The 57,671-nt window shown below is 60.5% G+C and carries 50 protein-coding genes and 1 riboswitch (2 of these 51 only partly in view); of the genes, 46 read left to right on the top strand and 4 right to left on the bottom strand.

Translation table 11 applies throughout. The annotated features are described in order from the left end of the window. A riboswitch (cobalamin riboswitch) is annotated at window positions 1–227 on the bottom strand (it extends 6 nt beyond the left edge of the window). A 102-nt stretch (window positions 228–329) separates the two neighbouring features. Further along, window positions 330–1,652 carry an NAD(P)/FAD-dependent oxidoreductase gene (locus LJE98_RS04930; protein ID WP_229573753.1) on the bottom strand — a complete coding sequence of 441 codons (1,323 nt, stop codon included), beginning with the start codon at window positions 1,650–1,652 and terminating at the stop codon, window positions 330–332. 123 nt (window positions 1,653–1,775) lie between these two features. Between LJE98_RS04930 and LJE98_RS04935 the strand changes: the two genes are divergently transcribed. Then, entirely contained in the window at window positions 1,776–1,979 is a 204-nt protein-coding gene (locus tag LJE98_RS04935; RefSeq protein ID WP_229573755.1) for a hypothetical protein, read from the top strand. Continuing rightward, a complete protein-coding gene (locus LJE98_RS04940; protein WP_420710102.1) occupies window positions 1,979–2,557 on the top strand; it encodes a manganese catalase family protein in 579 nt (192 codons plus the stop codon). The genes LJE98_RS04935 and LJE98_RS04940 overlap by 1 nt, the downstream gene beginning before the upstream one ends. Before the next feature lie 242 nt (window positions 2,558–2,799). Here the strand turns inward: LJE98_RS04940 and LJE98_RS04945 are convergent, their stop codons facing one another. Further along, entirely contained in the window at window positions 2,800–3,345 is a 546-nt protein-coding gene (locus LJE98_RS04945; protein ID WP_229573757.1) for a DUF4142 domain-containing protein, read from the bottom strand. A 138-nt stretch (window positions 3,346–3,483) separates the two neighbouring features. On the opposite strand from LJE98_RS04945, the gene LJE98_RS04950 reads away from it, so the two are divergent. The 34 genes from LJE98_RS04950 to LJE98_RS05115 all read left to right on the top strand — a co-directional run bounded on the left by LJE98_RS04950 (window position 3,484) and on the right by LJE98_RS05115 (window position 42,737). Further along, a complete protein-coding gene (locus LJE98_RS04950; protein WP_229573759.1) occupies window positions 3,484–4,437 on the top strand; it encodes a sugar-binding transcriptional regulator in 954 nt (317 codons plus the stop codon). 146 nt (window positions 4,438–4,583) lie between these two features. Beyond that, entirely contained in the window at window positions 4,584–5,897 is a 1,314-nt protein-coding gene (locus LJE98_RS04955; RefSeq protein ID WP_229573761.1) for an ABC transporter substrate-binding protein, read from the top strand. 176 nt (window positions 5,898–6,073) lie between these two features. After that, window positions 6,074–6,946, top strand: coding sequence for a carbohydrate ABC transporter permease (locus LJE98_RS04960; RefSeq protein ID WP_229573763.1), 873 nt, complete (start codon window positions 6,074–6,076; stop codon window positions 6,944–6,946). An 11-nt stretch (window positions 6,947–6,957) separates the two neighbouring features. Continuing rightward, a complete protein-coding gene (locus LJE98_RS04965) occupies window positions 6,958–7,782 on the top strand; it encodes a carbohydrate ABC transporter permease (RefSeq protein WP_229573765.1) in 825 nt (274 codons plus the stop codon). 11 nt (window positions 7,783–7,793) lie between these two features. Continuing rightward, complete coding sequence (locus tag LJE98_RS04970; RefSeq protein WP_229573767.1) at window positions 7,794–8,792, top strand: ABC transporter ATP-binding protein; 999 nt, start codon at window positions 7,794–7,796, stop codon at window positions 8,790–8,792. Next, a complete protein-coding gene (locus tag LJE98_RS04975; protein ID WP_324255811.1) occupies window positions 8,789–9,565 on the top strand; it encodes an L-iditol 2-dehydrogenase in 777 nt (258 codons plus the stop codon). Before LJE98_RS04970 ends, LJE98_RS04975 begins: the two co-directional genes overlap by 4 nt. A 34-nt stretch (window positions 9,566–9,599) precedes the next feature. Next, window positions 9,600–11,084, top strand: a complete 1,485-nt coding sequence (locus LJE98_RS04980) for a mannitol dehydrogenase family protein (RefSeq protein WP_229573769.1) — start codon at window positions 9,600–9,602, stop codon at window positions 11,082–11,084. Between the two features lie 6 nt (window positions 11,085–11,090). Further along, window positions 11,091–11,798 carry an HAD family hydrolase gene (locus LJE98_RS04985; protein WP_229573771.1) on the top strand — a complete coding sequence of 236 codons (708 nt, stop codon included), beginning with the start codon at window positions 11,091–11,093 and terminating at the stop codon, window positions 11,796–11,798. Continuing rightward, on the top strand, window positions 11,791–13,416 hold the full coding sequence (locus LJE98_RS04990; protein WP_229573773.1) for an FGGY family pentulose kinase: 1,626 nt from the start codon (window positions 11,791–11,793) through the stop codon (window positions 13,414–13,416). The genes LJE98_RS04985 and LJE98_RS04990 overlap by 8 nt, the downstream gene beginning before the upstream one ends. A 112-nt stretch (window positions 13,417–13,528) precedes the next feature. After that, entirely contained in the window at window positions 13,529–14,899 is a 1,371-nt protein-coding gene (gene hutF, locus LJE98_RS04995; protein ID WP_229573774.1) for a formimidoylglutamate deiminase, read from the top strand. Window positions 14,900–14,944: 45 nt separating this feature from the next. Beyond that, window positions 14,945–15,982 (top strand): ABC transporter substrate-binding protein, encoded by a 1,038-nt coding sequence (locus LJE98_RS05000; RefSeq protein WP_229573776.1) that lies wholly within the window; start codon window positions 14,945–14,947, stop codon window positions 15,980–15,982. Window positions 15,983–16,079: 97 nt separating this feature from the next. Continuing rightward, entirely contained in the window at window positions 16,080–16,937 is an 858-nt protein-coding gene (locus LJE98_RS05005; RefSeq protein ID WP_229573778.1) for an ABC transporter permease, read from the top strand. Then, the gene (locus tag LJE98_RS05010; protein ID WP_229573780.1) at window positions 16,930–17,760 is read left to right on the top strand and encodes a quaternary amine ABC transporter ATP-binding protein; all 831 of its coding nucleotides are present in this window, start codon (window positions 16,930–16,932) and stop codon (window positions 17,758–17,760) included. The genes LJE98_RS05005 and LJE98_RS05010 overlap by 8 nt, the downstream gene beginning before the upstream one ends. Continuing rightward, the gene (locus LJE98_RS05015; protein ID WP_229573782.1) at window positions 17,753–19,261 is read left to right on the top strand and encodes an HAL/PAL/TAL family ammonia-lyase; all 1,509 of its coding nucleotides are present in this window, start codon (window positions 17,753–17,755) and stop codon (window positions 19,259–19,261) included. The genes LJE98_RS05010 and LJE98_RS05015 overlap by 8 nt, the downstream gene beginning before the upstream one ends. Next, on the top strand, window positions 19,258–20,478 hold the full coding sequence (gene hutI, locus LJE98_RS05020) for an imidazolonepropionase (protein ID WP_229573784.1): 1,221 nt from the start codon (window positions 19,258–19,260) through the stop codon (window positions 20,476–20,478). Before LJE98_RS05015 ends, hutI begins: the two co-directional genes overlap by 4 nt. Then, a complete protein-coding gene (gene hutH / locus LJE98_RS05025) occupies window positions 20,475–22,010 on the top strand; it encodes a histidine ammonia-lyase (protein WP_229573785.1) in 1,536 nt (511 codons plus the stop codon). Before hutI ends, hutH begins: the two co-directional genes overlap by 4 nt. Before the next feature lies 1 nt (window position 22,011). After that, window positions 22,012–22,812: an N-formylglutamate deformylase gene (gene hutG / locus LJE98_RS05030; protein ID WP_229573786.1), complete on the top strand. Its 801-nt coding sequence runs from the start codon at window positions 22,012–22,014 to the stop codon at window positions 22,810–22,812. A gap of 12 nt (window positions 22,813–22,824) precedes the next feature. After that, complete coding sequence (gene hutU, locus LJE98_RS05035) at window positions 22,825–24,498, top strand: urocanate hydratase (RefSeq protein WP_229573787.1); 1,674 nt, start codon at window positions 22,825–22,827, stop codon at window positions 24,496–24,498. 17 nt (window positions 24,499–24,515) lie between these two features. Continuing rightward, a complete protein-coding gene (locus LJE98_RS05040; RefSeq protein WP_229573792.1) occupies window positions 24,516–25,133 on the top strand; it encodes a HutD family protein in 618 nt (205 codons plus the stop codon). An 87-nt stretch (window positions 25,134–25,220) separates the two neighbouring features. After that, window positions 25,221–25,958: a histidine utilization repressor gene (gene hutC, locus LJE98_RS05045; protein WP_229573796.1), complete on the top strand. Its 738-nt coding sequence runs from the start codon at window positions 25,221–25,223 to the stop codon at window positions 25,956–25,958. A gap of 186 nt (window positions 25,959–26,144) precedes the next feature. After that, the gene (locus tag LJE98_RS05050; protein ID WP_229573797.1) at window positions 26,145–26,732 is read left to right on the top strand and encodes an ANTAR domain-containing response regulator; all 588 of its coding nucleotides are present in this window, start codon (window positions 26,145–26,147) and stop codon (window positions 26,730–26,732) included. A gap of 33 nt (window positions 26,733–26,765) precedes the next feature. Continuing rightward, complete coding sequence (locus LJE98_RS05055) at window positions 26,766–28,040, top strand: CmpA/NrtA family ABC transporter substrate-binding protein (protein WP_229573799.1); 1,275 nt, start codon at window positions 26,766–26,768, stop codon at window positions 28,038–28,040. 343 nt (window positions 28,041–28,383) lie between these two features. Next, window positions 28,384–29,682 carry a CmpA/NrtA family ABC transporter substrate-binding protein gene (locus LJE98_RS05060; protein ID WP_229573800.1) on the top strand — a complete coding sequence of 433 codons (1,299 nt, stop codon included), beginning with the start codon at window positions 28,384–28,386 and terminating at the stop codon, window positions 29,680–29,682. Window positions 29,683–29,770: 88 nt separating this feature from the next. After that, window positions 29,771–30,667 carry a nitrate ABC transporter permease gene (gene ntrB / locus LJE98_RS05065; RefSeq protein WP_229573801.1) on the top strand — a complete coding sequence of 299 codons (897 nt, stop codon included), beginning with the start codon at window positions 29,771–29,773 and terminating at the stop codon, window positions 30,665–30,667. Between the two features lie 13 nt (window positions 30,668–30,680). Then, on the top strand, window positions 30,681–31,478 hold the full coding sequence (locus tag LJE98_RS05070; RefSeq protein ID WP_229573802.1) for an ABC transporter ATP-binding protein: 798 nt from the start codon (window positions 30,681–30,683) through the stop codon (window positions 31,476–31,478). 5 nt (window positions 31,479–31,483) lie between these two features. Continuing rightward, window positions 31,484–33,931, top strand: a complete 2,448-nt coding sequence (nirB, locus tag LJE98_RS05075) for a nitrite reductase large subunit NirB (protein WP_229573804.1) — start codon at window positions 31,484–31,486, stop codon at window positions 33,929–33,931. A 46-nt stretch (window positions 33,932–33,977) separates the two neighbouring features. Further along, window positions 33,978–34,313 carry a nitrite reductase small subunit NirD gene (gene nirD / locus LJE98_RS05080; protein WP_229573806.1) on the top strand — a complete coding sequence of 112 codons (336 nt, stop codon included), beginning with the start codon at window positions 33,978–33,980 and terminating at the stop codon, window positions 34,311–34,313. 3 nt (window positions 34,314–34,316) lie between these two features. Continuing rightward, window positions 34,317–36,974 (top strand): nitrate reductase, encoded by a 2,658-nt coding sequence (locus LJE98_RS05085; RefSeq protein ID WP_229573807.1) that lies wholly within the window; start codon window positions 34,317–34,319, stop codon window positions 36,972–36,974. Continuing rightward, a complete protein-coding gene (locus LJE98_RS05090; RefSeq protein WP_229573808.1) occupies window positions 36,946–38,085 on the top strand; it encodes a siroheme synthase in 1,140 nt (379 codons plus the stop codon). Before LJE98_RS05085 ends, LJE98_RS05090 begins: the two co-directional genes overlap by 29 nt. Window positions 38,086–38,321: 236 nt before the next feature. Next, a complete protein-coding gene (locus LJE98_RS05095; RefSeq protein WP_229573810.1) occupies window positions 38,322–39,326 on the top strand; it encodes a TRAP transporter substrate-binding protein in 1,005 nt (334 codons plus the stop codon). Window positions 39,327–39,384: 58 nt separating this feature from the next. Continuing rightward, the gene (locus LJE98_RS05100) at window positions 39,385–39,909 is read left to right on the top strand and encodes a TRAP transporter small permease (RefSeq protein WP_229573812.1); all 525 of its coding nucleotides are present in this window, start codon (window positions 39,385–39,387) and stop codon (window positions 39,907–39,909) included. Window position 39,910: 1 nt separating this feature from the next. Beyond that, entirely contained in the window at window positions 39,911–41,191 is a 1,281-nt protein-coding gene (locus LJE98_RS05105; RefSeq protein ID WP_229573813.1) for a TRAP transporter large permease, read from the top strand. A gap of 104 nt (window positions 41,192–41,295) precedes the next feature. After that, entirely contained in the window at window positions 41,296–42,012 is a 717-nt protein-coding gene (locus LJE98_RS05110; RefSeq protein ID WP_229573814.1) for a ribonuclease activity regulator RraA, read from the top strand. Beyond that, the gene (locus LJE98_RS05115; protein WP_229573816.1) at window positions 41,988–42,737 is read left to right on the top strand and encodes a FadR/GntR family transcriptional regulator; all 750 of its coding nucleotides are present in this window, start codon (window positions 41,988–41,990) and stop codon (window positions 42,735–42,737) included. Before LJE98_RS05110 ends, LJE98_RS05115 begins: the two co-directional genes overlap by 25 nt. A 189-nt stretch (window positions 42,738–42,926) precedes the next feature. Here LJE98_RS05115 and LJE98_RS05120 read toward each other — a convergent pair whose 3' ends face one another. Continuing rightward, window positions 42,927–44,297, bottom strand: a complete 1,371-nt coding sequence (locus LJE98_RS05120; protein WP_229573818.1) for an MATE family efflux transporter — start codon at window positions 44,295–44,297, stop codon at window positions 42,927–42,929. A gap of 90 nt (window positions 44,298–44,387) precedes the next feature. Continuing rightward, on the bottom strand, window positions 44,388–45,068 hold the full coding sequence (locus LJE98_RS05125) for a GntR family transcriptional regulator (protein ID WP_229573819.1): 681 nt from the start codon (window positions 45,066–45,068) through the stop codon (window positions 44,388–44,390). A 372-nt stretch (window positions 45,069–45,440) separates the two neighbouring features. Here LJE98_RS05125 and LJE98_RS05130 point away from each other — a divergent pair, with 372 nt between their 5' ends. From LJE98_RS05130 to LJE98_RS05175, 10 genes are all read left to right on the top strand, one after another. Continuing rightward, window positions 45,441–46,544, top strand: coding sequence for an ABC transporter ATP-binding protein (locus tag LJE98_RS05130; RefSeq protein ID WP_229573820.1), 1,104 nt, complete (start codon window positions 45,441–45,443; stop codon window positions 46,542–46,544). Then, a complete protein-coding gene (locus LJE98_RS05135; protein ID WP_229573821.1) occupies window positions 46,541–47,536 on the top strand; it encodes an ABC transporter permease in 996 nt (331 codons plus the stop codon). The genes LJE98_RS05130 and LJE98_RS05135 overlap by 4 nt, the downstream gene beginning before the upstream one ends. A gap of 10 nt (window positions 47,537–47,546) precedes the next feature. Further along, window positions 47,547–48,428: a carbohydrate ABC transporter permease gene (locus LJE98_RS05140; RefSeq protein WP_229573823.1), complete on the top strand. Its 882-nt coding sequence runs from the start codon at window positions 47,547–47,549 to the stop codon at window positions 48,426–48,428. Between the two features lie 38 nt (window positions 48,429–48,466). Then, entirely contained in the window at window positions 48,467–50,032 is a 1,566-nt protein-coding gene (locus LJE98_RS05145) for an extracellular solute-binding protein (RefSeq protein WP_229573825.1), read from the top strand. Between the two features lie 78 nt (window positions 50,033–50,110). Beyond that, complete coding sequence (locus tag LJE98_RS05150; RefSeq protein ID WP_229573826.1) at window positions 50,111–52,450, top strand: DUF4962 domain-containing protein; 2,340 nt, start codon at window positions 50,111–50,113, stop codon at window positions 52,448–52,450. Window positions 52,451–52,484: 34 nt separating this feature from the next. Beyond that, complete coding sequence (locus LJE98_RS05155; RefSeq protein WP_229573828.1) at window positions 52,485–52,817, top strand: cupin domain-containing protein; 333 nt, start codon at window positions 52,485–52,487, stop codon at window positions 52,815–52,817. Between the two features lie 38 nt (window positions 52,818–52,855). After that, window positions 52,856–53,737: an NAD(P)-dependent oxidoreductase gene (locus LJE98_RS05160; protein WP_229573829.1), complete on the top strand. Its 882-nt coding sequence runs from the start codon at window positions 52,856–52,858 to the stop codon at window positions 53,735–53,737. A gap of 65 nt (window positions 53,738–53,802) precedes the next feature. Beyond that, on the top strand, window positions 53,803–54,546 hold the full coding sequence (locus tag LJE98_RS05165) for an SDR family NAD(P)-dependent oxidoreductase (RefSeq protein ID WP_229573830.1): 744 nt from the start codon (window positions 53,803–53,805) through the stop codon (window positions 54,544–54,546). A gap of 884 nt (window positions 54,547–55,430) precedes the next feature. Next, window positions 55,431–56,369 carry a sugar ABC transporter substrate-binding protein gene (locus LJE98_RS05170; RefSeq protein WP_229573831.1) on the top strand — a complete coding sequence of 313 codons (939 nt, stop codon included), beginning with the start codon at window positions 55,431–55,433 and terminating at the stop codon, window positions 56,367–56,369. Between the two features lie 104 nt (window positions 56,370–56,473). Next, window positions 56,474–57,671, top strand: partial view of a sugar ABC transporter ATP-binding protein gene (locus tag LJE98_RS05175; protein WP_229573833.1) — the 5' portion only. Its footprint extends 281 nt past the window's final position; the window shows 1,198 of its 1,479 coding nt (coding positions 1–1,198); it begins with the start codon at window positions 56,474–56,476; its stop codon lies off the right edge, out of view.

Below are 57,671 nucleotides of genomic sequence, written 5' to 3' on the forward strand. Positions count from 1 at the left end.
TCATCACTTGACGGCAGGTCTCCTGGCTCGCGGACAAACGCTTTCCAATTGCCTTCCCACGGTGACCCGCAGTGGCTCGGCGTGTGAACGCCGCAAGAATGGACAGCAATCCGCTTACAGTTGCGGGGGCAGCCACGGTCTTGGTCCCTATTGGGTCTTCCGCACCGTGTTCCCTATTAATCCCCTCGGAGTCATCCGTTGAGGGAACCGTCATCTGCTTGCATAGGATCTGCAGACCCCGGCGGTCAAGCCTTGATCTTTTCGTTATGTAATATCATTACGATTAGCAAGCGCCACTGACCTTGTCCACCCAAAAATCGGGCGCGCAATCAATTCGCCGCTCTGTCCTTGGCTTCCGTTGCGGGTACCGTGGCGGAGACCGCCGTTTCGTCAATCACACGCGCACCTCTCTGGCGCGTCGAATACCGCCAGATCCACTGGATGCTGACGAGCAGCCGCTTCTCGAAATTGACAAGCAAATACACGTGGACGAGGGCCCATAGCAGCCAGGCAAGCCGACCCTTGATCTGCCAGGATCCGAAGTCAAAAATGGCGGCATTCCGCCCGATGACCGCGGTGTTGCCCCGATTGCGGAAGTGAAACGTGGGGATTGGCTTTCCGGACAGGAGGTCGGCTTTCAGCGCGCGACCGAGAAATATTCCCTGTTGCTTGGCCACCTGCGCAAGGGCCGGCAGCGGATTGCGGTCCTTTCCCAACGCAAGAGCCGTATCGCCCAATGCGTATATGCCGGCCGTGCCCGTGACCGACAGATCCGGCCCCACCGGCAGTCGGCCGCCAGCTCCCGGCTCAATGCCCAGCCATTCGGCCGCGGGAGACGCCTTCACGCCGGCTCCCCAGACAATGCAGCTTGCAGGCAGGAACGTGCCGCCAGCCTGAACCCCCTCTGCCGTGATATCTTCGACAGGCGTATCGAGGCGTATATCGACGCCGATTCCTGCAAGGTAATCGGATGCATATCGCGAGAGAGTTTCCGGGAAGGTTGACAGAATCCTCGGTCCCGCCTCGATGAGCAGCACCGTCAATTGATCGGGATGCAGCCTGCGGAAATCCTGCGCTATCATGAAACGACCCAGTTCAGAGATTGCGCCCGCCATTTCGACGCCTGTCGGTCCACCGCCGATGACCACGCTGGTCAAAAGACTGCGCTTTTCGGCCTCGTCCGTGCTTCGCTCCGCCTTCTCAAAAGCGAGAAGGAGCCTGTGGCGGATGTCTCGGGCTTCGTGAACGGATTTCAGACCCGGCGCATGCTGCTGCCAGTCCTGATGTCCGAAATAGTTGTAGGTGGAGCCTGTCGCGAGCACGAGGCGATCAAAGGGGGTCGAGCCACCGTCTTTCAGGATAACCGTCCGTGCGGGTGCATCGACCGACACGACCTCGGCCATCACCACATGGATGTTCTCATACCGGCCCAGCGTGCGGCGAATGGGTTCTGAGATATCTGCCGGCGACAAGGCCGCTGTCGCGACCTGGTAGAGCAGCGGCTGGAAGAGGTTGTGGTTGCGGCGATCGATCACCGTGACGTCGATTTCCGTATTGCCCAGCGCCTGGGCACAGGCCAGACCACCGAAGCCTGCGCCGACGATGACCACATGCGGCCTCTTCGTCGCGCTCTCCGTCCCGCTTTTCATCATCAGCTCTCCGTCACCGTTCCCAAGGCAAACAGAAGGCACCGGCAAATGTTCCTGCGGAACGGTTGGCAGGCCTGACAGTTGGTCAAAGTTCAACATCCACAAACAGCCACAAGGAGACAAGCCATGAGCACGTACTCGCCGAAAGGTGGAAAGCCGGGAACCACAGACCAATCTCCGCGATGGGAAGGACCAAAGGATAACAAACCAAGCGGCTATATGCCGGCAAAGGACGATCCGGATGTGGACCGAAACGCGGTCGGCGAGAATCTTCAGGACCCGGAAAAGCGGAACCTCGGCGACTCGCTCAAGACCAAGGACCAGCAGTAATCCTGCTTTTCGAATCGCAAAAAATTCGCGGAACAGATCCCGTCGGTGGAGCCGTGCTGGGCGGGATCAATCTGAAGAACCTGCTTTCCGCTGGTCTTTCCGCCATGCCTGTCGATTCCGACGGTGTGCCGTTCGACATGTCCCACATCTATGCCAGCGGCAACATCGCCGCCGACATGACGGCGAATGTTGCCGCCGAGTCAACCGGACGCGTGCTTGCGACGCGGCTTTACAACATGACCAATGATCCCGGGATGAAGGACATGCTGTCTTATTTCATCGCTCGCGACACGATGCACCAGAACCAGTGGATGGCAGCGCTTGAGGAACTGGGTGGCGCAAGTGGCGCGTTCCCCATTCTCAACAGCTTTCCGCAGGGGCAGGAGAAACAGGATTTCAGCTACGCCTATCTCGGCTTCCAGCAAGACGGCACTTCGCCTGCACCCGGACGCTGGTCAGAGGGTCGGTCGATGGATGGCAAGGGGCAATTCGTGTCGCAGCTCATGCAGCCGCTGGGTCAGAAGCCGGATCTGGGACCGGCAAAGCCGAACAGTGGCGCTCAGGCCGAACAAGTCTGACGCCGTAGAAGGGAGCACGAAACGATTCTTTGTTCCATCACGGGAACAATGGGCCGAAGTGGCAGTTCCTAAGTTCATATGGGATTGTTCCCCTCCTCCCACCTCCCCCGGCCGCCCCTGAGGGCGCCCACCTGAACCCCGCTTCGGCGGGGTTCTTTTTGTCCTGCAACCAAAAGTGCCGCCGTCAGCCAGATGTGGCAAGGGCAGCAAATGGCCATGTCCTGCCCCTCGCTGCCCTCCGCTCAATCATTGGTCAGTGACTGAGCCCGCACCTTGTGGGTCCGAATCAAAGGATAATGCGCGACCGCATAAGTCTTCAGACTGCCGGCCGGACCGTGATCGGCATAGGCGCCGAGCAACCTGATCGCCTCATCATGTGCCTTCATCTGGGCCGACATGTAAGCACTGTTGAACTGGCTCTCCTCGGCCTGTTCCAGCGCCATCAGGGTCTGCTTCTGCTCCATCGACAACTCCAGGACGATCGCCACCGAATCGGCATCGGCCGCCGACTGCAACTGTTCTTGCGCCCGGCGATGATCATCCAGTATGGTTTGCGCGAACTCCGTCACTTGCGGGTCCTGGCTCCGCCGCAAGGCGAGTTCGGCCGAGCGGATTTCGATTTCGTTGGAAGCGGCAGCCTGCTGGACGAAGCCGGCGGGCCCAAGCGCCTCCGTCTCGGCTGAGGGCTGCGGCGTCGGCAACTGCTGGATCGGCGCCGTCTGCTGGGCATTTGCCGTTGCCAAGAATGTCAGTGCGGTTGCAGCAGCGAGCGTGATGAGGCGGACCATGTTCGATCTCCTTAAATTGAGGTTCAAAGGGTCCAACACGTCAGCCCGCGAAGCGTTCCAGAGTGCCGGATGGACGGACCGGATTTGACAGCCGCGGGCAAACTTGGCAGCACTGTCGCCAGACGGAGGAATGACTTCATGGCGAAACGCGGCGAGGGGCAAACGAGGCTCGATGATGCGGCACGCGCGGGCTGGCTCTATTATGTCGCCGGGCGAACCCAGGACGAGATCGCTGCATCCATGGGAATTTCACGGCAGAGCGCCCAGCGTCTCGTCTCGCTTTCCGTTGCGGAAAAGCTGATCAAGGTTCGGCTCGACCATCCGATCGCGGCGTGCCTGGAGCTTGCGGAGGCGCTGCAGAAGAAGTTCGACCTCAAGGAAGTCGAGATCGTTCCGTCGGATCCGGCTTCGGAATCCGCAACCGTCGGCGTTGCCGAGGCTGGCGCTGCGCAACTGGAGCGCTGGCTCAAACAACCCGATCCGCTGGTGATCGCCATGGGGACGGGCCGCACGCTGCGCGCCATGGTCGACCAGCTGTCGCCAATGGAATGTCCGCAGCACAAGATCGTCTCGCTGACGGGCAACATCAGCCCGGACGGGTCAGCCGCCTATTTCAACGTCATCTTTTCGATGGCCGACGCGGTCAAGGCGCCGCATTTCCCCATGCCGCTGCCTGTCATCGTGTCCTCTCCTGCCGAGCGTGAACTGCTGCATAGCCAGCCTCTGGTTGCACCGACCATCGCGCTGGCCCAGCGCTCGGATGTCACTTTCGTTGGCATCGGCGAGATGAACATGAACGCACCACTCCTCCTCGATGGCTTTCTCAAGCCCGAGGAAATGGAGGATCTTCTTCAGGCCGGAGCGGTCGGGGAGATCTGCGGCTGGATATTCGGGGAAGACGGGACATTGCTGACGCATTCCGTCAACGAACGGGTCGCGAGCCTTGAGATTCCGTCACGGAAGACATCGACCGTCGTGGCTCTTGCAAGGGGCCGACGCAAGCATCCGGCGATCCTGGCAGCGGTTCGCGGCGGCCATATCAACGGTTTGATCACCGATGAAGAGGCGGCGCGTCATCTTTTGGCGTCCTAGGCTGAGCTAAAATTTCAATTTGAGATCCAAGCGTTAACCAGTTCATGCGGCGCTGCAGCATGGAATCCGGTTGACATATTTCGCCCAGTGAGTGAGTAATTGCCCATGAGCGAAGCGAATGCTCATTTTTCTTCTGGGAGGAAGACATGACATTGAAGACGATCCTGCTGGGCGCATGCTCGGCGCTGGCGCTTGCCGGCATGGCTTCGGCCGAAACCCTGACGATCGCTACCGTGAACAACGGTGACATGATCCGCATGCAGGGCCTCACCTCCGAATTTACCTCTGCCAATCCCGACATCGATGTCGAATGGGTCACGCTGGAAGAGAACGTTCTGCGCGAGCGCGTCACGACCGACGTTGCCACAAAGGGCGGCCAGTATGACATCATGACGATCGGCACCTATGAAGTTCCGATCTGGGCCAAGCAGGGCTGGCTCCTGCCCCTCGACAATCTCGGCGCAGACTATGACGTTGACGATCTTCTGCCGGCGATCCGTTCGGGTCTCACCGGTGACGACGGCAAGTTGTATGCCGCACCGTTCTACGGCGAGTCCTCGTTCATCATGTACCGCAAGGACCTGATGGAAAAGGCCGGCCTGACGATGCCCGACGCCCCGACCTGGGAGTTCGTGGCTGACGCTGCCCGGAAGATGACCGACCGCGCCAATGACATCAACGGCATCTGCCTGCGCGGCAAGGCCGGTTGGGGCGAGAACGTCGCCTTCCTCACCGCCACTGCCAATGCCTTCGGTGCACGCTGGTTCGATGAAAACTGGGCTCCCCAGTTCGACCAGCCTGAATGGAAGAACACGCTCGACTTCTACGTCAAGCTGATGAATGACGCCGGCCCGCAGGGCGCATCGTCCAACGGCTTCAACGAAAACCTGGCACTGTTCCAGCAGGGCAAGTGCGGCATGTGGATCGATGCCACGGTCGCTGCCTCCTTCGTCACCAACCCGACGGACTCGACAGTTGCCGACAAGGTCGGTTTCGCCCTGGCACCGGACACAGGTCTTGGCAAGCGTGGCAACTGGCTCTGGGCTTGGAACCTCGCCATCCCGGCCGGCTCGCAGAAGTCCGCTTCGGCCGAGAAGTTCATCTCCTGGGCAACCGGCAAGGCCTATGCCGAACTGGTCGCCTCCAAGGAAGGCTGGGCCAACGTTCCTCCGGGTACCCGTACGTCTCTCTATGAGAACGCCGAATACCAGAAGGCCGCTCCGTTCGCCAAGATGACGATCGACTCGATCAATGCTGCCGACCCGAAGAATCCTGCCGTCAAGCCGGTGCCTTATGTCGGTGTGCAGTTCGTTGCCATCCCGGAATTCCAGGGCCTTGGTACGACGGTCGGCCAGCTGTTCTCTGCGGCACTTGCAGGTCAGATGTCGGTTGACGATGCGCTGGCCCAGGCCCAGCAGGTCTCGGTTCGCGAAATGACCCGCGCCGGTTACATCAAGTAATATCCTCCCGAAGTTGCCGTCCGGACCGAGGTCCGGGCGGCATTCTTCGAGGAGCTGAAAAGCGGACCGGCGGTTCCGCCCCGGAGGGACCGTGTCCCGGATATATTCGCCACCTGGAACGACGAGCCTGAGCACCCGAGAAGGGTATGCCGGCCTCTAGGAAGAGAGCTAAACCCATGGCTACGCAAAATACCCGGACGCTCGCCCGTCTGATGATGGCGCCTTCCGTCGGCCTTCTCCTCATCTGGATGATCGTGCCGCTGTCGATGACACTCTGGTTCTCGTTCCAGAACTACAATCTGCTCAATCCGGCCAATGTCAGTTTTGCCGGTCTGTTCAACTATCGCTTCTTCTACACCGACCCCGCATTCTTGCAGTCGATCTGGAATACGCTCCTGCTCGTCGGGGGCGTCCTGACGATCACCGTGGGGGGCGGCATCGCGATTGCGCTGCTTCTGGACCAGCCGATCTTTGGCCAGGGTATCGTGCGGATCATGATCATCTCCCCGTTCTTTGTCATGCCGCCGGTGGCAGCCCTTGTGTGGAAGAACATGATCATGCATCCGGGCTATGGGGTGCTTGCCGATATGAACCGTTGGTTCGGTTTCCAGCCTGTCGACTGGTTCGCTCAATATCCCCTCTTTTCCATCATCATCATCGTTGCCTGGCAGTGGCTTCCCTTCGCCACGCTGATCCTCCTGACCGCCCTTCAGTCGCTGGACGGCGAGCAGAAGGAAGCGGCAGAAATGGATGGCGCTGGTTTCATCAACCAGTTCATCTACCTCACGCTGCCGCATCTCGCCCGCGCGATCACGGTCGTCGTCCTGATCCAGACGATCTTCCTGCTCGGCGTCTATGCGGAAATCCTGGTCACAACCAATGGCGGCCCAGGCTATGCATCGACGAACCTAGTCTTCCTGATCTATCGCACGGCCCTTCTTGGATACGACGTTGGCGGCGCATCCGCCGGCGGCATCATCGCCATCATCCTCGCCAACATCGTCGCATTCTTCCTGATGCGCGCGGTCGGCAAGAACCTTGACCGCTGAGGAGAACGACCATGGCAAGAGCTATCACCACCCGTAAGAAGATCGCTTTCACCGCGCTGGCCTGGACCCTGGCCATGCTGATCTTCTTCCCGATCCTCTACACGATCATCACGTCGCTGAAGACGGAGACGGAAGCGATCCAGGGCTTCAACCTCATTCCATCCTTCACGCTCGAAAACTATGTGACGGTTCAGACTCAGCGTGACTACTTCAAGCCGTTCATGAATTCCGTCGTGATTTCCGTGGGCTCCACCATTCTTGCGCTCATCGTCGCGATCCCTGCCGCCTGGGCCATGGCGTTTTCGCCGACCAAGCGGACCAAGGACATCCTGATGTGGATGCTCTCGACCAAGATGATGCCTGCAGTTGCCGTACTCGTCCCGATCTACCTGATGTTTCGAGACTTCGGACTGCTCGATACGCGCATCGGCCTGACCATCATGCTGATGCTGATCAACCTGCCGATCGTCGTGTGGATGCTCTACACCTATTTCCGCGAAATCCCGGGCGAGATCCTCGAAGCCGCACGCATGGATGGAGCCTCGCTCGTCAGCGAGATTGTCTATGTGCTGACACCGATGGCGGTGCCCGGCATCGCTTCGACCATGCTGCTCAACGTCATCCTGGCCTGGAATGAAGCCTTCTGGACGATCCGCCTCACCACCACAAACGCGGCGCCGCTCACGGCATTCATCGCATCTTTCTCCAGCCCGCAGGGTCTCTTCTGGGCAAAGCTTTCGGCAGCCTCGACGCTTGCCATCGCTCCCATCGTCATCCTCGGCTGGTTCAGCCAGAAACAACTCGTCCGCGGCCTCACCTTTGGCGCTGTGAAGTAAGGAACAAGAAGATGGGTAGCATCACACTTCAGAACGTCTCGAAGACCTTTGGAGAAGTTTCGGTCATCCCCTCGATTGATCTCGAGATCAACGATGGTGAGTTTGCCGTCTTCGTCGGCCCGTCTGGTTGCGGCAAGTCAACATTGCTGCGACTGATCGCCGGTCTCGAAGACACATCGGGTGGCAGGATCCTGATCGACGGCAAGGACGCGACAGATCTGGCGCCCTCGCAGCGCGGCCTCGCCATGGTGTTCCAGTCCTATGCTCTCTATCCGCATATGAGCGTGCGCTCGAACATCGGCTTTCCGCTGAAGATGGCGAAGATGAATAAGGCCGAGATCGACCGGAAAGTCGAGGAAGCCGCCAAGATCCTCAACCTGACGGACTATCTCGAACGCAAGCCCCGCAACCTTTCAGGCGGCCAGCGCCAGCGTGTGGCGATCGGTCGTGCCATCGTTCGCTCGCCGGAATGCTTCCTGTTCGACGAACCTCTGTCGAACCTCGACGCGGCGCTGCGCGTCAATATGCGGCTCGAGATCTCGGAGCTGCATCAGAAACTGAATGCAACATCGATCTACGTCACCCATGATCAGGTGGAGGCGATGACGATGGCCGACAAAATCGTGGTGCTCAACAAGGGCCGCATCGAGCAGGTGGGCTCGCCGCTCGACCTCTACCGCAGCCCGCGCAACCTGTTCGTCGCCGGCTTCATCGGCTCTCCCAAGATGAACCTGATCAGCGGCCCCAAGGCTCAGGAACAGGGTGCTCACACAATGGGCGTCCGGCCCGAGCACATGACGCTGTCGACCACCGAAGGCGCGTGGAAAGGCAAGGTCACCGTCGCCGAGCATCTGGGCTCCGACACCTTCCTGCATATCGCCACGGAAGAGTTCGGCACGATCACCGCGCGCTGCAGCGGCGAAATGCCGGTCCGTCACGGTGACATCGTCTATGCGACGCCCGACGAGAACCGCATCCATCGCTTTGACGAGCGGGGACTGGCCCTATGAGCATGAGGCTTTCGGGCAAATCCGCACTGATAACCGGTTCCGCACGCGGTATCGGGCGGGCCTTTGCCGAAGCCTATGTTCGGGAAGGCGCGACCGTCGCCATAGCCGACATCGATCTCGCGCGGGCCGAAAACACGGCAGCCGAGATCGGCCCCCAGGCCTATGCGGTCAAGCTCGACATCACCGACCAGACCTCGATCGAGGCTGCGATCCGGACCGTGGAAGATCGTCAGGGCGGTCTCGACATTCTGGTCAACAATGCCGCGCTCTTCGATCTCGCGCCAATCGTGGAGATCACGCGGGCGAGCTATGAGCGCCTTTTCTCGATCAATGTCGCCGGCACGCTCTTCATGATGCAGGCGGCTGCACGATCGATGATCGGGCGGGGACAGGGCGGCAAGATCATCAACATGGCAAGCCAGGCCGGGCGACGCGGGGAAGCCCTGGTCGCCGTCTATTGCGCCACCAAAGCAGCCGTAATTTCGCTGACGCAGTCAGCAGGCCTCGACCTGATCAAACACGGCATCAATGTCAATGCGATCGCGCCAGGTGTCGTGGACGGAGAGCATTGGGATGGTGTGGATGCGCTCTTTGCCAAATATGAAAACCGCCCTCTCGGCGAGAAGAAGACGCTCGTGGGAGCAGAGGTGCCCTTCGGCCGGATGGGCCGGGCAGAAGACCTGACCGGGATGGCCATTTTCCTCGCCTCGGCCGAAGCCAACTACATCGTTGCCCAGACTTACAATGTCGATGGCGGAAACTGGATGAGCTGACGGCTCTTGCGGCGCCAAGCCAAGGAATGCACCCATGACAGTCAAACTCTCGCTTGCAACTCTCGCAGACATTGGCGACCGGGCGTCCCTGCCCGCCTATCGCCGGAAGGATATCCGTCCCGGAATCCTGCATTTCGGCGTCGGCAATTTCCACCGCGCCCATATGGCAATCTATCTGCATGAGCTTTTCAACAAGGGCCGCAATCTCGACTGGGGCATTATCGGCGCCGGCGTCATGGTGTCGGACCAGCGGATGCGGGATACTTTGAAAGCGCAGGACTTTCTCACCACTGTCGTCGAACAGGACAGGGACCGGTCTGCGGCGACAATCACCGGGCCGATGCTCGATGTGATCACGGCACCGGATTTCGAGCGGATCATTGCAACGCTCTCCTCGCCCGAGACCCGTATCGTCTCGATGACGATCACGGAGGGGGGCTACTTCATCGACCCGGCGACGGGGAAGTTCGACCTCACTCATCCCGCGATCGTCGCTGATGCGCAGGATCCCGCCAACCCCAAGACGGTGTTTGGTCTGGTGATTGCGGGCCTCAAGGCGCGCCGCGCCGCAGGCATTCCGCCTTTCACCGTGATGTGCTGTGACAATATTCCCGGCAATGGCGAGGTGACGGAAGCGACGGTCTGCGGGCTCGCCCACCTTTCAGACCCCGAATTCGCCGACTGGATCCACCACAATGTCGCCTTCCCGAACTCCATGGTCGATCGCATTACGCCCGCGACCGGACAGCGGGAGATCGACATCACCCGCGAGAGCTACGACATCGAGGACGGTTGGCCGGTCTTCTGTGAAGGCTTCAAGCAATGGGTGCTGGAAGACAAGTTTCCGCTCGGACGCCCGGCGCTGGAGGACGTTGGCGTCACCTTCGTGCCTGACGTTGCGCCCTATGAGCTGATGAAACTGCGCATCCTGAACGGTGGCCACGCAGCCATTGCCTATCCGGCAGCCCTCATGGACATCCATTTCGTGCATGAATCGATGGAGAACCCACTGATCCGCGCCTTCCTCGCCAAGCTGGAAAACGAGGAAATCATCCCGGTCGTCCCGCCCGTCCCGAACATCAGCCTTCAGGATTATTTCGGGCTGATCGAAACACGATTCTCGAATCCGAAGATCGGCGACACGATTCCACGCCTTGCTCAGGACGGCTCGAACCGGCAGCCGAAATTCATCCTGCCGTCGACAGCCGATCGTCTCGCCCAGGGTCTTGACGTACAGGGCCTTGCTCTCGTTTCCGCGCTCTGGTGCCGATACTTTGAGGGGAAGACAGACAGCGGGATAGAAATCACCTTCAACGATCCCAGCGCCGATCGCCTTCATGCAGCCGCTCTGGCATCTCGCAACGATCCGACGGCCTTTATCGGGATCAGCGACATCTTCGGATCGGTGGGCGCCGATCCCCGCTTCCAGACGCAGTTCGCCACGGCCATCGACAGTTTGCGAAGCCATGGCACCGCCACTACGCTTCAACGCTACATCGACGGAACCCTTGCCAGCTGAGTGACCATGGAGCCGCAGCCGATTCGCCTCGTGATCTTCGACTGTGACGGCGTCCTCGTCGATAGCGAGGGGATCGCGCTCGAAGTGCTGGTCGAGGCCCTGGCGAAGAACGGTATTCGGCTGACGATCGAGGGAGCCGCCGATCGCTTTCTCGGGCGCAGTCTCGGTTCGCTGGCGGAAGCCGTCAGATCCGAATTCGGCGTCGAGATCGATCCACCCTTTCTCGCCGGTATGCGCGAAGTTCTCTACGCACGCTTTCGTGCCGAATTGAAACCCCTGCCCGGCGTCGCGACGCTGATCGACGCCCTCAAGGGCGCGAATGTCGAATGCTGCGTGGCCTCCTCCAGCCAGCGGGAACGCATCAATCTTTCGCTCTCCGTCACAGGGCTCCTGGCGCGGCTGACACCACATATCTTCAGTGCCACCATGGTCAGGAATGGCAAGCCGGCGCCTGATCTCTTCCTGCATGCGGCGGCCGAAATGGGTACCGCGCCTGAGTCATGCCTCGTCATCGAGGACAGCCCCGCCGGTGTCCGGGCTGCCCAGGCCGCCGGCATGAAAGTCTGTGCCTTCACCGGCGGATCCCATACTCAACATGCCAGCTATCGACAGGCGTTGATGCAACTCCAACCGGATGCCCAATTTGACGCCATGGAGAATTTGCTCCACTTTGTCTTCGGGGCGAGGAGACCGGAAGATCTGACTGATGCGTGAGCACATCTTGGCCGTGGATGTTGGCACGGGCAGTGCACGAGCCGGGGTGTTCAATCTGAGCGGTCGCCAGCTGGCCCGTCACGTCGTGCCAATCGGCGTGTACCAATCCCTCCCGAAACATCTTGAGCAGGACAGCGAAGAGATCTGGGCCGCTGTGTGTACGGCCGTTCGCGCTGCGCTCACGGAAAGCGGCGTTTCCGGAGAGACCGTGCTCGCCATCGGCTTCGACGCAACCTGTTCGCTGGTCGTGCGGGATGGGGACGGCAAACCGATTTCCATCTCGGCTTCCGGCAACCCCGGCCTCGACACCATTTTGTGGATGGATCATCGGGCGATTGCCGAAACGGAGGCCTGCAATGCCATCGCCGACCCCGTGCTGGACCGCTTCGGCGGGCGCCTGTCTGTCGAAATGCAAATCCCGAAGCTGCTGTGGTTGAAGACGCATCGGCCTGACATCTGGGCCACCTGCGGGCAGATCTTCGATCTTTGCGACTACCTGACATGGCGCGCGACGGCGTCAGACAAACGCAGCCATTCGGCCCTTGCGTCGAAATGGGGATATACGCCTGAAGCGCCGGGCGCGCCGCCTCTCGACTACTACCGGAAAGTCGGCCTCTCGGATGTCATGGAACGGGCCGGGCTGCCATTGCGATCGGAGCATCCGGATCGGCTGATTGGCACGCTTACATCCGCAAGCGCTGCGGAACTCGGCCTTGACGTGCATTGCCTGGTGGCGCCGGGTCTCATCGACGCCTATGCGGGCACGGTTGGCCTCTTTGCTGCGGGCGCTCGGCTTGAGGTGCCGCTATCGGCCGAGGCCGTGCTGATCGCGGGGACTTCGAGTTGCATCGTGCGCCTCAGCGAAGAACCGATCGCGGGTCCCGGGTGCTGGGGCGGATTTCGCGATGCCGCCGTACCGGGACTCTGGCTGACAGAGGCCGGGCAATCCGCCTCAGGTGCCTTTCTCGACCACATCGTCAAGCTGCATCCCGCCGGCGGTACGCCGATGAAGGCGCGTCACCGTGCGATCCTCGACGCCATCTCCGAACATCTCGCGGAGGAAGGATCCGACTTCGGCCTACCCATCACAGTCTTGCCCGACCTGCACGGAACCCGCTCGCCGCTCTCCGATCCTCTGTTGACCGGAACCATCGCCGGACTGGATCTCGATCTGAGCCCGGTGTCTTTGCACAAGCTCTATTGGCGCAGTTGCGTCGCGCTTGCCTGTAGCATCCGGCACATCATCGAGCACCAGCCGCTTGGCGCCGGTGCGCCGAAGCGATTGTTGCTCGCGGGCGGACTGGCCGATCATCCGCTTTTGTCTCAACTCTATGCCGACGCCACTGGCTGTGACGTGCATGTGCCAAAGGATTGCGATGCGGTGCTTTTAGGTTGCGCGCTTCACGCCGCAGTGGCAGCTGGCGCCTTCCCATCCGTCGAAGAGGCGGGAAAAGCAATGCAGTTTGCCATGGCGCATTTCCCGCCATCACCCCTGCGCCAGGCTGCTCTCGTCCGCGATCATGCGCTTCTGAAGGCCATGATGCGGCACCGGGACGAGCTGGCGGAGCTCGCATCTGCGCCGGCTCCAAGTCCCGCTGCCATTCATCGGGCCATCTGATCTCGGCCGGTCACAAGGCCGAACGAGATTTTGAAGTACCCTAGGCGGCGCACCGCTTGCGCTCAGAACCGAAACCTGCCATGTTGCCTATACAACTTGACGAGGTTTCGAGATGAAAACGCCTCAGACGCTGTTTTGTGAACGTGTTCTTCTGCCTGAGGGCTGGACGTCCGACGTCATGATCGGGATCGACGACGGTGGAATGATTGTCTCCATCCAGCCGGGACGCACCCGCGATGCGGACTCGATGCGTGCAGCCGGCCCCGTCGTTCCCGCCCTGCAGAACCTGCATTCTCACGCCTTTCAACGCGCCATGGCGGGGCTCGCTGAAAAGGCGGGATCGACCGATGACAGCTTCTGGACCTGGCGCGAGACCATGTACCGGCTGGTCGAACGCATGTCGCCAGACGATGTCGAGGTTGTGGCCACGAAGTTGTATAGTGAACTTCTGAAAGGTGGCTTCGGCCATGTCGTCGAGTTTCACTATTTTCATCATGCGGTCACGGGATCAGGTCGATCCGATGGCTTCGAGATGTCGGCCCGTATTCTGCGCGCAGCCGAGACGGCCGGGATCGGGCTGACGCATCTGCCCGTCTTCTACGCGCATGCCGGCTTTGGCGGCATCGCGCCCAATGATGGCCAGAAGCCGTTCATTCACAGTGTGGACGGTTTTCTCTCCTTGCTCGAACGTCTGGCGCCGGAATGCAAGGCAGTCGGCGCGCGCCTTGGCCTGGCCATTCATTCCATCCGGGCGGCGACGCCGGATGAAATGCGGGTTATCCTGTCATCCGAACATACAGGCGGTCCCATCCACATTCATGTCGCCGAACAGGAGCGGGAAGTGGAGGACTGCTTGGCTTGGAGTGGCCGTCGACCCGTCGAGTACCTACTGGATGAAATGCCCGTGGACGGTCGTTGGTGTGCTATTCACGCGACCCACATGACACCGGACGAAACGATGCGCCTGGCTCGCTCTGGCGCTGTCGCCGGCCTTTGCCCGGCCACTGAGGCCAATCTTGGTGACGGGATTTTTCCGGCGACGGACTTTGCTGCACAAGCCGGCGCATATGGTATCGGAACCGATAGTCATGTGGCGACCTCCGTTGCGGAAGAGTTACGCCTCCTCGAATACAGCCAGAGACTGCGCGATCGACGCCGTAACCGTCTGGCAGCCGGTCCGGGAACTTCCAGTGGTCGTACTGTCTTTGATGCGGTGCTCAAAGGGGGCGCGCAGGCTGCCGGTCAACAGACCAGCGGCATCCATATCGGCGCTCGCGCGGATCTCATCGTCTTAGACGGCAGCAATCCGTTTGTTGGGACGAGCACTGGCGACCAGGTTCTCGACCGCTGGCTGTTTGCTTTGGGATCCGAAGCGGTTCGGGATGTCATGGCCGGTGGTCAATGGGTCGTCCAGGATGGGCGCCATCGAAACGAGGATGAAATCAACCGGGCTTTTCGGGAGGTTCTCCTGAAGCTGGCTTGAGCTTTTAACAACGACATCAATCAGCACACAGAGAAGGGGAATTCCATGCTGAATAATAATCTGAAATACGCGTTGCTTGCGAGCGCCATCATACTCGGCGGATCCGCCTTCAGCGCCAATGCGGCTTCGTATTGCGCCGATGGAAAGACTGTGACGTTTGCCGGAATTGATTGGGAAAGCGGCGCGCTGATCACCGAAGTTATGAAAACAATCCTTGCCAAGGGGTACGACTGCAAGGTCGATTCCATCCCGGGCAATTCGGTGACGCTGGAGCAGGCGACCGCCAACAATGATGTCCAGATCTTTGCCGAAGAATGGATCGGCCGGTCCGACATCTGGAACAATGCGGTGGCCGCAGGGCAGGTCGCTTCGGTCGGGAAACCCTTCGTCGGCGCCTCTGAGGGGTGGTTCGTGCCCGAATATCTGGTCAAGGGTGACGCAGAAAAGGGGATTGAGGCGAGGGCGCCGGACCTGAAGAGCGTCTCGCAGCTGTCCGATCCAAAATTCGCCGAACTGTTCAAGGATCCGGAAGAGCCATCCAAGGGCCGCTTCCTCAACTGCCCGTCGGGCTGGACCTGTGAAGGCGTTAACACGGCCAAGCTGGAAGCCTACAAACTGACCGATTCCTATGTGAACTTCCGGCCGGGCACCGGGACAGCGCTCGACGCGGCGATCAGTTCCGCGTACCTTCAGGGTGAACCTGCACTGTTTTACTACTGGAGCCCGACGGCTGTGATGGGCAAGTTCAAGCTGATTAAGCTCGAAGAGCCTGCCTATGACGAGGCCTGCTGGAAGGAACTCACAAGCGCCACCGGCAAGCGCGAAGGCGGCTGCGCCTTCCCGGCAGTGGACGTGGCCTACGGGGTCAACAGCACCTTCGCCAAGGAGGCACCAGAGATCATCGAGATCCTTGAGAAGGCGACCTTCCCCCTCGAGGATGTCAATGCAAGCCTCGCCTATATGGTTGATCAGAAGGCTGACGCCGGCGCAGCCGCTCAGGAATTCCTGAAGACCAGGGGCGACGTTTGGGGAGCATGGGTTTCGGCCGAAGCCAAAGCAAAAATTGAAGCATCGCTGCAGTAATTTCCGTCGGCCGCGCACTTGTTGTGCGGCCGACTCTCTCATCGATCGCGCCGCGCGCGCGGCACCGTATGGCCTCTCAGCGCCAAAGGACTGAGCGATGTTCCCAGACAGTTTCCACATATCCATCCGTGGACCGATCAACGACGCAGTCCAGTCGCTGGTGATCAACTACGGCTTCGTTTTCAAGGCGATTTCCCACACGATCCTACAAGCGGTTCTATTCATCGAATGGATCTTGCGAGGTCTTCCTTGGTGGCTGATCATCATTGTCTTCATGGCAATTGGCTGGCAAGCGACCAAAAAGATCACATTCGTTGCAATGGTTGCGATCCTGCTTTTTCTCATCGGCATGCTCGGCCTGTGGGACCTCGCTATGCAGACCCTCGCCCTGATGCTGATGGCCACATTGATCTCCGTCGCAATCGGGGTCCCCATGGGGATATGGCTGGCCAAAAGCAGGGTGATGCGCAGCGTCACGCTTCCAATCCTCGACGTGATGCAAACCATGCCGAGTTTCGTTTATCTCATCCCGGCGATCATGCTCTTTGGGCTAGGCAAGGTGCCGGCAGTGCTTGCTACCATCGTCTATGCCGTCCCGCCTCTGATACGTCTGACAGACCTCGGCATCCGCCAGGTCGATGGTGAAGTCGTGGAAGCCGCGACGGCCTTTGGTGGCAGCCCGCGACAGATACTGTTCGGGGTCGAGCTTCCGCTCGCAACGCCTACGATCATGGCCGGTCTCAACCAGACCATCATGATGGCGCTTTCCATGGTCGTGGTCGCCTCCATGATTGGTGCCCGCGGCCTTGGCGAACAGGTGCTGAACGGCATTCAGACGCTTGATGTCGGCAAGGGACTGGAGGCGGGTCTCGGCATCGTGATCCTCGCTATCGTGCTCGATCGCATTACCCAGGGCTTCGGCCGCTCTAAGCTGGAGGATCGCCAGGATGACTGAGATTTCAATTCGCAACGTCTTCAAGATTTTCGGCCGCAATCAGAAGGAGGCCGTCGCCATGGCACGAAGCGGTGCGGAGAAGGGCGAAATCCTCGAACGCACCGGCTGCAGCGTCGGCCTCAATGATATCAGCCTGACCATCGGCTCGTCCCGCATCTTCGTGATCATGGGTCTGTCGGGATCTGGCAAGTCAACCCTGGTGCGTCACATCAACCGCCTGATCGAACCGACGAGCGGCGAAATACTCGTCGATGGCCAGAACGTGCTGGAACTCAATGCCCGCGACCTGCGGGAATTCCGGACCCGCCGCGTCAGCATGGTGTTCCAGAGTTTCGGCCTCATGCCACATCGCACTGTCCTGCAGAATGTCGTCTACGGCCAGCGTGTGCGCGGTCTAAGCAAAGCCGAGGCCAATCCGATCGGCATGAAATGGATCGAGACGGTCGGTCTCTCAGGCTACGAGAACAAGCACCCGCACCAGTTGTCAGGCGGCATGAAGCAGCGCGTGGGCCTCGCGCGCGCGCTTGCCGCTGACACCGACGTGATCCTGATGGACGAAGCCTTTTCCGCGCTCGATCCACTGATCCGGACAGACATGCAGGATCAGCTACTGCAACTGGAAAAGAACCTTTCGAAGACCATTGTCTTCATAACTCACGATCTCGACGAGGCGCTCAGGATCGGTCACGAAATCGCTATACTCAAGGATGGACGACTGGTGCAGGTTGGCACGCCGAGCCAGATCCTCAACACACCGGCAGATGACTACGTCGCCCGCTTCGTGCAGCGACGTGCCGGCGCGGAGGCGTCGAAACATGTCTGAAACAATCGCCCTGGAAACGTCACTCACCACTGACATGGTTGTTGCCATTGCCGACGGCGCGCAGCTCGTTCTGAGCCAACCAGCACGCCTCCGGATCAAGAATTCCCGCGCGATCGTCGATGCCTTGGTTGACCGGGGTATCCGTGGCTACGGGATCAACACCGGCGTCGGGGCCTTGTGCGACGTGATCATCGACCGCGAGGATCAGGCGGCACTCTCGCGCAATCTGTTGTTCAGCCATTCCTGTGGCGTCGGTGAACTGCTCGGGCGGGTGGAAACGCGTGCCATCATGGCGGCTCAGATCGCCAATTTCGCCCATGGTTATTCCGGCATCCGGCTCGAGGTCGTCGAGGCGCTCGTCACCCTTCTGAACAATGATATGCTTCCGGTGATCCCATCCAGGGGGTCGGTCGGTTACCTGACGCATGGCGCGGCCATAGGGCTTGTCCTGATCGGATCCGGCGAATGCCGACATGACGGCCAGCTAATACCGGGCGCAGAGGCGCTGGCAGCACTGGACCTCAAGCCGCTGGTGCTCCAGGCGAAGGAAGGTCTGAGCCTCGTCAACGGCACCCCATGCGCGACAGGGCTTTCGGCCCTTGCCGTCACCCGGCTCGCGCAGCTTCTCGACTGGGCGGATGCCGCTGCGGCAATGACCTACGAGAACCTTGGCGCACAAGCCGATCCTTTCGCGGAAATGCCACTGGCTTTGCGGAAGTCGGACGGACTGCAGCAGGTCGGACGCAATCTGCGAAGACTGCTGTCCGGGAGCGCACTTCTGGCCGAAGCTGCCGGTAAGCGGACGCAGGACCCGCTCAGCCTCAGGGCCGTGCCACACGTGCATGGCGCGGTGCGCGATGCGCTCTCACAGGTGCGCGCGGTGGTCGATCGCGAACTGGCGAGCGTCACCGACAATCCCGCTGTCAGCGGCTCGCCCGCGGATCCGCAGGTGCATTCGCAGGCGCATGCCGTCGGTGCGGCGCTTGGCCTTGCCATGGACAGCCTCGCCACCGCCGCCGCCGAGCTGGCTGCCATTTCCGAGCGGCGGGTTGACCGGCTCGTGAACCCGCTGGTGAGCGGGCTTCCCGCTTTTCTCGCCTCCGGTAGCGGCGTCGAATCGGGCTTCATGATCATTCAATACACGGCCGCAGCGCTGGTTGCGGAAAATCGGCGACTGGCGATGCCGGCCAGCCTCGACGGCGGGATCACCTCGGCGCTGCAGGAGGATATTCTGACCCATGCGACGCCGGCTGCGGGCAAGGCTCTGGCGATCCTCGACAATCTCGAGACTGTACTCGCAATCGAGCTGGCCGCCGCCGCGCAGGCCTATGATCTTCAGCCTTCCGGCGCCGGAAGGGCGATGGCGACAGAGAAACTTTATCAGTGGGTCCGGCGCGATGTCGGCTTCTACCGGGACGACCAGCCGTTGAATGCCGTTATCCGGAAGATCCAGGACATGCTGAAATCGACGGCAGCGTGGTCGGAAAGCGAGGCGACATGACGACGGTTCTGACAAATGCACGGCTTGCCACCATGGCGGCCAACAGCGCTGATCTCGGAACGATCGGCTCCGGCACGATCGTCATCGAGGGGGGCACAATCGCTGCGGTCGGCGAAGCCGGCGAAATCGGTCTGCCGCACGGTGCCGACGTCATCGATTGCGAAGGTCGCTGGGTGACGCCCGGCCTCATCGATTGCCACACGCATCTCGTCCATGCCGGCAATCGCGCCCGGGAATTCGAGATGCGTCTCGCCGGTGCCTCCTACGAAGAGATTGCGCGCGCCGGGGGCGGCATCGTCTCTTCTGTGCGCCAGGTGCGCGAGGCGAGCGAAGCGGATCTTGTCTCGCAAACGCTTCCCCGGCTCGATGCGCTGATTGCGGAGGGCGTGACCACGGTCGAGGTCAAGTCCGGCTATGGGCTGACTGTCGAAGACGAGCTCAAGATGCTGCAGGCTGCACGGCGGCTCGCCGACAAGCGCCAGGTTTCCGTCACTACGACCTATCTCGGCGCGCATGCGACACCCGCCGAGTACAAGGGCCGCAATCGCGACTTCATCGCGGAGGTCGTGATGCCGGGACTGCGCGCCGCGCATTCCGAGGGGCTGGTGGATGCCGTAGACGGGTTTTGCGAGGGCATCGCTTTCTCGCCCGAGGAAATGCAGCTGGTCTTTGATGAAGCGAAGTCACTCGACCTTCCGGTGAAGCTCCACGCAGACCAGCTTTCCAATCTTCATGGGGCAGCACTTGCGGCAGGATATCAGGCCCTCTCCGCCGATCATCTGGAATATACCGACGACGAGGGGGCCGACGCAATGAGCAAGGCGGGGACCGTGGCCGTGATGCTGCCCGGTGCCTACTACTTCATTCGCGAGACGAAGAAGCCGCCGATCGAACTCTTCCGCAAACACGGTACGGCCATGGCGCTCGCTACCGATTGCAATCCGGGCACCTCACCGCTGACCTCACTCCTGCTGACGATGAACATGGGTGCAACCCTGTTCAACATGACGGTCGAGGAATGCCTTCTCGGCGTCACCCGCAATGCCGCTCGCGCGCTCGGGCGCCTCGATACGGTGGGGACAATCGAGGCCGGCAAGCAGGCAGACCTCGCCATCTGGTCGATCGAAAGCCCTGCGGAGCTCGTCTACCGAATCGGCTTCAACCCGCTCTACCGACGCATCTGGAACGGCCAAATCACCGAAGGAAACCTGTCGTGACCATTACGCTTCACCCCGGCCGCGTCACCCTCGCCGAACTCGCCCGGATCTACTGGACCGGCGAGAGTGCGGCCCTTGACCGCAGTTTCGATGCAGGGATCGAAAGGGCGGCGGCGCGCATTGCGGAAATCGCCGCCGGCAACGAGCCGGTTTACGGCATCAATACCGGCTTCGGAAAGCTCGCCTCGATCAAGATCGACGCGGCTGATACGGAAATGCTGCAGCGCAATCTCATCCTGTCGCATTGCTGCGGCGTGGGTCAGCCGCTGGCCGACGATATCGTGCGGCTAATCATGGCGCTGAAGCTGATTTCCCTCGGCCGTGGCGCTTCCGGCGTTCGGCTGGAGCTCGTCCGTCTCATCGAAGGCATGCTGGCGAAGGGTGTCACGCCGCTCATTCCGGAAAAGGGGTCGGTCGGCGCCTCTGGAGACCTCGCGCCGCTCGCCCACATGGCGGCGGTCATGATGGGCGAGGCCGAAGCCTTCTATCAGGGCGTCCGTCTGCCGGGCGCGGAGGCCCTGACGCGCGCGGGACTGACGCCGGTCGTGCTGGCGGCCAAGGAAGGTCTCGCACTGATCAACGGCACGCAGGCCTCGACGGCGCTGGCGCTGGCCGGCCTCTTCCGCGCCCACCGCGCGGCGCAAGCGGCGCTCATCACGGGAGCACTCTCGACCGATGCGGCCATGGGTTCCTCGGCGCCGTTCACAGCGGATATTCACACACTCCGCGGCCACAAGGGCCAGATCGATACCGCAGCCGCCTTGCGTGGGCTGCTGGCCGGGTCGGTCGTTCGGGAAAGTCACCTGGAGGGTGACGAGCGGGTGCAGGATCCCTATTGCATCCGTTGCCAGCCACAGGTCGATGGCGCCTGCCTCGATCTCCTGCGCATGACCGGGCGCACTCTCGAAATCGAAGCGAATGCCGTCACCGACAATCCGCTGGTTCTTTCCGACATGAGCGTTGTCTCGGGCGGCAACTTCCATGCCGAGCCGGTGGCATTCGCCGCCGACCAGATCGCGATTGCGGTCTGCGAAATCGGCGCGATCGCGCAGCGCCGCATCGCGCTGCTGGTCGATCCTGCCCTCTCCTACGGATTGCCTGCCTTCCTCGCGAAAAAACCCGGCCTCAACTCTGGCCTGATGATCGCGGAAGTCACATCCGCTGCGCTGATGAGCGAGAACAAGCAGATGGCACATCCGGCCTCGGTTGATTCGACGCCGACATCGGCCAATCAGGAAGACCATGTCTCCATGGCCTGCCATGGTGCACGGCGCCTGCTGCAGATGACCGATAACCTGTTCTCGATCATCGGCATCGAGGCCCTGACGGCCGCCCAGGGCGTCGAATTCCGCAGCCCTCTGACAACGAGCCCGGAACTGCAACGGGTGATCTCCGCCTTGCGTGTCCATGTCGCCACGCTGGAGGAGGATCGTTACATGGCGCCCGATCTTGAGGCTGCCGGTCGGCTTGTGGCTGACGGCACTTTGATCTCGGCTGTCTCTGCGGGGCTTTTGCCGGGTCTGGAGGGCTGAGATGACGGTGTTTGAAGTCACGCGCGGCTCGTCGCCCGTCATTCTCGCCTTTCCGCACACAGGCACAGAGGTCCCGCCTGAGATCTGGGGTCGCCTCGATGACAACGGGAAGCTGCTTGCCGATACCGACTGGCACATCCATGAGCTCTATGCCGGCCTGCTGCCGGAAGCGACGACGGTCAGGGCGACCTTCCATCGCTATGTGATCGATGCAAACCGCGATCCCGAAGGTGTGAGCCTCTATCCGGGACAGAATACCACCGGTCTCGTGCCGCAGACCGATTTCGACGGGGTCGCGATCTGGAGAGGCGGCGAGGAGCCTGATAGCGACGACATCGCCGATCGACTGGCGCGCTTCCATACGCCCTACCATGGGGCGCTCAAGGCCGAGATCGAGCGCGTGAAGGCCATGCACGGCATGGCGGTCCTCTACGACTGCCATTCAATCCGCTCGCTGATCCCTTTCCTGTTCGAAGGAGCTCTGCCGGATTTCAACATCGGAACTGACCTGGGACGTACCTGCGACGACAGGATTGAGAAGGCCGCCGCCGAGATCACCGGTCGGGCCGAGGGTTACACGTCGGTGGTCAACGGGCGGTTCAAAGGTGGCTGGACGACCCGGCATTACGGGAAACCGGACACCGGCGTTCACGCCATCCAGATGGAACTGGCACAGGTCACGCATCTGACCACTGAAGCACCACCTTTCGCCTATGACGCCGGGAAGGCCGAGAGGCTGCGACACCATCTCAAGGACATTCTGACATCAATCGAAGCCATCGCGCTCGACCTGAAACGCTGAGGAGCGACGACCATGAGCAATCCCCGACACAATATCCGCGACGTCCGCGCCGCCACCGGAACCGAACTCTCGGCCAAGAGCTGGATGACGGAAGCGCCGCTCCGGATGCTGATGAACAATCTCGACCCCGATGTTGCCGAACGGCCGCATGAACTGGTCGTCTATGGCGGCATCGGCCGTGCTGCCCGGACCTGGGAGGATTTCGACCAGATCGTCGAGACGCTGAAGACGCTGACCGAGGAAGAAACGCTCATCGTGCAGTCGGGCAAGCCGGTCGGCGTGTTCCGTACCCACAAGGACGCGCCGCGCGTGCTGATCGCCAATTCCAACCTCGTGCCGCACTGGGCGACCTGGGATCACTTCAACGAGCTGGATAAAAAGGGTCTCGCCATGTACGGCCAGATGACCGCTGGCTCGTGGATCTATATCGGCACCCAGGGCATCGTACAGGGCACCTACGAGACTTTCGTGGAGGCCGGCCGGCAGCACTATGATGGCAACCTCAAGGGCAAATGGATCCTGACCGGTGGCCTTGGTGGCATGGGCGGTGCCCAGCCGCTGGCGGCCGTCATGGCCGGGGCCTGCTGCCTTGCCGTCGAATGCGATGAGACCCGCATCGATTTCCGCCTGCGCACCCGTTACGTCGACGCCAAGGCGCAGACGCTGGACGAGGCGCTTGATCTGATCGATCAGTGGACCAAGGCGGGTGAGGCGAAATCCGTCGGCCTGCTCGGCAACGCCGCCGACGTTTTCCCGGAACTCGTGCGCCGCGGCGTGCGTCCAGACATCGTCACCGACCAGACCTCGGCACATGATCCGATCCATGGCTATCTGCCGGTCGGCTGGACGGTTGCCGAATGGCGGGCACGCCAAGAGAGCGATCCGAAGGCGGTGGAAGTTGCCGCCCGCGCTTCGATGAAGACGCATGTGCAGGCCATGGTCGACTTCTGGAACAGGGGCATTCCGACGCTCGATTACGGCAACAACATTCGCCAGGTCGCCAAGGAGGAAGGCTTCGAGAACGCCTTTGCCTTCCCCGGTTTCGTGCCGGCCTATATCCGTCCGCTCTTCTGCCGCGGCATCGGCCCCTTCCGCTGGGCCGCACTTTCGGGTGATCCGGAAGATATCTACAAGACGGACGCCAAGGTTAAGGAGCTGCTGCCCGACAACACGCACCTGCACAACTGGCTGGACATGGCGCGCGAGCGCATCGCCTTTCAGGGCCTGCCGGCGCGCATCTGCTGGGTCGGTCTTGGCGATCGTCACAAGCTTGGCCTCGCCTTCAACGAAATGGTTCGCAGTGGCGAGCTGAAGGCACCCGTCGTCATCGGCCGCGACCACCTCGACTCCGGTTCGGTCGCCTCGCCCAACCGCGAAACGGAGGCGATGAAGGACGGCTCGGACGCCGTGTCCGACTGGCCGCTTCTCAACGCTTTGCTCAACTGCGCCTCGGGTGCCACCTGGGTCTCGCTGCATCACGGCGGCGGTGTCGGCATGGGTTTCAGTCAACATTCGGGCATGGTCATCTGCGCCGACGGCACGGATGATGCTGCACGCCGGCTGGAGCGGGTGCTCTGGAACGACCCGGCGACCGGCGTGATGCGCCATGCCGATGCGGGCTACGAGATCGCGCTCGATTGCGCGAAGGAAAAGGGTCTGCGCCTGCCCGGCATTCTCGGCAACTGAGAGGGATCGATGCGCCCATGTCCATCCGCATTCAGCGCTTTGACGAGCACCTGAAGATGCCCTGGAAAAACGGGCTGGGGATCACCCGCGAGGTGATCTCAAAGCCCGCGTTGCATGGCCCCGGCGGTTTTGACTGGCGGATCAGCCTGGCGACGGTTGGCGCATCGGGCCCCTTCTCGGTCTTTCCGGGTATCGACCGGACGATTGCCGTTCTTCAGGGGGGCGGCATGCGGCTCACGGTTGACGGTCACAAGGAGCCGCCCTTAACCGTGGGGTCCATGCCCTTTCCCTTCTCCGGCGATGCTGAAGTCAATGCCGATTGCCTGGGTGGTGAGACGCTCGACCTCAACGTCATGAGCCTTCGCGGGCGTTTCGTTCATCGCATGACCAAAGTCATTGTCTCCGATGCTCAGACATTTCCCGTCTCCGGGGACATGGTCGCCGTCGTCTTTCGCGACGATGCCCTCGTCACGATCGATCGCATGCGATTGAATGTCGGGCTCGGCGACGTTCTGCTGGGCCTGGAGGGGCGAAGCGGCTTCGAGATCGAACCGCAGGCTTCAGGCTCAACGCTCTACACCATCGCGATCAGAGCCTCATCTGGCCCGACATCGCATGGGGAACAGCTTGCCTAGACAAGGCCTCTGCCGATAAAGGGAGCGGTTCCCGCGTTTTGGCGACGACAATGCCGATACGCTCAGCCACCATCAGGGTCGACCACCATGTCCGACGATCAATCAGGATTTGCACTCCCCGAGGAACGGCAGGACACGCCGCTCTACGAGCAGATGAAATCCGAGATCAGAGCGCGGATCGAGCGTGGAGACTGGCCGACCAATCATCGGATCCCCTCGGAGAACGAGCTGGTCGATCTGCTGGGGGTGAGCCGCATGACGGCGCATCGGGCCCTGCGGGAGCTTGCCAGCGAGGGTGTGATCATCCGCGTCCAGGGGCGCGGCTCGTTCGTCGCGCCGAAGAAGCGCAGCGCCAACGTTGCAGATGTTCGCAGCATCGCGGACGAGATCGCCGAGCGTGGCGGGGTGCATTCGGCCGAACTCGTGCTGAGACAGGCCGAAGTCTGCGACCATAACCTCGCCGACCGGCTGGAGGTTGCAGCCGGCACGACGGCCTTCCATTCGGTGATCGTGCACAAGGAAGATGATCTTCCGATCCAGCTCGAAGACCGCTTTGTGAATGCGGAAATTGCCCCTGATTATCTCGACCGCGATTTTCACACGATCACGCCAAGCGCCTATCTGAGTTCCATCGCGCCGATCTCGCGGGCCGAGCAGTTCGTCGAGGCCGTGCTGCCGCAGCCCTGGGAGTGCCGCCTGCTGGCGATTGCGAAATCAGAACCGTGTCTTCAGGTCCGGCGACGGACCTGGTCCGGCAACCGCCTGGTGACGTCGGTGCGGCTTCTCTATCCGGGCGGTCGTTACAGCCTGGAAAGTTCCTACTGACCCCGCCGAGCAGATCAGCAATCCTTAGGCCCCGGATGCGAATACATCCGGGGTGGGAGCCATTTATCCACCTGCTGGCCCGCAAGGCGCAAAGGCAACTGCCAAAAAAATAAGCCCCAATCTGTCTGGCTCAAAAATTAGGCCGACAGCTTGCCAACTTTGCTGCATTGCGTCATCAATCGCGGCATGAACCATCTGAACCTCACCATCCTCGTCATCGATGAGAACGCCGTTCGCGCGGCGATCATCGAGGATGGTTTGCGCGAAGCAGGACACCAGCATGTCACTGTCGCGCTGGAGGTCCAGGGAATCGCGAAGATAGTCGAGACCTTGTCTCCTGACGTCATCATCATCGATATCGAAAACCCGAACCGCGACATGATGGAGCATCTGTTCCAACTAACCCGGTCCGTCAGCCGGCCGATCGCCATGTTCGTCGATCGATCCGATACAGCCTCGATCGAGGCCGCGGTCGATGCCGGCGTCTCGGCTTATATCGTCGACGGATTGCGCAAGGAGCGCGTAAAGCCCATCCTCGACATGGCGGTGAGCCGCTTCAATGCCTTCAGCCGCCTGCAACGGGAGCTTGCCGATGCGCGCTCGGCGCTGGAGGAGCGCAAAATCATAGAGCGGGCCAAGGGCATTCTCATGAAGATGCGTGGCATGAGCGAGGAAGAGGCCTTCACGCTGCTGCGCCAGACGGCAATGAACGAGAAAAAGAAGCTGGTCGACATAGCCCAGAGCGTGGTGACGGCAGCGGGATTGCTGCTGTGATGACGATGCGGTGGGGACACTAAAGTGAGCGACATGATGAGCAGGCAGGGAGAAATCGGCACAGGCGCTCCGGCGCTTCTTAGTTCCGGACGAGAGCAACGGGTCCTGCGTGCCGGTTTCATTCCGCTGATGGACGCCTCGATCCTGATCGCGGCAGCGGAAATGGGATTTGCAGCGCATGAAGGCCTCACGCTCGATCTCGTGCGCGATGTCTCCTGGGCCAATGTCCGTGACCGCCTCGCCTTCCGCCAGTTCGACATAGCGCACATGCTGTCGCCCATGCCGGTCGCCTCGATGCTCGATCTCGGCTCCAATCCCTCTCCGACGATCACGCCCTTTTCTCTCGGGCGCGGCGGCAATGCGATCACCCTCTCGCTCAGGCTCTATGAACGCATGAAGGCTCGCGCCGATCTCGCCGAGGATGCGAGTGCGCTCGACAATGCCAAAGCGCTCGCCGCTGTATTGGCCGACATGCGGCAGAAGGGGGAGCAACCGCCGACGCTCGGTATGACCTATCCCTTCTCCTCGCACAATTATGAATTCCGCTACTGGCTGGCGGCGGGCGGGGTCGATCCCGATCATGACGTGAAGCTTGTGGTTGTGCCGCCGCCGCTGACCTCGGACGCGCTCGCGGCCGGTGCCATCGACGGCTTCTGTGTCGGTGCGCCATGGAACATGGTGGCCTCCGAGCGCGGCGTCGGGCGGATCGTCGCGGCGAAACAGGATATCTGGCCGTCAGCACCGGAGAAGGTCGTGGGCATGCGGCCGGACTGGGTTGCGACGAATGGCGATACCGTCAGCCGATTGATCGTTGCGCTCGACAAGGCGGCCCGTTGGTGCGACCAGCCGGACAACCACGATCATCTCTCCGAGATCCTGGCTTCGCCGCGCTATATCTCAGCCCCGCAGGACATCATCCGCCGTGTGCTGGCAGGTGAGTTCAGTCTCGACGCCTGCGGCAACCGGCGACTGATCCGCGACTATTTCGTCTTCCATCGCCAGGCTGCCAACTATCCCCAGGCGAACCAGGCGCTCTGGATCTACAGCCAGATGATCCGTTGGGGACAGGTGGACTTCAGCCCCGACAACATGCAGCGCGTCCAGAGTGCCTATCGCACTGACCTCTATCGCGACGCGCTCGGGACCGAGGCCTCTCTGCCGGAAGACGCGGGCCTGCTGCCCGGGGCATCGCCGAGCGATCGCTTCATGGATGGCCGCGTTTTTGATCCTGACCGGATGCAGGATTACATCGAGGGATTTGCCGTCCGGTCCGAGCGGAGACCTGTCCGGAATACCGCGGAAGACTGAGCACGCGCACAAATCGTGTCGCTTTTTCGTGCGGCTTTGTGCAGATGCACAAATTTTACACCGTGAAAAAATCGGCATCCTGAAGCGCGGCGCCTCAGCATTATGCTATTTTCTGATTTATTATCATATACTTGGCGCGGACTCCTTTAAACTGGCACGGCAATTGCGTTATTGAAAACATCCGGTCAACGGCGACCGGGCGAAAGAGCGCCTGAAGCGCGCTCACCAGAGACATCGACGTCGCTTGGTTTGCACACGGGATCCTCAATTCCCGCAGATGCAGTCACCGAGCGGCGTTTTTTTGTTTTTCCGGATCTCCGTCACACCAGAGGGACCACACGACATGACGAAGACTACAGGAATGAGCACCACCCGCCGCCAGCTCCTCAAGGTCACTTCCGCCGCAGCGCTCGTCAGCGCCGCCCGGCTGGCCTTCCCATCGGGCGCCTTCGCCGCAGGCGCGGGTCCGGAAGTCAAGGGCGTCAAGCTGGGCTACATCGCACTCACCGATGCCGCACCGCTGATCATCGCCAAGGAAAAGGGGCTATTCGACAAGTTCGGCCTGACCGAAGTCGAAATCCTGAAACAGGCCTCCTGGGGCGCCACACGAGACAATCTCGTGCTCGGCGGCGGATCGAACGGAATCGACGGCGCACATATTCTGACCCCGATGCCCTACCTCATCTCGGCAGGCACGGTGACGCAGAACAATGTGCCCGTTCCAATGTCGATCCTGGCGCGCCTCAATCTGGACAGTCAGGGCATCTCGGTTTCCAAGGAATATGCCGAGACCGGTGTCCAGCTCGACGCATCCAAGCTGAGGGACGTGTTCGCAGCCAAGAAGGCTGCCGGCGGCGAGGTGAAGGTCGCCATGACGTTCCCCGGTGGAACCCATGATCTCTGGCTGCGCTACTGGCTGGCTGCCGGCGGCATCGACCCTGACAAGGACGTATCGACCATCGTCGTTCCCCCGCCACAGATGGTGGCGAACATGAAGGTCGGGAACATGGACGCCTTCTGCGTGGGTGAGCCATGGAACGAGCAGCTGGTCAATCAGGGGATCGGCTTCACGGCCTGTACGACGAGTGAGCTCTGGAAGGGCCATCCGGAAAAGGCGCTGGGTCTCCGATCCGACTGGATCGAGCAGAACCCGATCGCCGCCAAGGCTCTTCTGATGGCCGTGATGGAGGCCCAGATGTGGGCTGACAGCATGGACAACAAGGAGGAAATGTCGGCGATCCTCGGCAAGCGCCAGTGGTTCAACGTGCCGCCGAAGGACGTGGCTGGACGCCTCAAGGGCACGATCAACTACGGCAATGACCGCGTGGTGGATGATTCCGGACTGGAAATGAAGTTCTGGAAGGAGCACGCGTCCTATCCCTTCAAGAGCCATGACGCCTGGTTCCTCACCGAGAATGTCCGCTGGGGCAAGCTCGCGCCCGATACCGACATCAAGGCGCTGGTCGACAAGGTCAACCGCGAGGACATCTGGCGCGATGCCGCCAAGGACCTCGGCGTTGCCGACGCCGACATCCCGGCTTCCACCTCCCGCGGCCCGGAAACCTTCTTCGACGGCAAGGTCTTCGATCCGGAGAATCCGCAGGCCTATCTCGACAGCCTCGCCATCAAGGCAAGCGCCTGACGCTGCGGCCTTTTCCCTGCCCAGTCCGGCAACGGCTTGGGCAGGGAAACACCCCGCTTCCAATTCGATACGCGCAGAGGATATTTCCATGACCGCCACCGCTCGAAAAGCAGAGACCGAGTCGATTCCTGCCTCCCAAAGCCGGAATGGCATCGTTGTTCACCTGGCGAAGCGCACAACGCCGAAGTTCGATGTGAGGCGCGCCGGGCTCGGACTTGCTCGCAACACGCTTCCGCCGCTCCTGGTCACGCTGGTGCTCCTGGGTATCTGGCAGCTCACCTGCTCCCAACCGGGCGCCACCCTGCCACCACCCTCGCAGGTCTGGTTCGAGAGCTACGATCTGATCGTCGATCCCTTCTTCGTAAACGGTTCGCAGGATATCGGCCTCGCCTGGCGTGTCCTGACGTCCCTGGAGCGCGTCGCCATGGGCTTCGGCCTCGCCGCCATCGTCGGCGTTTTCCTCGGGGCCGTCGTCGGACAATCCATCTGGGCCATGCGCGGTCTCGATCCGATCTTCCAGATTCTGCGCACCGTGCCGCCGCTCGCCTGGCTGCCCCTCTCGCTCGCCGCCTTCCAGGATTCGAATCCGTCCGCAATCTTCGTCATCTTCATCACGTCGATCTGGCCGGTGATCATCAATACGGCCGTCGGCGTGCGCAATATTCCCGACGACTATCGCAACATTGCCCGCGTTCTGCGTCTCAACCCGCTGGAATTCTTCGTCCGGATCATGGTGCCGGCCGCGGCGCCCTACATCTTCACCGGTCTTCGCATCGGCGTGGGCCTCTCCTGGCTTGCAATCGTCGCGGCCGAAATGCTGACCGGCGGCGTCGGCATCGGCTTCTTCATCTGGGATGCGTGGAATTCGTCTCGTCTCCCCGACATCATCGTGGCGCTCGTCTATATCGGCGTGACCGGCTTCGTCCTCGACAAGCTCGTCGCACTGCTGGGCAGCGTCGTCACCCGTGGCACAGCCAAGAACTGAGGGGGATGCCATCATGTCCAGCTATCTCAAGATCGATCACATCGACAAAAGTTTCGAACGCGGCGGCGTCCGCGCCGAAGTCCTCAAGGACATCACACTCACCATCGAGAAGGGTGAATTCGTCTCGATCATCGGCCATTCTGGCTGTGGGAAGTCGACTTTGCTGAACCTGATTGCCGGGCTCACACGCGTTAGCGCCGGCGCCGTGCTTCTGGAAAACCAGGAGGTCAACGAGCCGGGTCCGGACCGTGCCGTCGTCTTCCAGAACCACTCGCTTCTGCCCTGGCTCACCGTCTATGAGAACGTCAATCTGGCCGTCTCGAAAGTGTTTTCCGGGCGCAAGACCAAGGCCGAAAAACATGACTGGGTGATGCACAATCTCGACCTGGTGCAGATGGGCCATGCGAAAGACAAGCGCCCGGCCGAGATTTCGGGCGGCATGAAACAGCGCGTCGGCATCGCCCGGGCCCTGTCGATGGAGCCGAAGGTTCTTCTCCTCGACGAGCCGTTCGGCGCGCTCGATGCCCTGACGCGTGCGCACCTGCAGGATGCTGTCATGGAGATCCACGGCCGGCTCGGCAATACGATGATCATGATCACTCATGACGTCGACGAAGCCGTGCTGCTCTCCGACCGGATCGTGATGATGACGAACGGTCCAGCGGCCCGGATCGGGGAGATCCTCGACGTGCCGATCGAGCGCCCGCGCAATCGGATCGAGCTCGCCTCGGATCGCACCTACCTCAAATGCCGCGAGGCCGTGTTGAAATTCCTCTACGAACGTCATCGCTTCGTAGAAGCTGCGGAGTGAGACCCATGGCGGAAAAACTGGTCATCATCGGCAATGGCATGGCGCCGGGCCGCATGCTGGAAGAACTGTTCGAGAAGGCGCCCGGTCTCTATGAGACAACGATCTTCAACGCGGAGCCGCGGGTCAATTACGACCGCATCATGCTTTCTCCCGTTCTCTCCGGCGAGAAGGCCTATGAGGACATCGTGATCCATGACGATGCCTGGTATGCCGCGCAGGGCGTGACGCTCCACAAGGGCGCAAGGGTCACGGAGATCGACCGTCTGGCAAAGACGGTGACATCGGCGAATGGCATCACCGCCGGTTATGACAAGCTGGTCATCGCGACGGGGTCGCTCCCCTTCATCATCCCGGTTCCGGGCCATCAGCTGCCAGGCGTGCTTGCCTATCGCGACCTCGACGATGTCGAAAAAATGCTGGAGATCGCCGAGCGCAAAGGCCGCGCGATCGTCATCGGCGGTGGGCTTCTCGGCCTCGAGGCAGCCTATGGCCTCAAGCGCCAGGGCATGGAGGTGACCGTCATCCACCTGATGCCAACGATCATGGAGCGGCAGCTTGATCCGGCAGCCGCCTATCTTCTGGAAAAGGCGCTCACGGAGCGTGGAATCGAGATCATCACCAAGGCAAACACGAAGCAGATTCTTGGCACCGACAGGGTCGAAGGGATCGAGCTCGAAGACGGCAGGGTGATTGCCGGCGACATGGTCATCATGGCGGTCGGCATTCGTCCGGCATCCCAACTTGCCAAGGATGCGGGCCTTGCCGTCAACCGGGGCATCGTCGTCGACGACGGCATGATGACTTCGGATGCCTCGATCTTCTCGCTCGGGGAATGTGCCGAGCATCGCGGTATTTGCTACGGCCTCGTGGCCCCACTCTACGAAAGCGCCCGCGTTCTGGCCGACCGCCTGACCGGCGGCGACGCCGAATATCATGGCTCGGTCGTCAATACGAAGCTCAAGGTGACCGGTATCAACCTCTTCTCCGCCGGAGACTTCGGCGAGGCGCCGGATCGCGAGGAAATCGTGCTGCGCGATGCAGCATCCGGTATCTACAAACGTCTGGTTCTCAAGGAAAACCGCATCATCGGCGCAGTCCTCTATGGAGAAACCGCCGATGGTTCCTGGTTCTTCGATCTCCTGAAGAAGCAGACCGACATATCGGAGATGCGCGACACACTGATCTTCGGCCAGTCCTACCAGGGAGGGTCTCCGCTGGACCCTATGGCGGCCGTTGCAGCCTTGCCGGATGATGCGGAAATCTGCGGCTGCAACGGCGTGTGCAAGGGCAAAATCACCGCGGCTATCACGGGCAAAGGTCTGACGACACTGGATGGCGTGCGCGCACATACCAAGGCGTCGGCCTCCTGTGGCAACTGCACGGGCCTTGTCGAGCAACTCATGGCGCTCACACTCGGCGACGCCTACAACCCGGCTGCGGTCACGCCGATGTGCACCTGCACCGAACTCGGGCATGACGACGTGCGCCGACTGATCAAGGCCAAGGGGTTGAAGACGATCCCGGCGGTGATGCAGGAACTCGAATGGAAAACCTCCTGCGGGTGCGCCAAATGCCGGCCGGCCTTGAATTACTACCTCGTCAGCGACTGGCCTGACGAATATGCAGACGACTACCAGTCCCGTTTCATCAATGAGCGCGTGCACGCAAACATCCAGAAGGACGGCACCTATTCCGTCGTGCCGCGGATGTGGGGTGGCGTAACCAACGCTGCCGAGCTGCGCGCCATCGCCGATGTCGTCGACAAGTTCGAGATCCCCCTCGTCAAGGTCACCGGAGGCCAGCGCATCGACCTTCTCGGCATCGAGAAGGAAGACCTGCCAGCCGTCTGGGCCGATCTCGGCAAGGCCGGTTTCGTCTCGGGCCAGGCCTATGCCAAAGGACTGAGGACCGTGAAGACCTGCGTCGGTTCCGACTGGTGCCGTTTCGGCACGCAGGATTCGACCGGGCTTGGCATCCGCATCGAGAAATTCATGTGGGGTTCCTGGACTCCGGCCAAGCTGAAACTCGCTGTGTCCGGCTGTCCGCGCAACTGTGCGGAGGCGACCTGCAAGGACATCGGCGTGATCTGCGTGGATTCCGGCTTCGAGATCCATTTCGCCGGTGCTGCAGGTCTCGATATCAAGGGTACCGATGTCCTGGGGCTTGTGAAGACCGAGGACGAGGCGCTGGAGCATATCGTGGCGCTGACCCAGATGTATCGCGAGCAGGGTCGCTATCTCGAGCGCATCTACAAATGGGCCAAGCGTATCGGTCATGACGAGATCCGTCGCCAGATCATGGAGGATCCGGACAAGCGCCGGGCCTATTACGAACGCTTCGTCTTCTCCCAGAAATTCGCACAGGTCGATCCCTGGTCGGAACGCGTGTCCGGCAAGGACAAGCACGAGTTCAATCCGATGGCGACCGTCGGATACTCGGCGGCGGCGGAGTAGTTCCTTTCTCCCGCCTGCGGGGGGAAAGGAAGAAACAACAAGGAGCATGCTCATGAACTGGATCGCTATCGGCACGATCGACGACATTCCCCTTCGCGGCGCGCGCTGCGTGAAGACGCCGCAGGGCAAGATCGGGGTCTTCCGGACGGCTGAGAATCTGGTCTATGCGATCGAGGATCATTGCCCCCACAAGGGCGGGCCGTTGACGCAAGGCATCGTGCACGGCACTTCCGTTACCTGCCCGCTGCATAACTGGGTGATTTCGCTCGAGACCGGCAAGGCGCTGGGCGCAGACGAAGGTGCTGTCCGCACCATCCCGATCCGCAACATCGACGGGCAGTTGTCGATCGCGCTCGAGAGCGCCCTCGTGGCGGCGGAGTGATCCATGACGTGCGAAACCCGCACCACCTGCCCCTATTGCGGCGTCGGTTGCGGCGTGATCGCAAGCGTCGATGATACGGGGACCGTCAGCGTCCGGGGTGATCCGGAGCATCCTGCCAATTTCGGCCGCCTGTGCTCGAAGGGCTCGGCGCTTGCCGAAACGCTGGACGAAGACGGACGCGCGCTGTTTCCGGAAATATACGGGCAGCGGGCGAACTGGGACACGGCACTCGATCTCGTCGCGGATCGTTTCAGCCGCACGATCGCCGAGCATGGGCCGGATTCCGTGGCCTTTTATCTCTCCGGCCAGCTCCTGACCGAGGACTATTACGTCGCCAACAAGCTGATGAAGGGCTTCATCGGTTCTGGCAACATCGACACGAATTCAAGGCTTTGCATGGCCTCTTCGGTCGCTGGCCACCGCCGGGCCTTCGGGGCCGACACGGTTCCGGGCACCTATGAGGATCTCGAACTCGCAGACCTCGTTGTTCTGGTCGGATCGAACCTTGCCTGGTGTCACCCGGTCCTCTACCAACGCCTCGCGGCCGCCAAGGCCTCTCGACCGGCGATGAAGATTGTCGTCATCGATCCGCGAAGAACTGCTACCTCCGACCTTGCCGACCTGCATCTTTCCGTGCGCCCGGACGGGGATGTGGCCCTGTTCAATGGCCTGCTGACCCATCTGGCCGACACCGACAGGATAGATCAGGGCTTTGTGGGCAGACATACGACAGGTTTTTCAGATGCTCTGCTTGCGGCATCGCGCATGTCGATGGCGGACCTCTCGGAAGCGACCGGTCTGTCCGGCATGCTGATCCGCCAGTTCTTCTGGCTTTTCGCCAGCACCGAACGGGTCGTGACCTGCTACAGCCAGGGGGTGAACCAGTCGGCGTCCGGAAGCGGCAAGGTCAATGCCATCATCAATTGCCATCTGGCGACGGGTCGTATTGGTCGGCAGGGTATGGGCCCGTTTTCCCTCACCGGCCAGCCGAATGCCATGGGTGGGCGTGAGGTCGGCGGGCTCGCCAACATGCTGGCAGCGCATATGGCGATCGAGGATCCGCAACACCGGGAGCGGGTGCAGCGATTCTGGGCTTCGCCACAGATCGCCGGGCGTCCCGGCTTGAAAGCCGTCGATCTGTTCGATGCCGTTGCCGACGGACGGGTGAAGGCGCTCTGGATCATGTCGACCAATCCTGTGGTTTCGATGCCCGATGCCGACAAGGTCAAAAAGGCCATCGAGGCCTGCCCGTTCGTTGTCGTTTCGGACATGCAGAAGAATACCGACACGGCACGCCTCGCGCATGTCCTGTTGCCGGCCACCGGCTGGGGCGAGAAATCCGGCACGGTTACCAATTCCGAGCGACGGATTTCACGCCAACGGCCGTTTCTCGTGGCGCCTGGAGAAGCGCGTCCCGACTGGTGGCACGTCACCGAAGTTGGCAAGCGCATGGGCTTTGCAACCGCTTTCGACTTCGACTCGCCGGCCGCGATTTTCGCTGAACATGCCGCCCTTTCCGCCTTCGAGAACGACGGCGCCCGCGATTTCGACATCGGCGCCTTTGCAGCGATCAACCGGGATCAATATGAGGCGCTCGTCCCCTTCCAGTGGCCCCGGCCCCTGGCTGGAGCGGCAAAGGAACGGTTTTTCGCGGACGGCCAGTTCTATTTCCCTGACGGCAAGGCGCGTTTCGTCCCCGTCCAGCCCCCCCTTCTGCCTGTAGAACTTGCACATGGCACCTTCGTGCTGAACACCGGACGCGTGCGCGACCATTGGCACACGATGACCCGAACCGGGAAGAGCGCGCGCCTTTCCGCGCATCTGGCCGAGCCTTTCTGCGAGATCCATCCGCTCGACGCAGCCGTGCATCGGCTCCGCGATGCCGACCTGGTCAAGATTGCGGACGACAAGGGGCACTTCATCCTCGTGCGTGCCCTGCTGACGGAGCGACAGGCGCGTGGGTCGCTTTTCGTGCCGATGCACTGGACGGATGAAACAGCATTCCCGGCACGGGTGGACACACTCGTTAAACCGGATGTCGATCCTGTCTCCGGCCAGCCGGCGCTCAAGCAGAGCCGCGTTTCACTCGCACGTCATGCGACCACCTTTCATGCCTTTCTGGTGGCCGCGGAGAAGCCAACACATCTGCCCTTCGAATACTGGGCGATCGCAAAGGCCGAAAACGGCTACCGGCTCGAGCTGGCCGGAGATGAACCGGAAGGCGGGTTCGAGACCTGGCTCAGCCAGAGCCTCGGCCTGGATGAGGATATCGAGATTGTGCGCTACCGCGATGTCGCGGCCGGAGATTGCCGGATCCTCGCCTTGCGTGGATCCCGGCTGGTGGCCGCGTTCTTCGCATCGCGTTCTCCGGTGGCCGTTTCGCGGCAATGGGCTGTCGACCAGTTGCTCACCGACCATGCCGATGCCACCGCCCGTTCGCGGATCGTGGCGGGGCGTCCCGGTGCAGGCCAGCCAGACAAGGGAGCGACCGTCTGCGCCTGCTTTTCGGTGGGCGCAAAGGAGATCGCCCGTGCCGTCGGCCAAGGCTGCAGATCGGTAGAGGCCATCGGCCAATTGCTCAGTGCTGGAACCAATTGCGGCTCTTGCCGCCCGGAAATCAGGAGGATCATCGATGCGCAAGCGCTCCTCGCAGCAGAATGAAGACCCAGGGCGGATCGAACCCCTGGCCAAACTTCCGGTGTTCTGGAACCTCACGGACAAGCGGGCCGTCATTGCCGGTGGATCGGATGCGGCCGCCTGGAAGGCCGAACTTCTGGCGGCCTGCGGAGCGCATGTTGACGTCTACGCCGAAGCCGAGGGGATCGGTGCGGCCATGCAGGATCTGGTCAAAGGCAAGAAGGTCGTGGTGCAGAACCGGCCCTGGCATACCGGCGTATTTCACGGAGCCGTCATGGCCATCGCTGATTGCGAGAGCGACGACGAAGCGCGCGCCTTTTCCTGTGCGGCGCGTGCGGCCGGCGTCGCATTCAACGTCATCGACAGACCCGCCTATTGCCAGTTCCAATTCGGCTCCATCGTCAATCGCTCACCCGTCATCCTGTCCATCTCGACGGATGGGGCAGCCCCGATCCTCGCCCAGGCCATTCGCCGACGGGTCGAAACGCTCCTGCCTCCGTCGCTCAAGGGGTGGGCCGCGACGGCGCAAGCGCTGCGCACGACCGTGAACAGTCAATTGGAGCCCGGGCCGAAGCGGCGCGCCTTCTGGGAGCGCTTCGTCGATCGCTGCTTCTCATCGACGAAGCCACCCAGCGAGCTCGACCGGCAGGAGCTCGTCTCAGATGTCGAAAGGCTCTGCAGCCTGCCGATCACGGGTTCGGTGACCATTGTCGGCGCCGGGCCAGGCGACGCGGAACTGCTGACACTCAAGGCCGTCCGCTGCCTGCAATCGGCAGACCTCATTCTCTTTGATGACGGCGTCTCTTCCGACGTGCTGGAACTGGCAAGGCGGGAGGCCAAGCGCATGCTTGTCGGGGCGGTCGAGGAAGACGAGCCCGGGCGCGACATGAACCTGCGCCAATTGGTGACCGGACTTGCACGGACGGGAAAACGCGTGGTGCTGTTGAAGGCCGGAGACGCGGCAGCGTCGGAGGCGGTAGCCAGCATGATCACGGAATTGCAAATGGCGGGACTGCAGGTCGATCTCATTCCCGGGATTTCTGAAAGCGCGGGCATTTCAGCCAGGGGGCACGCGCCGGCATATGCCGAAGCGGCGCCGCCCAGAGCGCGCAATGCCCGAGCCCAGGCGAGATAGCGTCGGCCACAACCGTGCAACTCCGTCACCTTCGTTTTCCGCGTGCCGCCCGCTCGCGATCTCCAGCGCTGCTGCGATAAATCCCGTTCAGAAGACCATTCCATCTGCCGTCCGAGCACTCCCCCCACGAAAATACCGGTCCGGGCAAATTTGTAAGTATTTGTAAAAATTTCTTGCGGCGGTTCTGATATCGTGGCACATCACATATCGTTGAAGTGTCATAGAGGGAGGATCATATGGCAACGATCATCAAGCGCCGGCTGTCGCAGCTGGCCCTAGCAGTAGCGCTGTGCGTTGGCGGAACGGGAGTGACAAGCACGCCAGCGAGCGCGGAAACCTGGCGCGGATGGAACATCCATGTCGCGGAATATCCGGTTTCGCACGCAATGGATTTCTTCATGTCGCGCGTCGCCGAAAAGACGGAAGGCCGGATCACCGGCAAGGTCTTCCATTCCGGCGTCCTGGGCGACCAGCCCGACGCGATCGAGCAGACCCGCCTGGGCGTGATCAATTTCGGGGTCTTCAGCCTTGGACCAATGGGGCAGGCCGTGCCCGAAACCAACGTCGTTTCGCTGCCCTTCATCTTCAAGGGTATCGACCAGATGCATCGCCTGATGGACGGTGAAGCTGGCGAAGCCATCGGAAAGGGACTTGAGGCGAAGGGTCTTGTCGCGCTCGGCTTCTATGACGCTGGGGCCAGATCGTTCTACAATTCGAAGCGTCCCATCAACGCACCTTCGGATGTCTCCGGCATGAAGGTTCGCGTCATGAGCAACGACCTGTTCGTTGGAATGATCGAAGCGATGGGCGGCAATGCGACACCGATGGCCTTTGGTGAAGTCTACCAGTCCCTCAAGACGGGCGTGGTCGACGGCGCGGAGAACAATTCCCCGTCCTATGAATCCACCAATCACTACGAAGTCGCCAAGTATTTCTCGCTCTCCGAACACCTCATCATCCCGGAATGCCTGTGCATGTCCAAGAAGACCTGGGATGGGCTTTCGCCGGAAGATCAGGCGATCATCCGTGAGGTCGGGAAGGAGAGCACCGCCATGCAACGTGCGGAATGGGCCGAGCGTGAAAAGGCGAGTATGGAGAAGGTGAAGTCCAGCGGGACGGTGGTCAACACCGTCGAGGACAAGGCTGCATTCCAGGCAGCCATGGCAAGCGTCTATGACAAGTTCCTGGCCGATAATCCGGAACTCACTGACCTCGTCAACCTGATCCGCAACGCCGACTAGCGGCATGTTCGGGACGCGGCTCTCGCCGCGTTCCGCTTCATCAATCTGGAAAATCGACATGAAGACATTGGTGACAGCTCGGGATTTTCTCGAGATGGCCTCGGCGCGACTCTCCCAGCTTTGCCTTGCAGTGGCATCTCTGGCTCTGGTCCTGCTGATTGGGTCCTTCGGCTGGCTGGTATTCGGCCGGTATGTCCTCAATACCACCCCGACCTGGGTTGAGCAGCTGGCGCTGCTGCTGATCTGCTACATCACGTTTCTTGGTGCAGCCGTCGGTGTGAAGGAAGATACCCATTTGGGCGTCACGCTGTTCCGCGACATGCTGCCGGTTGGGCTCAATCAGATCGTGCTCCTGCTTTGCGATATTGCGCTCGCGATCTTCGGGGCCGTCATGTGCCTGAGCAGCATCGAGCTCGTGCGTTTCGGCTGGCCAACGCTCCTGCCAATGCTGAATTTGCCGGAAGGCGTCAGAAGCCTGTCGGCCGCACTGTGCGGAGGACTGATCGCTCTCTTTTGCGCAATTCGAGTTTTATCGCGTGCCGTTCAGCTCATCGAACAGTCCGCCTCCGGTAGGGAGCACTGAAATGGGCCTGACAATTCTGCTTGGAATATTCGGCTTAACCGTCGTGCTTGGATTGCCGGTTGCCTTTGCGATGGGAATAGCCGCGGCCGTCACCTTCGCCTATGAAGGCATGCCGCTGCTGATGACATTCCAGCGTTCGGTCGCCGGTGTGTCCTCGTTTTCGTTGCTGGCCATCCCATTCTTCATCTTTGCTGGCGAACTGATGATGCATGGCGGCATCGCCCAGCATCTGGTGCGTTTTGCAACGACCCTTGTCGGCCATGTCCGCGGCGGCCTGGCGACCGTCAACATCTTCTCCAGCATGCTTTTCGGAGGGATCTCGGGCTCTGCCATTGCAGACATTTCAGCACTCGGCTCCATCCTGATCCCGGTGATGAAGGAAAAAGGCTACAGACCGGACTTTGCCGTCAACGTCACGGTGACATCCTCCATCGCGGGCATCGTCATTCCACCCAGCCACAACATGATCATCTTCGCCGTAGCTGCCGGTGGCGGAATCTCCGTATCGAAGCTGTTCATTGCGGGCGTCATTCCGGGCATACTGATGTGCGTCTGCCTGGCAATCGCGGCATACGTGATCGCGGTTCGACACAATTATCCTTCGGAGGCATTTCCCGGCTGGCGGGAAACGGCACGTGCGGCGATGCAGGCCCTGCCCGGCCTCTTCACGGCTGTCATCATCGTCGGCGGCGTGCTGTCCGGTGTCTTCACGGTTACCGAGAGCGGTGCATTTGGAGCCATCTATGCGCTCGTTTTGACGGCCGTCGTTTACAGGACACTATCGTTCGAGGCGTTTGTCACCTGCGTTACATCGTCGGTGCGCACCACGGCTATGGTGATGATCCTCATCGCCTTTGCAGGCTCTTTTGCCTGGCTGCTGGCGCTCTATGACGTGCCGACGGCGCTGAGCGATGCCCTGCTGTCCGTATCAGACAATCCAATCGTCATATTGCTGATGATCAACGTCATCCTTCTGATGCTTGGGATGATCATGGACATGGCGGCACTCATTCTGATCTGCACGCCGATCTTCCTGCCGATCGCCCAGGGGCTGGGCATGGATCCAATCCAGTTCGGCATAATGCTGCTGATCAATCTCGGCCTCGGGCTGTGCACCCCCCCTGTCGGAACCTGCCTTTTCGTCGGCTGTGCGGTCGGCAAGGTCAAGATCGAGACCGCATTGAGAACCATCTGGCCATTCTATCTGGCCCTGCTGGTCGCGCTTTTGCTGGTGACTTACGTGCCCGCGATTTCGCTCTGGCTGCCAAGCATTATCGGCTAAAAATCCCGGGTTCGGGCCTCGGAGCGACTAGCGGAATACAAGCCCGAACCCGCCATATTCAATCAAATCTGTCTCTGACAGATTGGCGACACAGGAAGTGAGACATGATGAAGCTGGATCCGATATTGCACGCCAAGTTCATGGCGGTCAGCACGGCGACGCTCACCACTGCGATGTTCAAGAAGGGTCTGCGGAACATCTTCCTGCAGGGACCGCAGAGGCTTCGTTCCGGTGAAAACATGGTCGGAACCGCGTATACGCTCCGCTACATTCCGGCGCGTGAAGATCTCGATGTTCTGGAGTCCTTCGCGGACAGGAACAACCCGCAGCGCAAAGGCGTCGAAGAATGCCCCGAAGGGGCCGTGTTCGTCATCGACTCTCGCGGTGATGCCAGTGCGGCCTCCGCCGGCTGCATTCTTGCCGCCCGGCTGCAATCGCGTGGATGTGCCGGTCTTGTGACAGACGGCGGCTTTCGCGACAGCCCTGAAATCGCGGAACTCGAAATGCCCGCCTATCATGTACGCCCGAGTGCTCCGACCAATCTGACGAAGCACCATGCGGTAGCCATCAACGATCCGATCGGCTGTGGCGGCGTGGCTGTGTTTCCGGGGGACGTCATGGTCGGAGACAATGAGGGCGTTGTATGCATTCCTCGTCATCTGGCCGAGGAAATCGCGAATGAAGCGACCGAGATGACAATATTCGAGGATTTCGTTATGGAGAAGGTGAAAGAAGGTGCGTCCATCTTTGGACTTTATCCACCGACGGACCCCGAAATCGAAGGAAAGTATCTCGAATGGAGGCAAATCAACGGACGCTAGCGGCGAGCCTGCTGTCGAGCGCTCGGCAGTCTCGACGGGAAGAGCGAGACAGAACGCTATCCGACACCGTTTATGAGCAGATCCTGGCGAAGATCGTTAGTGGCGAAATCCCCGTTGGCGGGAAGCTGCCGACAGAAATTGAGCTGAGCGAAGGCTTTGGCGTTTCGCGGCCAATTCTCCGCCAGGCGCTGAAACAGTTGAAGATCGATGGCGTGATCGTCTCAACGCAGGGATCGGGTTCGTATGTCCAAAAGCAACCCGATCGCGCTGTTCTGACCTTCGCCCCCATCGGATCAATCGCCGATATACAACGGACTTTCGAGTTTCGCATGGCGATCGAAGGGGAAGCAGCGATGCTGGCTGCCGAGCGGCGGTCCATTGAGCAATTGGCACTTCTGAGGCAATCACTGGATGAGCTGGAGCGCTGCGTGCAGCAAGGAGAGTTGGGCGTCGATGCGGATGAAAAATTCCACGCGATCGTCTGCTCATCTTCCGACAATCACTATTTCGTCTCCGTGCGTACGTCCATGCACGCAAATATCATCACCGGCCTGAACCTGACGCGCAACCTCTCGCTGAGCAAATCGACGGAGCGCCTGCGACTGGTTCAGGCGGAACACGAAGCGATCTACGCAGCGATTGAGCGCCAGGATGCAGAAGCTGCGCGAAACGCGATGCGAGCCCATATCGACAATGCACGAAAGCGCGTCTTCGTGGGCGGCTGAGCGCCCGACAAGCACAAGAGCTCAACTTGCGGCAACCTGCGGCTTCTCGTCGTGGAACGGTGGCCAATGACGCGCATGCCATGCCCTTCATGGATCAGAGAGGATGGCTGCCGATGTCCGAGCTGCTCGGCCCCTGCAACATCATGTTCCTGACCCTTGAAAAGCCCTCGCCTGCCCGCTCCCGCCACTTTACTCCGACACTTCAGAATCCTTCCAGTCGCCCCGATGAAGGCGTCTGTGAAAGGCTGGAAACTTCAGGAATTCTTCCCAGAGCTGGATAGACAGGACCCAGGCTGCCGGAAGTTGAAGGTAGAGGACCGCGATGGCAGTTGCGGGAATACGGAAGAGCCACTGTGCCCAGATAAAGATGTGCATGACGTAGACCGTATCGCCGCTCGCCCTCAGAGTATTGCCGCATATGGCATTCGAACCTTTCGGAAAGGGCAGGATCAAGAGGACCGGCAAGAAGCCCAAGAGAATGACGCGGGTTTCCGCACCCAGATCGGAATACAGCCAGTCGGCCGACAGGCACACAGCGCATAGCAGCACCGCGACAGCGCCGGATGCAACGAAAGCGCCGCGCCAGGCACTGGCGAGAAACCGCTCGAGGACATCCTTCTCCGTCTTCTGACCGAGAAGTTGCGCGACGATGATCCCTGTCGCTTGCGCCCATTGCATGCCGACCGTTCCCGTCACCATTATCCAAGGGCCGATGATCGTCATCGCGGCAAATTCATTGAGGCTCAGGCGGGCATAGATCAGCGCGCTGACCTGCATGGCGAAGGTTGCGCTGAAAAATGTTGCTGCAATTGGCAGCGAAAATCCGAGATGTCGGCGCAACGTTGCGGCGAAATCCGATTGCCGCCAGCCGGATAGCCTCAGGAGACCACCATCGACCCGCGCAAACCGGAGGATGAGATAGGATACCTGCGCGGTAACCGCGATGGCGCTTCCCATGGCGGCTCCCGCTACACCGAAGGCAGGAAGCCCCAAGAATCCGTGGATCAATACGATACTAGAGGCGATGTTGATCGGGACAGCCAAAAGAAAGCTGTAAAGCGGCAGTCGCGTCCGCCCGCATCCGTTGAAATGGCTGGAAATTACCTGGCCAATGGCTTCGCCCAGAATCACGAGGGAAAATATCGCCAGATAGTCCTTCGCAAGGGATCCAATCTCGACTGTCGGCGCCATGACATCCAGCAACGCGTCGCCGAACAGGAAAATTGTTGTCAGGCCTATCAACCCGATCGCCAGGCTGACTGCCATACCCGAAGCAAAGACTGACTTGAGGAAGATGCGATCGTTCGTGCCGAAGGCCTGTGCAGTCCGGATCTGCATGGCGTTTGCGAAGGCCAGGATTGCCCCAAGCACCAGGCCGGCCACGGCGGTCGAAAGACCCATCGCAGCAATGGCGCTCTCTCCCAGCGAGGAGACAAGATAGGTGTCGATGACAACGGTCCCATGCAACATGATCGCCTTCAGCGTCATCGGCCAGGCAAGGGCGAATACGTGGCGGGCTGTCGGACCTTCGGTCACCGGTATCGGAGAGGACCGGAACATGTCTTTCGTTCGTCTTTCACGGTGAGCCAGGAAGGCCCTTCAGGGGAGATACATCGATCCATATCCGACAGCGGTCGCTGATTGCTGCCTTCAATCCAATGCCGGTTCGAAATAATGGGCGTTGATATGGGCGATGCGGGTGATGGTGTCGTCGAGGCGCGAGAGGTGCAGCATGCCGAGTTCCACCGCTTTCTCTGCGTCGTTTGCCTTAACGGCTGCGGCAATAGCAAGATGATCGGCTACCAATTGCGGCATACGATCTTCCTTGGACAAGCCGAGAATGCAGAGACGATCGACCTTGATCTTTTCCGAGGTGATCACCTCGAACGCATAGTCCACACCGGCGATCAGACAAAGTCTCTTGTGGAAGTCGTAATCCAGTGCACCGAAACCATCGACATCGACCTCCTCGATGGCGCGCTGCTGGTCGGCGAGGGCCGCATCGAGCAGTTTCGCGCCTTCCGCGTCGCAGAGCTTTGCCGCCCGCCTCAGGACCTCGGACTCCACCGCAGCCCGCACGAAACGCGATTTCTCGATTTCGCGTGCGGAGAAGCGCTTCACCTCGGTGGCGCGTTGCGGGCGAATTAGCAAGAGATCGAGATTTGCGAGCCGGCTGAAAGCATCGCGCACAGGCTGGCGCGACACCCCGAAACGAGCGGCGATTTCCGCTTCCGAAATCTTTTCGCCGGGTTTGAGGCGAAGCGAGAGGATTTCGTCGTGAAGGTAGTCGAATATGTCATCGACATTCGTCCGATGTTCACCGAGCCTCATCTGCATATCCCCTCTTCTCTGCACTTCCATGTCCGCCATCTTCTGCGCCTAGCACCGACGCGGCTCCCGGCGCATATCATCTCGCATCCGTTTCACCGTCTCCTCCATATCCATTCAGACGGCTTGCCGAAACGCATTAATCGCCACCAGAGAAGAGCTCGATCACAATTGGCTCAGCCGTCAATCACACAGCACCTGTGGCGTACGGCATTCGCTTTTCTTTCCAATCACTTCACATCATTTCCGAAACTGTAGCCCATTTTTTACTAGTATACCAGATTTAATTCTAGTATACCAGTTTGCGTGAGAGCAGCACGGCGCCTGGAGAGAGGGCGCTGTAGCTCGCCAGACGCTGGAAGAGCGGGAGGCTTGATGTCAGGCGTACAACTCAATGGAATCGTGAAGGCCTATGGCGCGCTTCAGGTCGTCCACGGGATCGACCTCGAAGTTCAGGAAAAAGAATTCATCGTGCTTGTCGGTCCGTCGGGGTGCGGCAAATCGACGACGCTGCGCATGATCGCAGGGCTCGAAGAAATCACAGACGGTGATCTGACCATCTATGGAAGACGGGTCAATCGCGTGGCGCCAAAAGATCGCGATGTCGCGATGGTGTTTCAGAATTACGCCCTCTATCCGCATCTCAACGTCGCCGACAACATTGCATTCGGCCTGCGAATCCGCGGCGAGAGCAAGCAAAACATTGCCTCGTCCGTCGAGGAGGTCGGCAATATTCTTGGCCTCACGCCATATCTGGAAAGGCGCCCGGCAGACCTGTCAGGCGGCCAGCGCCAGCGCGTCGCCATGGGACGGGCGATCGTCAGGCGCCCTAAGGTGTTCCTGTTCGATGAGCCGCTTTCAAACCTCGATGCAAAATTGCGCACCCAGATGCGGGCCGAGATCAAGCGGTTGCACAACAGGCTGGGGGTAACCTCCATCTACGTGACGCATGACCAGGTCGAGGCAATGACGCTGGCGGACCGGATCGTCGTGATGCATGACGGACGGATCGAGCAGGTCGGATCGCCGATGGATCTGTTCCTCAACCCGGTAAACACCTTTGTTGCGGGATTTCTCGGCTCACCGCCGATGAACATGGTCAAGGCGAGGATTGTCGACGGCACGGATGCCTTACGCGCCGAATTCGGCGGCCAGTCGATCGAACTGGCACCGGTACCCTCCTTGGCAAACAGCGCTGGTCGCGAGGTCATTCTGGGCATCCGCCCCGAATTCGTGACGGTCGCGGGCCCAGACGTACCCGGCCGTATCGACGTGACACTCGACCTCGTGGAAACACTGGGATCCGAGGCGCTGATCCACACGACGCTGCTCGACGAACCCTTCATCATCCGCGCAGGAACCATCGGACAGATGGACATCCTGAACGGGGTCTCGGGCTTTACGGTCGAACCGCACCTGATCCGGGTCTTTGACGCAAAGACCGGCATGGCCTTCGACGGCCAGGGAGGCGGCCGATGAGTGCGAATAGCGGACAGGTGATCGGCAAGACCGAGGAAATCGTTCTTCAGGCGAAGGAAGCTGTTCGCCAGCGCAGACCCGGCACGATCGAGCGTGTGGGAGATCACCTGAAGCGGGAGTGGCAACTCTATGTGCTGCTGCTGCCGACGATCCTGTGGCTTCTCGTCTTTCTGTACAAGCCGATGTACGGCCTTCAGATCGCGTTCAAGGACTACAGCGTCTTTCGCGGTGTCGCCGGTAGCCCATGGGTCGGTTTTGAGCATTTCCTGACCCTGTTCGAGAACGATCAGTTCCTGCGGGCTCTGAAGAATACGGTCATCATCAGTTTCTACGGCCTGCTGTTCGGGTTCCCTGTGCCCATCCTGATCGCATTGATGTTCAACGAGATCCTGAACCAGACGTTCAAGAAGACGGCGCAGACCATCGTGTACCTGCCCCATTTCATCTCGTCCGTCATCATTGCCGGTATCGTCATGACGGCCTTCTCACCTTCAGCCGGCATCGTGAACACCATCCTGGGCTGGTTCGGATTCGACCCGATCTACTTCCTGACCAAGGCCGAGTGGTTCAGGCCGATATTCATCGGGACCGGCATCTGGCAGGAGGCCGGATTCCAGTCGATCGTCTATCTCGCCGCCATCGCTGGGGTGTCTCCGACGCTTTACGAGTCTGCGGTGGTCGACGGCGCGTCGCGCTGGCAGATGATGTGGAAGATCACCATTCCGTCGATCCTTCCCACGATCATCATCATGCTGATTATCCGCATCGGGAACATCCTCGAAGTCGGCTTCGAGATGATCATCTTGCTCTACCAGCCAGCAACATACTCGACCGCTGATGTGGTGAACACCTTCATCTACCGGCAGGGGATCCAGGGCGGCCAGTACGATCTTGCCGCTGCTGCCGGCCTGTTCAATGCGGTAGTCGCCTTCGTCCTCGTGATGACCGCGAACACGATCTCAAAGCGCTACTCGCGCACGTCGCTTTGGTAGGGGAATACAGATGGCCAACATGAACCTCTATTCGCGTGGAGACAGGCTTTTCGTTCTCCTGAACGTGGTCCTGATCGGGGTGTTCGCCCTCTCGACGCTGTATCCCTTCATTTACATTGCATCACTGTCAATGAGCACCGGATTCGAGGCGCGTGCGGGCAACGTGGTGCTTGGCCCGGTCGGCTTCACGCTCGAAGCCTACAAGCAGGTCCTCAGCGAACCGATGTTTTGGACGAGCTACAAGAACACGTTCATCTATACGATCGGCGGCACGCTGATGAGCCTCGCCTTCATCATTCCGGGGGCCTATGCGCTGTCTCGACCGCAGCTTTGGGGACGGCGATTCTGGAACCTGATGGTGGCCTTCACCATGTGGTTCCATGCCGGGATGATCCCGTTCTTTCTGAACATGAGGGACCTCGGACTGCTCGACAGCTATTTCGGGATCATCATCGGGTTTGCTGTCAACGGCTTCAACATCATCCTGCTGCGCAACTTCTTCGAAAGCATTCCGAAGAGCTTCGAGGAAGCGGCGCGGATGGATGGAGCGAATGAGTTCCAGGTGCTCTGGAAGGTCTTCGTTCCGCTGTCGAAGCCGGCGATCGCGACTGTCGCGTTGTTTTGTGTCGTATCCCGCTGGAACGGCTTCTTCTGGGCCATGGTGCTGCTGCAGGATGACAGCAAGATCCCGCTTCAGGTCTACCTGCGCCACGTCATCGTCGACCTGCAGGATGACGAGTCCTTCGCCAACTCGCTCCTGACCGCTCCCTATTCGGTCGAGACGATCAGTGCGGCGATCATCGTCTGCTCGATCATCCCGATCCTGCTCATTTACCCCTTCCTGCAGAAATACTTCAGCAAGGGCATCCTGCTGGGCGGGGTGAAGGAATGACTGCTGGACAATTCAAATTTCGCAAGAGGAGGAGAACTATGCGGAAACTAACATTGACACTGGCGATACTCGGTTCGACGGCCCTGACGGGACCCGTCTTCGCTCAGGAGGAGATGAAGATCGTCGATGAGCCGCTCGAACTGACGATCCACCTGCACTGGCCGCGGGCCCAGGGCTATGGGGTCGGGGGGGACGCGAGCAAGATCTATCCGGTCGAGGAAGAAGCGCGCAAGCTGACCAATATCCATCTGAAGGACGCGACCGCCGGTAAAAACACCAAGGACAACAACGAGGCGATGAACCTGCTGCTGGCGCAGGGGAATCTGCCGGATATCGTCGGCGGCAATCTGATCCAGCAGCCGGTCAACCAGTATGGTCCGGAAGGGGCCTTTCTTCCGCTCAACGAGCTGGTCAAAGAGCACGCACCGAACATTCAGGCCTTCTGGGACAGTCACCCGGGCCTGCAGCAGGCGATCTCGGCCTATGACGGAAATTACTACTACATCCCGTATCTCCCCGACGGCAAGTTCGGGCGCGCCTGGTATATCCGTCAGGACTGGCTGGACAAGCTCGGGCTGCAGCAGCCGCAGACGGTGGATGAACTCCACGACGTCCTCGTGGCTTTCCGCGACCAGGATCCCAATGGCAACGGCCTGAAGGACGAGATCCCCTACTTCGCGCGCGACTGGGAGGAAGTGAACCGGCTGCTCACGCTATGGGATGCCCGCTCATCCGGCTCCGACACCTATCACGATTTCTTCGTCAAGGACGGGAAGGTCGTTCATCCCTACGCGCAGGAAGCCTACCGCGACGGCATGGCCAATATCGCTGCGTGGTACAAGGAAGGTCTCATCGATCCGGAAATCTTCACGCGTGGATCGTCCTCTCGGGACTATCTGCTCGGCGAGAATCTGGGCGGCGTGACCCATGACTGGTTTGCATCGACCTCCGGCTACAATGACGCCCTGAAAGACAAGATCCCGGGCTTCAACTTCGTGCCTTTCCTGCCACCGGCTTCCGCCAAGGGTGTCCGGATGGAGGAACATCGCCGCACTCCGATCAAGCCTGACGGCTGGGCGATCTCGCACCTGAACAGGCATCCGATCGAGACCATCAAGTATTTCGATTTCTGGTTCAGCGAATACGGCCGGCTCCTCTCCAATTTCGGGGTCGAAGGCCAGACCTGGGACAGGGTCGACGGCCAGCCGGTCTACAAGCCCGAGGTGCTCAACAGCGACCAGCCGGTCAACAGCCAGATGTATCTCGTGGGGGCCCAGATCTATCGCGGTTATTGGCAGGACTACCGCTACGAGTGGCAGTGGACCTCGGAAGCCGCTCGCAAGGGGATCGAACTCTACGACGCCAATGACCTGCTGATCGACCAGTTCCTCGGGGTCGCCTTCAACAAGGAAGAACAGGCGATCTACGACAGGTATTGGCCTTCGCTGAAGACCTACATGCTGGAGCGTCAGCAGGCCTGGATCCTCGGCACCGGCGACGTTAAGTCCGACTGGGAGGCTTACGTCTCCACGCTCGACAAGATGGGCTATCAGGACGTCATCGCCGTGATGAACAAGGCCTACAAGCGCCAGTACGGCGGCTGACGAGGCCGAGACGCCGCCCGTCGGTACTCGGCGGGCGGTGACGACCGATACACGATTGACGAGTCCAGGAACATCTCGATGCCCTTAGCAACACCTCGCGACCGCAAAGCCTATCTCGACGAACCGACCGCCGGGCGGTTGAATATTCAGTATGCGCCTAACGCTGGTGACACGCTGGTAGAGAATCCACCCCGGTTCACCTGGCTTCCGGTGGTCGAGGACGAGGCACGATACGTGCTGCGCCTGTCGTCCGATCCCGCATTTCCGGGCAAGACGACCCGGATGTTTACCGATATTCCGCTGAATTTCTTCACCCCCGACGCGGCACTCGAGCCCGGCACCTATCACTGGTCCTATGCCGTCTGGGACGCAAGCAAGGGCATGCCGGCGACCGAATGGAGCGCTACCCGCAGCTTTGATCTTGCGGCCGACTTGCCGGAAACGCCGCTTCCCGGGCGGGCTTCCCGCTATGATCACGTCGACAGGGCCCACCCGCGCCTCTGGCTCGGGCCGAAAGCGCTTTCCGAATTCAGCGCGGTTGTTGCCGCCGATCCGGCCCATTGCGGCTGGTCGACTTTCTACGAGAAGAGTGTCAGGCCATGGATGGAGCGGCCCGTCATGGGCGAGCCGGCTGGCTATCCCGGCCATCAGCGCGTGGCTCCGATCTGGCGTCAGACCTATATCGATTGCCAGGAACTGATCTATGCGATCCGCCACCTCGCAATTGGAGGCCATGTCACAAAAGATGCGGCGATGCTCGCACGGGCCAAGGAATGGCTTCTGGCGGTCGCCGGATGGGACCCTGCAGGCACGACCTCCAGAGCCTATACCGACGAGTGGGCGTTCCGGGTCACCCTGGCTCTGGCCTGGGGATATGACTGGCTGCATGGCGAACTGACGGCAGAGGAACGCGAGACAGTGCGTGCAGCTCTGCTGGTTCGGACCCGCGAAATTGCCGACCACATCATCAGGAATGCCAATATCCAGCTGTTCCCGTATGACAGCCATGCCGTTCGGGCGGTCTCCGCCGTGCTGGTGCCGGCCGCCATCGCGATGCTCGATGAGGAACCCGAAGCGCGGGAATGGCTCGATTATTCCATTGAATTTCTGTTCACGGTCTATTCGCCGTGGGGCGATCCCGAGGGAGGCTGGGCCGAAGGGCCTCACTACTGGATGACCGGCATGGCCTATCTGATCGATGCTGCGAATGTGCTGAAGAACTATACGGGTATCAGTCTCTACGTCCGTCCCTTCTTCCAGAAGACCGGTGACATGCCGCTCTTTACCAAGGCACCCGACACGCGGCGGGCGACCTTCGGAGATGACAGCACGATGGGTGACCTGCCGGCGGTGAAGATCGGCTACAACCTCCGCCAGTTTGCGGGTGTGACGGGCAACGGGGCCTATCAGTGGTATTATGACGAAATCTGCCGCACCAATCCCGGCACGGAAATGGCGTTCTACAATTGGGGCTGGTGGGACTTCAATTTCGATGACCTGGTCTATCGCCACGACTGGCCCGAGGTACAGGCGTCTCCCCCGTCCGAAACGGACAAGCTCCGCTGGTTCAAGGGCATAGGCTGGGCCGCCATACAGCATCGCATGGGCGATCCCGACCAGCATATCCAGTTCGTCTTCAAGTCGAGCCCGTTCGGCTCGATCAGCCACAGCCATGGCGATCAGAATGCCTTTTGCCTGTCTGCTTTCGGCGAAGATCTGGCGATCCAGTCGGGCCACTACGTCGCGTTCAACAGCACCATGCACCAGGCGTGGCGAAAACAGACACGATCGAAAAACGCGATCCTGATCAACGGCAAGGGCCAGTATGCCGATCGCAACAAGGCGCTCCAGATCAAGTCGACGGGCAACATCAGTCTCGCCGAGGATCGGGGCGACCACATCTACATAAAGGGTGACGCGACCGCCGCCTATGCACTGGTTTCGCCCGAGGTCACCAGCGTCGAGCGTGAAGTGTATTTCTTCAATGACAGCTTTTTCGTGTTCGTCGATTCGATCAATGCGACCGAGCCGGTGGAGATCGATTGGTTGCTGCACGCCAATGAACCCTTCCAACTGGGGCAAAGTTCATTCCGTAATACCGGGAAACGGGCGGGATTTTATGGCGAGATCCTATGGTCGGAGGGTGGGCCTCCCGTCACTAGCCAGGAAACGGGCTTCCCTGGCGTCGACATGGGCGAAGTCGAGGGACTGCCGGTCAGCACCTGCCTGACAGCCCGCTTTCCCAAGGCAAATCGCCACCGGATCGTGACCTTGCTGGTACCGTATCCGAAGGACGCACCCCGGCGGATCTTCCACTTCATCGACGATCAGGGCTACGACGCCGACCTCTATTTCACCGATGCGGACGAGAACACGTTCAAGGTCGTAGTGAAGAAGCTGGCGGGGACGAGTATCTGATGGCCGTCAAAAGCGCCCCCACAGGAGCAACACCATGACTACCAAGAACTATTTCCCAGCAAGCGAGAACCCGGTTGCCGACGCAGGGGGCGGACTGAAGCGAATAGTTGCGGCCTACAACACCAATCTGATGTGCGTCGAAGCGCATTTCGAGACTGGCACCGTGGCAGCATTGCACAGCCACCCCCATGAGCAGATCACCTACGTCATTTCGGGGAAATTCGAATTCAAGGTGGGTGACGAGACCTATTACATCTCGGCTGGCGATTCCCTCTACAAGCAGCCCAACATCATGCACGGGGCCACCTGCCTCCAGGCAGGCACGCTGCTGGATATCTTCACCCCACATCGGGAGGATTTTCTTTGATCCCGACAGGCGCTTAACCAATCAGGAAAGAGTACGACATGAGCAAACCCACCATAGGCTTCATCGGCCTCGGCCTCATGGGCGGAAACATGGTTGAAAACCTTCAGAAGAAGGGCTTCAGCCTGGTCGTCATGGACCTCAACAAGGATGCCGTAAAGGCGGTCCTGGAGCGCGGCAACGCCGAAGAGGCTGGATCGCCGAAACAGCTCGCGGAAGCGAGCGACATCATCATGCTCTGCCTCACCACATCCGAGGTGGTCGAGAAGATCGTCTATGGCGACGATGGCATCCTGACGGGGGTCCGCAGCGGCGCCGTGCTGATCGATTTCGGCACCTCCATACCGGCTTCGACCCGCCGGATCGGCAAGGATCTGGCGGCCAAGGGTGCCGGCATGATCGACGCGCCCCTTGGGCGAACTCCCGCCCATGCGAAGGATGGCCTGCTCAATATCATGGCTGCTGGTGACCGGGAGACCTTCGACAAGGTCAAGCCGGTCCTCGAGCAGCAGGGAGAGAATGTCTTCTATCTCGGGGCACTCGGCGCCGGCCATACGACAAAGCTGATCAACAACTTCATGGGAATGACTACGGTCTGCACGATGAGCCAGGCCTTTGCGGTGGCGGATCGCGCCGGTGTCGATCGCCAGCAACTCTACGACATCATGTCGACCGGACCATCCAGCTCGCCCTTCATGACCTTTTGCAAGAACTATGCGGTCGACGGGGTCAGCGACCTGGGTTTCTCCATCAATAACGCCAACAAGGATCTGAGCTATTTTCTGAAGATGGCGGAGGACATCGGCGTCCGGGCCGAGATCGCCGAAGGCACTGCCCGCAATTTGCAAGCCGCTGTCGATGCGGGGATGGGTCAGGGCAATGTGCCGGAGATTTTCGACTACTTCCTCACCCGCGGAAATTGATCGCCACAGGCGCGGGGCATGAAATCGCACAGAACGACTGACCAAATCGAGAGCAAGGTAAAACAATGAAACTTCAGGGAAAAACTGCAATCGTCACAGGTGGTGGACGCGATCTGGGGCGAGCCTGTGCCGTCAAGCTCGCCTCCGAAGGCGCCAATGTGGCGATCAACTATTTCGCCAGCAAGGCCGGGGCCGATGAGACGCTGTCGCAAATAAAAGCCTTGGGCGGCAAGGCGATCGCGGTGCAGGGCGATCTGAGCAAACCGTCCGATGTCGATGCACTGGTGGCAAGCACGGTGGAAGCCTTTGGTGGCATCGATGTGCTCGTCAACAATACCGGGGGTCTCATCGCGCGCAAGTCGGTGGCCGAAATGCCGCTGGATCACTGGCAGGCTGTGATGGACCTGAACCTGACCAGTACCTTCCTGATGATCAAGGCCAGTCTCGCCCACATGAAGTCTGGCGCGATTGTGAATATGTCGAGCCAGGCAGGACGCGATGGCGGTGGTCCTGGAGCGATAGCCTATGCCACGTCGAAGGGCGCGATCATGTCGATGACGCGCGGTTTGGCCAAGGAGCTGGGCCCCGCAATACGCGCAAACGCGCTCTGCCCCGGCATGATTGATACGGATTTCCACAATATCCATACGGCGGACGCTGCACGTCGTGGGTTCGAGGCTGCGGCGCCATTGAAGCGGCAGGGCGTGTCGGACGATGTCGGGAATCTCGTATTGTTCCTCGCAACCGACGACTCCTCGTTCATCACGGGGGCGAGTTTCGACATCAATGGCGGAATATTGTTTTCCTGATCAATGTCGGCGGACGCTTCCCTTGATGGATCCAAGTGGAAGCTGAGTGTCGCGGGCGGGGTGTGACTGTCCGCGCCCATCCAGGATGGCGTATAGCCTGGCTTATCGCGTTATCCCCTTCGGAGCCTCAATCGGGGGCCCCGAAGGGCCCATGAACCTAAACGACCCGATGCCCGCTTCCCCTTCATCGCGGACGCTGCCGTCCAGGCTTTCAACGATAACGTTCTGCATCGGCCTGCCTGGGGCGATATAGTCCACGTCGACCTCACTCACCTGGACCAATTCCAGGATGGCCATGCTGGTCATCTCCGCTCGGTTGCCAGGAGCGAATGTTGCATCCGAGATGCCCTGCGTGCCTGTGCGACCGGCCGTCTGCGCGCCCACCCTCTGCTATTTCAATATCCTGATGATCAGCGCTTGCGTGAGCCGTAATCGCTTCATGCCGCCCATTTCCTGCGATGCCTGGACCCCGGCAAAGCCCTGAGGAAGTTCAGTATTTCAGGTCGATCCTTGCCCCTTGCGCCTTCATCCACAGCAGAGCAGAAAAACGGTTCGCGGCTTTTCGGCGCGATTTTGTGGACCTTAGATTCCCAGGCCGAGCACAAAGCAAACTATTCGAAAGCAAACGCAGGCCCAATCGACACAACGACGCAGTAAACGCGCCTATTCACAATATGATTGACACATTTCTGAATCAATGATCAATATTCCGTCGGCATTCAAAACCATACGATATCATTCGAAAGCCTGCGGGCGAAGAAGAGATAGGTGGCGGCAATTGCAGCGCCAGTTATGGGGAGGCCGCCGTAAGACTAAACTCATTGAAAATGGACTGATCTTGGCGCGAGGAGGCGGCAAGGCAGATCGTCAGGGGAGGATGGAACATGTTCAAAACGTTTATTAAAGGGCTTGCGACGACCGCGGGCGCGCTACTGCTTACGACCGCCGCTTATGCGGACAGCCTCAAGGGCGCGATTGTGGTGATGGATCTCACGACCAACGCCTTCCAGATCGAAATGGCCGATCAAGCGGTCGCCTACGGAACTGAAATTGGTGCTGACGTCAAAGCCTATGCGCCCGAAGGCTCCTTCGGTGACTACGAAGGTCAGATCTCCATCATCGAAGACCTGATCACGAAAAAAGTGGATTTCATCGTTCTGGTCGCGGGTCACACGACTGCACTGGTTCCGGTCGTTGACAAGGCGATGGCAGCAGGGATTCCGGTCGTCAACATGGACAACCGCCTGAACACGACCAATGTGGTGACCTTTGTCGGCGTGGACAACGGCCAGGGCGGCAAGATGGCGGTTGACTATATCGCCTCCAAACTGGGCGGCATTGGCAAGATTGCCCTGATCCAGGGCGAGACCGGCAACCCGGTTCAGATCCTGCGCACCAAGGGTTTTGAGCTTGGCGCTCTTGTTCACCCGGGCCTCGAAGTTGTGGCGCAGCAGGGCGCTCACTGGACCGAAGAAGAGGGTCTGAAAGTGATGGAAGACATCCTTCAGGCGCATCCGGAAGTGGACGCCGTGTTTGGGGAGTCTGACAACCTTGCGGTAGGTGCGGCACGCGCTGCCAAATCGGCCGGTCGTGACGATATCATCTTTGTGGGCTACGACGGCCAACAGGGCGGCTATGCCGCGATCAAGGCAGGCGATGTTGCGGCAACCATCCGCATGGATGCTCGCAAAATGGTGCAGCTGAGCATCGATGCCGCTGTTGCCTATGTCAAGAACGGCAAGTCCAAGGACGGCATCGCGCCAGAGACCTACATCAACCCCGAGCTGGTGACGGCAGCCGAAGTCGATCAATACATCAAGTGACTGTTGGTGAGATGCCCTCAATGTCGGGCGTCCGAACGTGAGTGACGGGGCCGGGAAACTGCTGCTTTCCGGCCCCTTTTCCGTCGATCCAACAAGGCAATCCCATGCAATCGCTTCTAAAAGTTCGGAACGTTTCCAAGCAGTTTCCGGGGGTTCTTGCCCTTGATGACGTCGATTTCGACCTTGCCGCCGGCGAAGTTCACGCCTTGCTGGGTGAGAACGGCGCCGGAAAATCCACCTTGGTCAAGATCATCACCGGCGCTTACCGCCTGGATTCCGGCAGCCTCTCGATCAACGGCAAGGAGGTGCATTTCCACACCCCCGCCGATGCGCAGGCCGCGGGTATTGGTGTGATCTATCAGGAGTTTTCGTTGGTCTCGAGCCTGACTGTGGCTGAGAACCTGTTCCTTGGCGAATATCCACGCCGCTACGGGCTGGTTGACTGGGGCAAGATGAACCGCGATGCCAGCGCCCTGCTAGAGCGCTTCGGCGTCAATGCGCAGGCGAAGGATGTTCTGGCCAATCTGGGCGTTGCCACGCGGCAGATGATTGAAATTTTGAAGGTGTTGCGCCGGCAGAACCTCAAGATCCTGATCATGGATGAACCGACCTCGTCACTGTCGGAGGCCGAGGCGCGGCTGCTGTTCGGCTTTATCGACAGCTTGCGCGCGCAGGGGGTGTCCGTGATCTACATCTCGCACCGGCTGGATGAAATCAAACAGATCTGCGACCGCGTCACGGTGTTTCGCAACGGCAAGCGCATTTCGACCGAGGCTGCCAAGGACCTGAGCATTGCCGATATCGTCACCAAGATGATCGGCGCTGAATTGGCCGAGCATTACCCTGTGAAAACCGCCGAACTGGGCGATGTCTTTCTAAAGGTGGTCGCGTTGAGCGGCCCTGGTTTTGCAGATATCAGCTTTGCCGCCCGCAAGGGCGAGGTCCTGGGGATCACCGGGCTTGTCGGTGCGGGCAAATCAGAATTGGTTGAAACCATTTTTGGTGCTCGCCAGCCTACGCAGGGCTCGATGTGTCTGAAAGACCAGGCGTTTGCGCCCAAGACCCCCAAACAGGCGATAGCGCGGGGCATCGGCCTCTTGCCGGAAAGTCGCAAAGAACAGGGTCTGGTTTTGCCGCTCAGTTGCGCGCACAACATCAGTCTTGCCTCGCTCGATAAGATTTCGACGCCGTTTTTGGCACTTGGTGCCGAGGCCACGAACGCAGAAGACAGCTTTGCTAAACTGGAAGTCCGGCCCGGCGATCCGCGCAACCGTGTCGTCAACCTCAGCGGCGGCAATCAGC

This window comes from Rhizobium sp. 'Codium 1' (genome assembly GCF_020889605.1).
Taxonomy (GTDB): Bacteria; Pseudomonadota; Alphaproteobacteria; order Rhizobiales; family Rhizobiaceae; genus Allorhizobium; species Allorhizobium algae.

What these genes read in the sequence shown, in the direction of transcription:
- LJE98_RS05085 (WP_229573807.1), top strand. Translation starts at nt 34,317, where the DNA reads ATGACGTGCGAAACCCGCACCACCTGCCCCTATTGCGGCGTCGGTTGC.
- LJE98_RS05105 (WP_229573813.1), top strand. Translation starts at nt 39,911, where the DNA reads ATGGGCCTGACAATTCTGCTTGGAATATTCGGCTTAACCGTCGTGCTT.
- LJE98_RS05135 (WP_229573821.1), top strand. Translation starts at nt 46,541, where the DNA reads ATGAGTGCGAATAGCGGACAGGTGATCGGCAAGACCGAGGAAATCGTT.
- LJE98_RS05015 (WP_229573782.1), top strand. Translation starts at nt 17,753, where the DNA reads ATGTCTGAAACAATCGCCCTGGAAACGTCACTCACCACTGACATGGTT.
- LJE98_RS04970 (WP_229573767.1), top strand. Translation starts at nt 7,794, where the DNA reads ATGGGTAGCATCACACTTCAGAACGTCTCGAAGACCTTTGGAGAAGTT.
- LJE98_RS05055 (WP_229573799.1), top strand. Translation starts at nt 26,766, where the DNA reads ATGATGAGCAGGCAGGGAGAAATCGGCACAGGCGCTCCGGCGCTTCTT.
- LJE98_RS05125 (WP_229573819.1), bottom strand. Translation starts at nt 45,068, where the DNA reads ATGAGGCTCGGTGAACATCGGACGAATGTCGATGACATATTCGACTAC.
- LJE98_RS05095 (WP_229573810.1), top strand. Translation starts at nt 38,322, where the DNA reads ATGGCAACGATCATCAAGCGCCGGCTGTCGCAGCTGGCCCTAGCAGTA.
- LJE98_RS04975 (WP_324255811.1), top strand. Translation starts at nt 8,789, where the DNA reads ATGAGCATGAGGCTTTCGGGCAAATCCGCACTGATAACCGGTTCCGCA.
- LJE98_RS05170 (WP_229573831.1), top strand. Translation starts at nt 55,431, where the DNA reads ATGTTCAAAACGTTTATTAAAGGGCTTGCGACGACCGCGGGCGCGCTA.
- LJE98_RS05115 (WP_229573816.1), top strand. Translation starts at nt 41,988, where the DNA reads ATGGAGGCAAATCAACGGACGCTAGCGGCGAGCCTGCTGTCGAGCGCT.
- LJE98_RS05005 (WP_229573778.1), top strand. Translation starts at nt 16,080, where the DNA reads ATGTTCCCAGACAGTTTCCACATATCCATCCGTGGACCGATCAACGAC.
- LJE98_RS04980 (WP_229573769.1), top strand. Translation starts at nt 9,600, where the DNA reads ATGACAGTCAAACTCTCGCTTGCAACTCTCGCAGACATTGGCGACCGG.
- hutU (WP_229573787.1), top strand. Translation starts at nt 22,825, where the DNA reads ATGAGCAATCCCCGACACAATATCCGCGACGTCCGCGCCGCCACCGGA.
- LJE98_RS04960 (WP_229573763.1), top strand. Translation starts at nt 6,074, where the DNA reads ATGGCTACGCAAAATACCCGGACGCTCGCCCGTCTGATGATGGCGCCT.
- LJE98_RS05100 (WP_229573812.1), top strand. Translation starts at nt 39,385, where the DNA reads ATGAAGACATTGGTGACAGCTCGGGATTTTCTCGAGATGGCCTCGGCG.
- LJE98_RS05120 (WP_229573818.1), bottom strand. Translation starts at nt 44,297, where the DNA reads ATGTTCCGGTCCTCTCCGATACCGGTGACCGAAGGTCCGACAGCCCGC.
- LJE98_RS04985 (WP_229573771.1), top strand. Translation starts at nt 11,091, where the DNA reads ATGGAGCCGCAGCCGATTCGCCTCGTGATCTTCGACTGTGACGGCGTC.
- LJE98_RS05160 (WP_229573829.1), top strand. Translation starts at nt 52,856, where the DNA reads ATGAGCAAACCCACCATAGGCTTCATCGGCCTCGGCCTCATGGGCGGA.
- LJE98_RS04930 (WP_229573753.1), bottom strand. Translation starts at nt 1,652, where the DNA reads ATGATGAAAAGCGGGACGGAGAGCGCGACGAAGAGGCCGCATGTGGTC.
- LJE98_RS05165 (WP_229573830.1), top strand. Translation starts at nt 53,803, where the DNA reads ATGAAACTTCAGGGAAAAACTGCAATCGTCACAGGTGGTGGACGCGAT.
- LJE98_RS04950 (WP_229573759.1), top strand. Translation starts at nt 3,484, where the DNA reads ATGGCGAAACGCGGCGAGGGGCAAACGAGGCTCGATGATGCGGCACGC.
- hutG (WP_229573786.1), top strand. Translation starts at nt 22,012, where the DNA reads ATGACGGTGTTTGAAGTCACGCGCGGCTCGTCGCCCGTCATTCTCGCC.
- LJE98_RS05155 (WP_229573828.1), top strand. Translation starts at nt 52,485, where the DNA reads ATGACTACCAAGAACTATTTCCCAGCAAGCGAGAACCCGGTTGCCGAC.
- ntrB (WP_229573801.1), top strand. Translation starts at nt 29,771, where the DNA reads ATGACCGCCACCGCTCGAAAAGCAGAGACCGAGTCGATTCCTGCCTCC.
- LJE98_RS05140 (WP_229573823.1), top strand. Translation starts at nt 47,547, where the DNA reads ATGGCCAACATGAACCTCTATTCGCGTGGAGACAGGCTTTTCGTTCTC.
- LJE98_RS04990 (WP_229573773.1), top strand. Translation starts at nt 11,791, where the DNA reads ATGCGTGAGCACATCTTGGCCGTGGATGTTGGCACGGGCAGTGCACGA.
- LJE98_RS05060 (WP_229573800.1), top strand. Translation starts at nt 28,384, where the DNA reads ATGACGAAGACTACAGGAATGAGCACCACCCGCCGCCAGCTCCTCAAG.
- LJE98_RS05070 (WP_229573802.1), top strand. Translation starts at nt 30,681, where the DNA reads ATGTCCAGCTATCTCAAGATCGATCACATCGACAAAAGTTTCGAACGC.
- LJE98_RS05150 (WP_229573826.1), top strand. Translation starts at nt 50,111, where the DNA reads ATGCCCTTAGCAACACCTCGCGACCGCAAAGCCTATCTCGACGAACCG.
- LJE98_RS05040 (WP_229573792.1), top strand. Translation starts at nt 24,516, where the DNA reads ATGTCCATCCGCATTCAGCGCTTTGACGAGCACCTGAAGATGCCCTGG.
- LJE98_RS04935 (WP_229573755.1), top strand. Translation starts at nt 1,776, where the DNA reads ATGAGCACGTACTCGCCGAAAGGTGGAAAGCCGGGAACCACAGACCAA.
- LJE98_RS04945 (WP_229573757.1), bottom strand. Translation starts at nt 3,345, where the DNA reads ATGGTCCGCCTCATCACGCTCGCTGCTGCAACCGCACTGACATTCTTG.
- nirB (WP_229573804.1), top strand. Translation starts at nt 31,484, where the DNA reads ATGGCGGAAAAACTGGTCATCATCGGCAATGGCATGGCGCCGGGCCGC.
- LJE98_RS05130 (WP_229573820.1), top strand. Translation starts at nt 45,441, where the DNA reads ATGTCAGGCGTACAACTCAATGGAATCGTGAAGGCCTATGGCGCGCTT.
- hutF (WP_229573774.1), top strand. Translation starts at nt 13,529, where the DNA reads ATGAAAACGCCTCAGACGCTGTTTTGTGAACGTGTTCTTCTGCCTGAG.
- hutC (WP_229573796.1), top strand. Translation starts at nt 25,221, where the DNA reads ATGTCCGACGATCAATCAGGATTTGCACTCCCCGAGGAACGGCAGGAC.
- LJE98_RS05145 (WP_229573825.1), top strand. Translation starts at nt 48,467, where the DNA reads ATGCGGAAACTAACATTGACACTGGCGATACTCGGTTCGACGGCCCTG.
- nirD (WP_229573806.1), top strand. Translation starts at nt 33,978, where the DNA reads ATGCTCATGAACTGGATCGCTATCGGCACGATCGACGACATTCCCCTT.
- LJE98_RS05090 (WP_229573808.1), top strand. Translation starts at nt 36,946, where the DNA reads ATGCGCAAGCGCTCCTCGCAGCAGAATGAAGACCCAGGGCGGATCGAA.
- LJE98_RS04955 (WP_229573761.1), top strand. Translation starts at nt 4,584, where the DNA reads ATGACATTGAAGACGATCCTGCTGGGCGCATGCTCGGCGCTGGCGCTT.
- LJE98_RS05000 (WP_229573776.1), top strand. Translation starts at nt 14,945, where the DNA reads ATGCTGAATAATAATCTGAAATACGCGTTGCTTGCGAGCGCCATCATA.
- LJE98_RS05050 (WP_229573797.1), top strand. Translation starts at nt 26,145, where the DNA reads ATGAACCATCTGAACCTCACCATCCTCGTCATCGATGAGAACGCCGTT.
- LJE98_RS05010 (WP_229573780.1), top strand. Translation starts at nt 16,930, where the DNA reads ATGACTGAGATTTCAATTCGCAACGTCTTCAAGATTTTCGGCCGCAAT.
- LJE98_RS04965 (WP_229573765.1), top strand. Translation starts at nt 6,958, where the DNA reads ATGGCAAGAGCTATCACCACCCGTAAGAAGATCGCTTTCACCGCGCTG.
- hutI (WP_229573784.1), top strand. Translation starts at nt 19,258, where the DNA reads ATGACGACGGTTCTGACAAATGCACGGCTTGCCACCATGGCGGCCAAC.
- LJE98_RS05110 (WP_229573814.1), top strand. Translation starts at nt 41,296, where the DNA reads ATGATGAAGCTGGATCCGATATTGCACGCCAAGTTCATGGCGGTCAGC.